Source organism: Flavobacterium ardleyense, assembly GCF_042686085.1.
Classification (GTDB): Bacteria; Bacteroidota; Bacteroidia; order Flavobacteriales; family Flavobacteriaceae; genus Flavobacterium; species Flavobacterium ardleyense.
This window is the reverse complement of the sequence record NZ_JBHUOL010000003.1, coordinates 344-58,014: the sequence shown is the minus strand read 5'-3', so window position 1 is coordinate 58,014 and position 57,671 is coordinate 344. Positions and strand designations below refer to the sequence as shown.

Annotated in this window: 47 protein-coding genes and 1 pseudogene (1 of these 48 cut by a window edge); 25 read left to right on the top strand and 23 right to left on the bottom strand. The window is 32.4% G+C overall.

The window, feature by feature from the left end; all coding sequences use genetic code 11:
- The 3 genes from ACFSX9_RS00810 to ACFSX9_RS00800 form a co-directional block, all read right to left on the bottom strand.
- Positions 1 to 100, bottom strand: partial view of an SDR family oxidoreductase gene (locus ACFSX9_RS00810; RefSeq protein ID WP_379803190.1) — the start only. It extends 1,331 nt beyond the left edge of the window; only the first 100 of its 1,431 coding nucleotides appear in the window; it begins with the start codon at positions 98 to 100; its stop codon lies beyond the left edge, outside the window.
- A 355-nt stretch (positions 101 to 455) separates the two neighbouring features.
- Positions 456 to 1,097 carry a MarC family NAAT transporter gene (locus tag ACFSX9_RS00805; RefSeq protein ID WP_379803188.1) on the bottom strand — a complete coding sequence of 214 codons (642 nt, stop codon included), beginning with the start codon at positions 1,095 to 1,097 and terminating at the stop codon, positions 456 to 458.
- 87 nt (positions 1,098 to 1,184) lie between these two features.
- Positions 1,185 to 1,619 carry a hypothetical protein gene (locus tag ACFSX9_RS00800; protein WP_379803185.1) on the bottom strand — a complete coding sequence of 145 codons (435 nt, stop codon included), beginning with the start codon at positions 1,617 to 1,619 and terminating at the stop codon, positions 1,185 to 1,187.
- 101 nt (positions 1,620 to 1,720) lie between these two features.
- Here ACFSX9_RS00800 and ACFSX9_RS00795 point away from each other — a divergent pair, with 101 nt between their 5' ends.
- Positions 1,721 to 2,077 carry a CoA-binding protein gene (locus ACFSX9_RS00795; protein ID WP_379803183.1) on the top strand — a complete coding sequence of 119 codons (357 nt, stop codon included), beginning with the start codon at positions 1,721 to 1,723 and terminating at the stop codon, positions 2,075 to 2,077.
- A gap of 211 nt (positions 2,078 to 2,288) precedes the next feature.
- Here the strand turns inward: ACFSX9_RS00795 and ACFSX9_RS00790 are convergent, their stop codons facing one another.
- The 3 genes from ACFSX9_RS00790 to ACFSX9_RS00780 all read right to left on the bottom strand — a co-directional run bounded on the left by ACFSX9_RS00790 (position 2,289) and on the right by ACFSX9_RS00780 (position 4,500).
- The gene (locus ACFSX9_RS00790) at positions 2,289 to 2,645 is read right to left on the bottom strand and encodes a helix-turn-helix domain-containing protein (RefSeq protein ID WP_379803180.1); all 357 of its coding nucleotides are present in this window, start codon (positions 2,643 to 2,645) and stop codon (positions 2,289 to 2,291) included.
- A 3-nt stretch (positions 2,646 to 2,648) separates the two neighbouring features.
- Positions 2,649 to 2,942: a type II toxin-antitoxin system HigB family toxin gene (locus ACFSX9_RS00785; protein ID WP_379803178.1), complete on the bottom strand. Its 294-nt coding sequence runs from the start codon at positions 2,940 to 2,942 to the stop codon at positions 2,649 to 2,651.
- Positions 2,943 to 3,057: 115 nt separating this feature from the next.
- The gene (locus ACFSX9_RS00780; RefSeq protein ID WP_379803176.1) at positions 3,058 to 4,500 is read right to left on the bottom strand and encodes a sodium:solute symporter; all 1,443 of its coding nucleotides are present in this window, start codon (positions 4,498 to 4,500) and stop codon (positions 3,058 to 3,060) included.
- Between the two features lie 76 nt (positions 4,501 to 4,576).
- Here ACFSX9_RS00780 and recR point away from each other — a divergent pair, with 76 nt between their 5' ends.
- The 5 genes from recR to ACFSX9_RS00755 all read left to right on the top strand — a co-directional run bounded on the left by recR (position 4,577) and on the right by ACFSX9_RS00755 (position 11,294).
- Positions 4,577 to 5,194 (top strand): recombination mediator RecR, encoded by a 618-nt coding sequence (gene recR / locus ACFSX9_RS00775; RefSeq protein WP_379803174.1) that lies wholly within the window; start codon positions 4,577 to 4,579, stop codon positions 5,192 to 5,194.
- A 149-nt stretch (positions 5,195 to 5,343) separates the two neighbouring features.
- Positions 5,344 to 6,129 carry a polysaccharide biosynthesis/export family protein gene (locus ACFSX9_RS00770; protein WP_379803172.1) on the top strand — a complete coding sequence of 262 codons (786 nt, stop codon included), beginning with the start codon at positions 5,344 to 5,346 and terminating at the stop codon, positions 6,127 to 6,129.
- A gap of 6 nt (positions 6,130 to 6,135) precedes the next feature.
- Positions 6,136 to 8,586 carry an exopolysaccharide transport family protein gene (locus ACFSX9_RS00765; RefSeq protein WP_379803170.1) on the top strand — a complete coding sequence of 817 codons (2,451 nt, stop codon included), beginning with the start codon at positions 6,136 to 6,138 and terminating at the stop codon, positions 8,584 to 8,586.
- Positions 8,587 to 8,605: 19 nt separating this feature from the next.
- The gene (locus ACFSX9_RS00760) at positions 8,606 to 9,586 is read left to right on the top strand and encodes an SDR family oxidoreductase (RefSeq protein ID WP_379803168.1); all 981 of its coding nucleotides are present in this window, start codon (positions 8,606 to 8,608) and stop codon (positions 9,584 to 9,586) included.
- Positions 9,587 to 9,902: 316 nt separating this feature from the next.
- Positions 9,903 to 11,294 (top strand): UDP-glucose 6-dehydrogenase, encoded by a 1,392-nt coding sequence (locus ACFSX9_RS00755; protein WP_379803166.1) that lies wholly within the window; start codon positions 9,903 to 9,905, stop codon positions 11,292 to 11,294.
- Between the two features lie 328 nt (positions 11,295 to 11,622).
- On the opposite strand, the gene ACFSX9_RS00750 is transcribed toward ACFSX9_RS00755, so the two are convergent.
- Positions 11,623 to 12,939 (bottom strand): OmpA family protein, encoded by a 1,317-nt coding sequence (locus ACFSX9_RS00750; protein ID WP_379803164.1) that lies wholly within the window; start codon positions 12,937 to 12,939, stop codon positions 11,623 to 11,625.
- A 661-nt stretch (positions 12,940 to 13,600) separates the two neighbouring features.
- Between ACFSX9_RS00750 and ACFSX9_RS00745 the strand changes: the two genes are divergently transcribed.
- From ACFSX9_RS00745 to ACFSX9_RS00665, 17 genes and pseudogenes are all read left to right on the top strand, one after another.
- On the top strand, positions 13,601 to 14,062 hold the full coding sequence (locus ACFSX9_RS00745; RefSeq protein ID WP_379803161.1) for a UpxY family transcription antiterminator: 462 nt from the start codon (positions 13,601 to 13,603) through the stop codon (positions 14,060 to 14,062).
- A gap of 280 nt (positions 14,063 to 14,342) precedes the next feature.
- Positions 14,343 to 14,849, top strand: a complete 507-nt coding sequence (locus ACFSX9_RS00740; RefSeq protein WP_379803159.1) for an ArsR family transcriptional regulator — start codon at positions 14,343 to 14,345, stop codon at positions 14,847 to 14,849.
- Positions 14,850 to 15,189: 340 nt separating this feature from the next.
- The gene (locus ACFSX9_RS00735; RefSeq protein ID WP_379803157.1) at positions 15,190 to 16,509 is read left to right on the top strand and encodes a nucleotide sugar dehydrogenase; all 1,320 of its coding nucleotides are present in this window, start codon (positions 15,190 to 15,192) and stop codon (positions 16,507 to 16,509) included.
- Positions 16,510 to 16,645: 136 nt separating this feature from the next.
- The gene (locus ACFSX9_RS00730) at positions 16,646 to 17,788 is read left to right on the top strand and encodes an EpsG family protein (RefSeq protein ID WP_379803155.1); all 1,143 of its coding nucleotides are present in this window, start codon (positions 16,646 to 16,648) and stop codon (positions 17,786 to 17,788) included.
- On the top strand, positions 17,788 to 18,726 hold the full coding sequence (locus tag ACFSX9_RS00725) for a hypothetical protein (RefSeq protein ID WP_379803153.1): 939 nt from the start codon (positions 17,788 to 17,790) through the stop codon (positions 18,724 to 18,726). The genes ACFSX9_RS00730 and ACFSX9_RS00725 overlap by 1 nt, the downstream gene beginning before the upstream one ends.
- Entirely contained in the window at positions 18,695 to 20,110 is a 1,416-nt protein-coding gene (locus ACFSX9_RS00720) for an MATE family efflux transporter (RefSeq protein WP_379803150.1), read from the top strand. Before ACFSX9_RS00725 ends, ACFSX9_RS00720 begins: the two co-directional genes overlap by 32 nt.
- A gap of 216 nt (positions 20,111 to 20,326) precedes the next feature.
- Positions 20,327 to 21,448 carry a glycosyltransferase family 4 protein gene (locus ACFSX9_RS00715; protein WP_379803147.1) on the top strand — a complete coding sequence of 374 codons (1,122 nt, stop codon included), beginning with the start codon at positions 20,327 to 20,329 and terminating at the stop codon, positions 21,446 to 21,448.
- 1 nt (position 21,449) lies between these two features.
- Positions 21,450 to 22,490, top strand: coding sequence for a polysaccharide biosynthesis protein (locus ACFSX9_RS00710; protein WP_379803145.1), 1,041 nt, complete (start codon positions 21,450 to 21,452; stop codon positions 22,488 to 22,490).
- 239 nt (positions 22,491 to 22,729) lie between these two features.
- Positions 22,730 to 23,137: a cupin domain-containing protein gene (locus ACFSX9_RS00705; protein WP_379803142.1), complete on the top strand. Its 408-nt coding sequence runs from the start codon at positions 22,730 to 22,732 to the stop codon at positions 23,135 to 23,137.
- A 204-nt stretch (positions 23,138 to 23,341) separates the two neighbouring features.
- Positions 23,342 to 24,460 carry a polysaccharide biosynthesis C-terminal domain-containing protein gene (locus ACFSX9_RS00700; protein WP_379803140.1) on the top strand — a complete coding sequence of 373 codons (1,119 nt, stop codon included), beginning with the start codon at positions 23,342 to 23,344 and terminating at the stop codon, positions 24,458 to 24,460.
- A 112-nt stretch (positions 24,461 to 24,572) separates the two neighbouring features.
- Positions 24,573 to 24,959, top strand: a pseudogene (locus ACFSX9_RS00695) (GxxExxY protein).
- Positions 24,960 to 25,420: 461 nt separating this feature from the next.
- On the top strand, positions 25,421 to 26,560 hold the full coding sequence (gene wecB, locus ACFSX9_RS00690; RefSeq protein WP_379803137.1) for a non-hydrolyzing UDP-N-acetylglucosamine 2-epimerase: 1,140 nt from the start codon (positions 25,421 to 25,423) through the stop codon (positions 26,558 to 26,560).
- A gap of 1 nt (position 26,561) precedes the next feature.
- Positions 26,562 to 27,782 (top strand): glycosyltransferase family 4 protein, encoded by a 1,221-nt coding sequence (locus ACFSX9_RS00685; RefSeq protein WP_379803134.1) that lies wholly within the window; start codon positions 26,562 to 26,564, stop codon positions 27,780 to 27,782.
- A gap of 3 nt (positions 27,783 to 27,785) precedes the next feature.
- On the top strand, positions 27,786 to 28,691 hold the full coding sequence (locus ACFSX9_RS00680; protein ID WP_379803131.1) for an NAD-dependent epimerase/dehydratase family protein: 906 nt from the start codon (positions 27,786 to 27,788) through the stop codon (positions 28,689 to 28,691).
- A 3-nt stretch (positions 28,692 to 28,694) separates the two neighbouring features.
- Positions 28,695 to 29,246, top strand: a complete 552-nt coding sequence (locus ACFSX9_RS00675; protein ID WP_379803129.1) for a sugar transferase — start codon at positions 28,695 to 28,697, stop codon at positions 29,244 to 29,246.
- A gap of 38 nt (positions 29,247 to 29,284) precedes the next feature.
- Complete coding sequence (locus ACFSX9_RS00670; protein ID WP_379803126.1) at positions 29,285 to 29,872, top strand: sugar transferase; 588 nt, start codon at positions 29,285 to 29,287, stop codon at positions 29,870 to 29,872.
- Between the two features lie 1,303 nt (positions 29,873 to 31,175).
- Positions 31,176 to 31,910, top strand: coding sequence for a tyrosine-protein phosphatase (locus ACFSX9_RS00665; RefSeq protein WP_379803123.1), 735 nt, complete (start codon positions 31,176 to 31,178; stop codon positions 31,908 to 31,910).
- A 49-nt stretch (positions 31,911 to 31,959) separates the two neighbouring features.
- Here ACFSX9_RS00665 and ACFSX9_RS00660 read toward each other — a convergent pair whose 3' ends face one another.
- From ACFSX9_RS00660 to ACFSX9_RS00645, 4 genes are read right to left on the bottom strand one after another with little or no spacing between them, the layout of a single operon-like run.
- Positions 31,960 to 34,341 carry a GumC family protein gene (locus ACFSX9_RS00660; protein ID WP_379803121.1) on the bottom strand — a complete coding sequence of 794 codons (2,382 nt, stop codon included), beginning with the start codon at positions 34,339 to 34,341 and terminating at the stop codon, positions 31,960 to 31,962.
- Positions 34,342 to 34,345: 4 nt separating this feature from the next.
- Positions 34,346 to 35,110 (bottom strand): polysaccharide biosynthesis/export family protein, encoded by a 765-nt coding sequence (locus tag ACFSX9_RS00655; RefSeq protein ID WP_379803119.1) that lies wholly within the window; start codon positions 35,108 to 35,110, stop codon positions 34,346 to 34,348.
- 46 nt (positions 35,111 to 35,156) lie between these two features.
- Positions 35,157 to 37,106 (bottom strand): polysaccharide biosynthesis protein, encoded by a 1,950-nt coding sequence (locus tag ACFSX9_RS00650; protein ID WP_379803116.1) that lies wholly within the window; start codon positions 37,104 to 37,106, stop codon positions 35,157 to 35,159.
- A 39-nt stretch (positions 37,107 to 37,145) separates the two neighbouring features.
- Positions 37,146 to 38,276, bottom strand: coding sequence for a DegT/DnrJ/EryC1/StrS family aminotransferase (locus ACFSX9_RS00645; protein WP_379803113.1), 1,131 nt, complete (start codon positions 38,274 to 38,276; stop codon positions 37,146 to 37,148).
- Between the two features lie 597 nt (positions 38,277 to 38,873).
- On the opposite strand from ACFSX9_RS00645, the gene ACFSX9_RS00640 reads away from it, so the two are divergent.
- A complete protein-coding gene (locus ACFSX9_RS00640; RefSeq protein ID WP_379803110.1) occupies positions 38,874 to 39,419 on the top strand; it encodes a DUF3575 domain-containing protein in 546 nt (181 codons plus the stop codon).
- 1,157 nt (positions 39,420 to 40,576) lie between these two features.
- Here ACFSX9_RS00640 and ACFSX9_RS00635 read toward each other — a convergent pair.
- The 12 genes from ACFSX9_RS00635 to ACFSX9_RS00580 form a co-directional block, all read right to left on the bottom strand.
- Positions 40,577 to 40,882 carry a helix-turn-helix domain-containing protein gene (locus tag ACFSX9_RS00635; protein ID WP_379803107.1) on the bottom strand — a complete coding sequence of 102 codons (306 nt, stop codon included), beginning with the start codon at positions 40,880 to 40,882 and terminating at the stop codon, positions 40,577 to 40,579.
- Positions 40,866 to 41,213: a type II toxin-antitoxin system RelE/ParE family toxin gene (locus ACFSX9_RS00630; protein WP_379803105.1), complete on the bottom strand. Its 348-nt coding sequence runs from the start codon at positions 41,211 to 41,213 to the stop codon at positions 40,866 to 40,868. Before ACFSX9_RS00630 ends, ACFSX9_RS00635 begins: the two co-directional genes overlap by 17 nt.
- Before the next feature lie 2,992 nt (positions 41,214 to 44,205).
- The gene (locus tag ACFSX9_RS00625; RefSeq protein WP_379803102.1) at positions 44,206 to 44,511 is read right to left on the bottom strand and encodes a helix-turn-helix domain-containing protein; all 306 of its coding nucleotides are present in this window, start codon (positions 44,509 to 44,511) and stop codon (positions 44,206 to 44,208) included.
- Positions 44,495 to 44,842 (bottom strand): type II toxin-antitoxin system RelE/ParE family toxin, encoded by a 348-nt coding sequence (locus tag ACFSX9_RS00620; protein WP_379803099.1) that lies wholly within the window; start codon positions 44,840 to 44,842, stop codon positions 44,495 to 44,497. The genes ACFSX9_RS00625 and ACFSX9_RS00620 overlap by 17 nt, the downstream gene beginning before the upstream one ends.
- A 1,895-nt stretch (positions 44,843 to 46,737) precedes the next feature.
- Positions 46,738 to 50,112: a T9SS type B sorting domain-containing protein gene (locus ACFSX9_RS00615; protein ID WP_379803097.1), complete on the bottom strand. Its 3,375-nt coding sequence runs from the start codon at positions 50,110 to 50,112 to the stop codon at positions 46,738 to 46,740.
- A gap of 221 nt (positions 50,113 to 50,333) precedes the next feature.
- Positions 50,334 to 50,816 carry a tetratricopeptide repeat protein gene (locus ACFSX9_RS00610; RefSeq protein ID WP_379803095.1) on the bottom strand — a complete coding sequence of 161 codons (483 nt, stop codon included), beginning with the start codon at positions 50,814 to 50,816 and terminating at the stop codon, positions 50,334 to 50,336.
- A gap of 251 nt (positions 50,817 to 51,067) precedes the next feature.
- On the bottom strand, positions 51,068 to 51,874 hold the full coding sequence (locus ACFSX9_RS00605) for a hypothetical protein (RefSeq protein WP_379803093.1): 807 nt from the start codon (positions 51,872 to 51,874) through the stop codon (positions 51,068 to 51,070).
- Positions 51,875 to 52,039: 165 nt separating this feature from the next.
- The gene (locus tag ACFSX9_RS00600; protein ID WP_379803090.1) at positions 52,040 to 53,530 is read right to left on the bottom strand and encodes a hypothetical protein; all 1,491 of its coding nucleotides are present in this window, start codon (positions 53,528 to 53,530) and stop codon (positions 52,040 to 52,042) included.
- Positions 53,531 to 53,689: 159 nt separating this feature from the next.
- Positions 53,690 to 53,914, bottom strand: coding sequence for a hypothetical protein (locus tag ACFSX9_RS00595; RefSeq protein ID WP_379803087.1), 225 nt, complete (start codon positions 53,912 to 53,914; stop codon positions 53,690 to 53,692).
- The gene (locus ACFSX9_RS00590) at positions 53,911 to 54,177 is read right to left on the bottom strand and encodes a hypothetical protein (RefSeq protein ID WP_379803084.1); all 267 of its coding nucleotides are present in this window, start codon (positions 54,175 to 54,177) and stop codon (positions 53,911 to 53,913) included. The genes ACFSX9_RS00595 and ACFSX9_RS00590 overlap by 4 nt, the downstream gene beginning before the upstream one ends.
- Before the next feature lie 483 nt (positions 54,178 to 54,660).
- Positions 54,661 to 56,031, bottom strand: a complete 1,371-nt coding sequence (locus ACFSX9_RS00585) for a tetratricopeptide repeat protein (RefSeq protein ID WP_379803082.1) — start codon at positions 56,029 to 56,031, stop codon at positions 54,661 to 54,663.
- Positions 56,032 to 56,280: 249 nt separating this feature from the next.
- The gene (locus ACFSX9_RS00580) at positions 56,281 to 56,805 is read right to left on the bottom strand and encodes a hypothetical protein (RefSeq protein WP_379803080.1); all 525 of its coding nucleotides are present in this window, start codon (positions 56,803 to 56,805) and stop codon (positions 56,281 to 56,283) included.
- 257 nt (positions 56,806 to 57,062) lie between these two features.
- Here ACFSX9_RS00580 and ACFSX9_RS00575 point away from each other — a divergent pair.
- A partial coding sequence (locus tag ACFSX9_RS00575; protein ID WP_379803078.1) for a transposase occupies positions 57,063 to 57,671 on the top strand: 609 nt, incomplete at its 3' end.

Below are 57,671 nucleotides of genomic sequence, written 5' to 3'. Positions count from 1 at the left end.
TATCACGAACACAACAAATTACTTCGTGTCCTTCAGATAGTAATTCGGGAAGTAATCGTCGGCCAACATAACCATTTGCTCCTGTAAGTAGAATACGCATTGTTTTCAATTTTTCTTAAAGTTAAGTAAAAAAGAAATAGAGTGAAGAAATTTAATAAAAATTGGGAATTGTTTAGAGGAATCAAGATCAATAATAATTACAATTGCAATTTCAAAAAGAAAAAATTAAAAAGAAAAATTAGAACAGCGTTCCGGTGAAAATTTTGTGATAAATCGCGAAATTTCGTAAATAACACTAAGTAAAGCACATCCTGAATCTTATTCAACGCTGTCAAAGTTCTAAACTTTGACAGCGTTTTCGGAAATTGATTTTTAATACATAAGTTGTAAAAATGCAGATGAAATAACATTAGCACTCGTTTCTTCGTACTTCGTATTTCAAACCTCGTACGTCCTTAAATTCCTCTAATAATACTCAAAATAGCACTAATAATATACTGAATACCAATCGCAATAGTTAAAAATCCAACAATTCTAGATATCGCAATAATTCCCGAATTCCCTAACATCTTCGATAAGAAATAAGCACTTCTAAGAATAACAAAGATGATTATTGCCACTACTACAATAGCGACACATGAAGAAATAATTTCTGAGGTAGAAATAAAGCCATCCGAACTTTTCAATTCTTGGTAATACGCAATTAACAATGACATTGAACCTGGTCCGGCTAACATCGGCATGGCTAAAGGAGTCAGCGCAATATCACTTCTAACTTGCGCTTCTTCTTCCACTTTTTTATTGATTCCTTTGTTTTTGCTAAATTGACCATTCAATAAGCTAAAGCCCGAATTAGTAATAATAATTCCCCCCGCAATTCGAAGTGCAGTGATCGTAATTCCAAAAAAGCTCAATACATATTGGCCAATAAAAAACGAAATCAGTAAGATGATACATACGTTAATTGCCGTCCATAAAGAAGTTTTTGATAACTCGGCTTTCGTGTAGCCTTCGGTTAATCCTACGAAAATAGGAACCGTCCCAATTGGGTTTAAAACCGAAAATAATGCGGCAAATAAATAAATGAAAACGTCCATACCTTACACTTTTATAAAACTGGGTGCAAGTTAGGTATTTTCTTTTCTTTTTAGATAAATAGAAGTTTCTTTTACATTATTAAATTATCAAAAATAAGCATCCAAAGGCGAATATGGCGTTTGTTTTAACTTCGCATCTTCAATTTTATCGATGAATTTTTTACTGTTCGAATTGTATTTGGAACAATCTACCGAAATATAATGCGCGTCAATATGAAAAGTTATAGTGTTTCCAGGTTTAAAAAGGACCAATTTATAGTACGGAATTACCAAAGCGTACACTTCTAAACGAGACTGAAAACCAATAATGATTCCATTCGGACGCATTTCAATGTTGCAAAACTTTAAGGATTCATTTACGTGTAATAATTCATAGATTTCCTGACTGCATCGGGTGATGAACAATTTCGGAGAACCTATGCCTCCTTTTGCAAATCGTTCCATTATAGCATAGGGCTGACCAACTAATTCGTTGATTTTTCTTTCTATTTTAGGGTCTTTGTAAGAGATGTTAAAAAGCATTTTTGTTTAAAATTACTCTAAATTTTCTTTGCTTCTTAGAATTTAGCAAATCTTTATTATTTGTTTATTTATTCGTACTTTTAACCTGTAAATATACAATCATGAAAACATTAGTCCTCGGCGCCTCCACAAATAAAGAACGTTATTCCTACAAAGCCATTCACAGTTTGGTCGATAAAAGTCATCAAGTAGTGGCAATTGGTGCTAAAAAAGGCATCGCATTTGACATTCCTATCGAAAAAGAAAAAGTGGATTTTCACGGAATTGATACCGTAACACTTTACCTAAATCCAAAAATTCAAGAAGAATATTACGATTATATCGTATCATTGAAACCAAGACGTGTTATTTTTAATCCCGGAACCGAAAACCCTGAATTTTATAAAATTCTAGAAAAAAATAAGATCGAATATGAAGTCGCATGTACCTTAGTTTTGCTGGCAACCAATCAGTATTAGTTTAAGAAAAGTTACGCTTTCGCGAATTTTCGCGGTGTTATCCGATTGTTGATGATGATTTTACGTTTTGAGAAACGTGTTGATGCTACACGGAATTTAGAAGCTTCGAAATTAAAATTGTCCCTTTCTAAATTTAAGTTTTTGGTCAGGGCTGATTCCACTATTTTGTTGGGTTAGTGGTGAACACTTTAAGTGGACTACTATTTTATTTCTAATATACTTGTATTAAGACGTCTGTAGGGATTTTTAGAGTTGTATGTAATTGTCTAATCATTTCTAAAGAAAGTTTTCTCTTTCTATTAAGAATTTCACTTGCACGACTTTTAAAGCCAATAATTTTAGCTAAATCATTCTGAGTATAACCCATTTGGTCCATTCTGAACTTTATCGCTTCAATTGGATCGGGTAAACCTATTGGGAAATTTTCATTTTCATATTGGTCAATTAATAAACCTAAAAGTTCTAATTCATCATCTTCTTCAGTTCCTTTTTTTGCATCAAAGATTACTTCAAGTCTTATTAAAGCCTGGTTGTAATCATTTTCTGTTTTTATAAGCTTTATATTCATAATCTAAATTGTGTTTGCGTTAATTTTATCATATGTTGCGTGAGTTCCAATAAATCTAATCCAAACCATTTCGAACTCAAAGTTAATTTTGACTATTAATCGATAATTATTCCCTTTAATATTGAAAACGATTCTATTATCTTTTAATATACTTGCACTCGGATATTCTAATTTTATATCGTTTAGATTTTTCCATTCAGCTTTGGAAGTTTCACTAAACCAAGATTTCAGTTGTTGTTCACAATCTGAATGAATTTCCCAAAATTCTCTCAAAACTTTTTTAGCTATTACTCTCAACTTTTTTACAAATATATGAATTTTTTCCCATTTCGGGAACCATTTATACTTAATTTTAAAAACGATTTTTCTCCCTTTTTTCGCTACATTCTATAACTAATAATTAACTCAGCCCTTATTTCTTACGAATCAATACCAATCCGATAAAAGTCAATAAACCGTTTACAATTAAAATTTCAAATCCAAAGGCGAATCCAAACCAGTCTTCACTTTTTAGGTTCAGAAGAATAGAAGTGAAGACGGATAAAATAGCCACGATTGGTGTTAACTTGTCTTTAATCTGCCATTTCGTAAACAATCCAAAACTGTATAATCCCAACAACGGACCATACGTAAATCCTGCAAACTTCAATACTTTATCAATAATACTGGCATCGTTAAATGCATATTTGAAAAGTAGAATTACAAAAATCGAAACAAAAACAAAACTCAAGTGAATTCTTTTTCGAATTGTAACTTGCTTCGCTACGTCGTATTTCTTTTCAATTTCTAAAATATCAATACTAAAAGATGTTGTTAAGGAAGTTAAAGCGCTATCGGCACTCGAATAAGCGGCTGCAATTAAACCTAAGATAAAACTAAACGCCACCACAAGTCCTAAATGTTCGTTCGCAAGGATTGGAAACAGTAAATCTTTATGGGCGTCAATATTATATTTTAAAGCATATTCAGTGAATAATAATCCCAATACTAAGAATAGGAAATTCACCACGGTTAATACAATCGTGAACCAAAACATATTCTTTTGAGCATCTTTTAAACTTCTACAGGTCAAGTTTTTTTGCATCATATCTTGATCCAATCCCGTCATTACAATCGCAATAAAAGCTCCCGAAAGGAATTGCTTCCAGAAATATTTGGGCGAACTCACATCATCAAAAAAGAAGGTTCTCGAAAAATCACTTTCAGCAATAAAACCCGAAATTGTATTGATATTCAAACCTAAATCTTGGGAAACGATCACGATACAAATTCCAACGGAAAGCAACATGAAAAACGTTTGCAAGGTATCGGTCCAAATAATAGTTTTAATACCCGATTTATAAGTGTAAACCCAGATCAATAAAATCGTACTCGTAACGGTTAACCAATACGGAATCCCAAGCGATTCAAAAACTAAGGTTTGTAATACGTCAGCTACTAAAAGTAAACGTAAGTTCGAACCCACTGTTCTAGAAATAATGAAAAACCAAGCACCTGTTTTATAAGAATAGCGTCCAAAACGATCCCCTAAATAACTATAAATCGAAGTCAGGTTAAGCTTATAATACAAAGGCAACAAAACGGTTCCGATTACTAAATATCCAATAATGTATCCTAAAACCAATTGAAAATAGACAAATTGCGAACCTTCAACTTTTCCTGGAACAGATATAAAAGTTACGCCCGAAAGAGAAGCACCTATCATTCCAAAAGCCACTAAATACCACGGCGCTTGTTTATTAGCTTTAAAAAAAGATTCGTTTGTATTGTCGTTTTTCCTTCCCGTGAAGTAAGAAAATAATATTAAAATGGAGAAATAACCCAGGATTAGTAAAAGTATCGACGAAGGTTGCATATTTTTTAGTTTGTCACAAAGATAAAAGAAAATATAAATGAATGGAGATTTGCACTTTGTTTTGTAATTTTGCCAAATGGAATTGCCTTCAAAATTAGTAGAAAATGCCGTTAATGAAATGGCTCAATTGCCCGGAATTGGAAAACGAACTGCTTTACGTTTGGTGTTGCACTTGTTGAAACAACCTTTGGAACAAACTGAAGGCTTGACAAATGCTTTAGCCACAATGCGAAAAGATATTCAGTTTTGCCAAACGTGTCACACCATTTCGGATGCTGAAATTTGTGGTATCTGTGCCAATCCTTCTCGCGATAAAGCAATTATTTGTGTAGTAGAAGACGTTCGTGATGTAATGGCTCTGGAAAACACCGGAATGTTTAAAGGGGTTTACCATGTTTTAGGTGGGAAAATTTCACCTATTGAAGGAATTGGGCCGAGTCAATTGAAAATAACTTCTTTAGTTGAAAAAGCTAAATTAGGTGTGATTACCGAAATTATTTTCGCGCTAAGCTCCACTATGGAAGGCGACACCACCAATTTTTATATCTACAAACAAATTAAAGATTTGGCCATAAAAACATCGACAATTGCTAGAGGAATTGCAGTGGGCGACGAATTAGAATATGCCGATGAAGTAACTTTAGGACGTAGTTTGTTGAATAGAATTCCATTTGAAACTTCAATCCGACAATAATCGGTCAATAATCGCGGAAATTTCCATCAAATTACAGGATTAACTTCATTAATTTAATTGTAAAAACTATATTTGTTACTTAAAGTGGAATCGGATTTAAAATTTTAGCAGTGTTAAAAATAATCCCTAACTTTTATGAAATGAATCTGATGAAAAAAATAGTTGTTATTGCCTTACTTACTTCTTTGTTTACTTCTTGTATTCCAAACAAGGATTTAATATATCTTCAAAATAAAGATTCTAAATCGAATACCATAGAAATTGCGCAAGATGCTTCAAAACCATATCGCGTTCAAACAAATGACATCATTTCGGTAAATATAAAAGCCTTAGATCAAAAATTAGTTGCCATGTTTAGTCCGTCACAAGGAGGCGAACAAGGAACATCGCAACAAGAACTTTATTTTACGGGTTTTACAGTAGACGATCACGGAAATATTAGAGTGCCTGTTTTAGGCGAAATCAATGTTTTAGGCTACACGCTGGATGAAATTAGAAGTAGAATCGAAAAACAATTGCTTGACGAATATTTTAAAGCCGAAGCCAATCTTTTTGTAACCGTTAAATTAGCCGGATTACGCTATACAATTAATGGTGAAATAGGTTCGCCTGGTTCAAAAGTGCTGTTTCAAGATAAAGTGACCATAATGGAAGCGGTAGCAAATTCAGGCGATATCACGCTTACAGGAAACCGAAAAGACGTTCAGATTATTAGAAAATTTCCACACGGATTCGAAACTTATTCTTTAGATCTTACAGATGCTAAAGCTATGAATTCACCATATTTTTATATTCAACCAAACGATTATATCTTAGTAAAACCCCTGAAACAGAAATCTTGGGGAACAGGAACAACCGGAGTGCAAACTGTGGCGACAATAGTTTCTGCTTTATCGTTAGTAACAACAGCTATATTATTAAGCAAAAATCTTTAAAAAACTATGTTAGATACTAAAGATTTTAATTTTTTTGAAACGCAAAACAGCTTTGATTTTAAAGGATTTCTTTTAAAAATAATCAGTTATTGGAAATGGTTTGTGTTGTCTTTAGTAATAACTTTTGTAATTGCTTACAATGTAAACATTAGAAAAGAAAAAATCTACGGAATGGAATCTTTGATTGTTGTCGAAGATCAGAACAATCCATTATTTACGTCTAATACGAGTTTGATTTTTAATTGGGGAGGAACTTCAGACAAAGTTCAGACGATTATTACCACATTAAAATCGCGCTCCCACAATGAATTCGTGGTTGATAAATTACAGTATTATATCAAATACCTCAAGCAAGGCGAATATTTTTTCGAAGATGCTTATGGACAAACGCCATTTGTTGTTGATATTGATAAAACAAAAGGGCAATTGTTTGGAAGACTAGTTAAGATTAAATTTATTAATCCTACACAATTCGAATTAAGTGTTGATTTTGAAGAAGCTAAAAACGCATCATTAATACATTATGCAGATTTGTCAGTTTCGGATTTTAGTGTAAGAGAGAAGGAGTTTAAAAAAGTATATAAGATTAATGAAAGTGTAGAACTACCTTTCTTAAACATGAAGGTCGTTTTACATCCGGATGCTATCAACTATGAGAATTCGGAATACTTCATCCGTTTTGACGATTTCAATCAAACTGTAGCGGCGTATAAAGGAATTGATGTTGCGGCGGATGTTAAAGCAATGTCGGTAGTTCGTTTGCAATTACAAGGTTCTAACAAAAATCGATTAGTGGAGTATTTGAACGTTACAGTAGATATGTTGCGTAAAAATGAATTGAATCGTAAAAATCTTTTCGCCATCAATACCATTAGTTTTATCGACAGCACTTTAGTGCAAATGGAAGGCCAAATAAAAGATGCGGAAGGGGAACTAAAAGAATTTAGAAGAGGGAAAAATATCTACGAATTAGAAGAAGGTGGTGGCGGAATTCTTACCGAAAAGCTTTCAGGTTATGATGTTGAAAAAGACGAAATAAGTCGGAAAGTGGCTTATTTAAACTTACTAAAATCGTATTTAGATAAAAGTACCGATTACTCGAAATTACCGGCGCCAACGGTTGCGGGAATTGAAGATCCCAATATCGTTGCTAACGTTTCAAAATTAATTGGATTGTCTGCCGAACGTTCTAAAATGGCGTATTCAGTGAAGAGTCAAGGTATGTTTTCAGATTTTGACAGGGAAATGGCGGCGATTAAAAGCGTTTTGTTAGAAAACATATCTAGTTCCAAGGCTGCTTTAAATATCGACCTTTCGATCGTAAATAAAAACATCAGACTAGCGGAAGGTCAAGCAAGTTTATTGCCGGAGCAGAAACAAGAACATTTGAAAATTACTAGAAAATATAATCTGAAAGATAAAATCTACAGTACGTTTTTAGAAAAGCGTAGTGAGGCTGAAATTGTAAAAGCATCAAACATTTCTGATATTAATTTCTTGGATCGTGCGAAGGATGTTGGTGGCGGTTTAAGAGGTCCAAAGACTAGTGTGAATTATATTTTAGCGATTCTAATGGGATTTCTAGTTCCGTTTGTAATTGTTCTTATTATTACGCTTTTAGATAATAACATCAACAGCGTAGAAGACATTCAAAAGCAAACCAAAATTCCCGTTATTGGAGTCGTGGGAAAAAAGCATTCAGATACCAATTTATCGGTCTTTGAAAAACAAAAATCGCCTTTATCGGAATCGTTTAGATCAATTCGATCATCACTACAGTTTTTATATAAAAAACAGCAAAAAGAAGGCGCTAAAATTCTTATGATCACTTCTTCAGTTAGTGGTGAAGGAAAAACATTTTGCTCGATTAACTTGGCGACAGTTTTCGCGTTAAGCCATAAGAAAACGGTTATTGTAGGATTGGATTTAAGAAAACCTAGAATCTTTGGCGACTTCAATATTAATAATATTACCGGCGTAGTGAATTATTTAATTGGTCAAAAAACGATTGATGAGGTAATTCAAACAACGCACGTTCCTTATTTAGATGTAATTTCATCTGGACCGATTCCGCCAAATCCAGCCGAACTTCTTATGGCGGATGCAATGGAGGAAATGATTGAAGAGCTAAAGTTAAAATATGATTATATCATTTTAGATACGCCACCCGTAGGATTAGTGTCTGATGCCTTAGAATTATCTCGCTTTTGCGATGCCACTTTGTATGTTGCCAGACAAGGATTTACGAAAAGAGGAATGTTAGGAGTTGTAAATGAAAAGCATAAAAGAGGCGAATTAAATAATATCAGTATTATTTTTAATGGCTACGAAAATACAGCGAAATATGGTTACGGTTATGGGTACGGATATGGTTATGGTGCTTATGGCGAAGGCTATCACGATGAAAGGACCGAACTGAGAGGTTGGCGAAAATTCGCGGCAAAATTTAGAAAATAAAAACTCAAAAATATAAGAAATGGTTAGATTAGAGCATAAAAATATATTAATTACGGGCGGTGCCGGATTCATCGGGTCAAATTTATGCGCTTATTTTTTAGAAAATAATAAAGTAGTGTGTTTGGATAATTTTGCAACGGGTCACCGTCACAATATTGAAAGATTTCTTTCTAATCCTAATTTCACGCTAATTGAGGGAGATATCAGGGATTTTGAAACCTGCGAAAAAGTTGCAACAGGAGTTGATTATGTGGTGCATCAAGCCGCTTTAGGAAGTGTGCCTCGTTCTATTAATGATCCTATTACGTCAAACGATGTTAATGTGGGTGGTTTTTTGAACATGCTGACTGCAGCAAGAAACGCAAATGTGAAACGTTTTATTTACGCTGCGAGTTCTTCTACTTATGGTGATTCAGAAAGTTTACCTAAGGTCGAAGATATCATTGGAAAACCGCTTTCACCTTATGCAGTTACAAAATATGTGAACGAATTATATGCCGATGTTTTTAGTAGAACTTACGGAATTGAAACTATTGGTTTGCGTTATTTCAATGTTTTCGGAAGAAATCAAGATCCAAATGGCGCTTATGCAGCAGTGATTCCGAAATTTGTTGCCCAATTTATGAACCACGAAAGTCCGGTGATTAATGGCGATGGTAATTTTTCACGAGATTTCACGTATATTGATAATGTGATTCAAATGAATGAATTAGCATTGTTAACCGACAATCCCGAAGCAGTAAATACGGTTTACAATACAGCATTTGGCGAACGCACGACTTTAAACGAATTGATCAACGGGCTAAAAGAATATTTGTCGGAATTTGATGCGGCAATTGCCAATGTGCCAATTATTTATGGTGAAAATAGAATTGGAGATATTCCACACTCGTTAGCAAGCATCGATAAAGCAAAACAATTACTAGGCTACCAACCTGAATTTTCAATGAAACAAGGATTGAAAGAAGCAGTGAAGTGGTATTGGGAAAAGAAAGAGTAGTGTTCAGTTTTGAGTGATCAGTTTTCAGTTGAAGTGAATTGCGTAAAAGTTGTCAGTTGTCAGTTATCGGTTTAAGTATTTTGCGGAAAATTGTTCAGTTGAATTTGATTTCGCAATTTTTTTTAAACTTAAATGACTTATATGTTTATAATTACAAAGTTTATAGTGTAGTTTATTAAATTGTTTTAACTTATTTAAATTTTTAAAATTTCTTAACCTGAGCCTGAAAGTGCGAACTGACGAAGTAATCTGTGTTGAAAATGTTTTAGTTGCTATTGTAGCTAATTATTACCATTAAAGTCGATATAAAAAAGTTATGAAGATAAAAAGTATATGTTGTATTGGAGCGGGTTATGTAGGTGGACCAACGATGTCTATTATTGCACAAAAGTGCCCAGGTATAAAAGTTACGGTTGTTGATGTAAATGAAAAAAGAATTGCGGCTTGGAATCATCCGGATGTGAATAATATTCCGATTTATGAACCGGGATTGAGCGAAATAGTCGCAGAAGCGCGTGGAAGAAATTTATTTTTCTCTACGGAAGTAGACAAAGCTATTGATGAAGCGGAGATGATTTTCATTTCGGTCAATACACCTACCAAAACCTACGGAGTTGGGAAAGGAATGGCAGCCGATTTAAAATACATCGAATTGTGTGCACGTCAAATTGCTAGAGTGGCAAAAACAGATAAAATTGTGGTAGAGAAATCTACTTTACCAGTTCGAACAGCTAGCGCGATAAGAGACATTTTAGACAATACGGGAAATGGTGTAAATTTCCAAATCCTTTCGAATCCTGAATTTTTAGCGGAAGGAACAGCAGTGGAAGATTTATTGGCTCCGGACAGAGTTTTGATCGGTGGAGATTCTACGGCTGAAGGACAAGAAGCTATTGCTGAATTAGTGGCTATTTATGCCAATTGGGTTCCGAGAGATAAAATCTTAACTACTAACGTTTGGTCTTCAGAGTTATCAAAATTAACAGCAAATGCTTTTTTGGCCCAACGTGTTTCGTCCATAAACGCAATGAGTGAATTGTGCGAAAAAACAGGCGCCGATGTAAATGAAGTCGCAAAAGCTATTGGATTAGACAGCCGTATAGGGTCGAAGTTTTTAAAAGCTTCAGTTGGATTTGGGGGTTCTTGCTTTCAAAAAGATATTTTGAATTTAGTTTACATTGCAAAAACATACGGATTGAATGAAGTAGCTGATTATTGGGAACAAGTCATCATTATGAACGATCACCAAAAACGCCGCTTTGCTAAAAACATCATTAAGACTTTGTATAATACGGTTTCAGGAAAGAAAATCACTTTCTTGGGTTGGGCTTTCAAAAAAGACACCAACGACACCCGTGAGTCGGCAGCGATTTACGTGGCCGATGATTTATTAGCGGAACAAGCTGAAATCTGTGTTTATGATCCAAAAGTAGAGTTTGAGCAAATCCAAACAGACCTGAACTATTTAGAAACACGCTCCGAAACTTTGAACGGAAGTGGAGTGCAAGTAAAAACTGATGTGTATGAAGCTTGCCATAACGCACATGCTATAGCAGTTTTAACGGAATGGGATGAATTCAAAACCTACGATTGGCAAAAAATATACGACAATATGCTGAAACCTGCTTTCGTCTTTGACGGAAGAAACCTGCTAGACAAAACTACTTTAGAGAAAATCGGTTTTATTTATCAAGCCATCGGGAGTTAAAACGTTGCGACAGCAATGTTAAGAGGGGAAAGCATGAAAATATATTCAAACTACAAAAAAATCAACCATTTAAGGAGTTTATAGGTTTTAATTTAACTTGTTTTTTGCTGAATTATTCTATATAAAAAAAGATACCTGACAGGTTTTAAAACCTGTCAGGTATCTTTTTTTATACTATTTCACTTCCACAATCTACTTCACATCTTGTTCGGATTCTTGCTGCCCTCCTTCGGATGGGCTGGGGGAGGATTTCGCAATTCCCGTTCAACCAAAAAAAAACCGGTACACTACTTAAAGTGTACCGGTTTCTGTATTTTAGATACTATTTCTATTTTTTAATAAGCTCGAAAGAAACTCTTCTTGCTAATTGTAAACCTGTTTTAGAACTTTCATCCATTGTTTTGTCTTCACCTTGACCTACTATCTCTAAGCGACTAGCGTCAACTCCTGATTGTGTTATGAAGTTAGTTACGTTCTGAGCTCTTCTTTTTGCTAAATCAGCATTATGTGACTCAGATCCTGTAGAATCAGCGTATCCTTTTACACGAACACTAGCTCCTTTGTTATTTTTAAGGAAATTAATTATGTAATATATACTGTTTGCCGAAGCTTCATTTGGTGTGTCTTTATCAGTGTCAAAGAAAACATTGATAATCCCTTCTTCAATTAAAGCTTTATTTAATGCATCTTTATCATAAGTTGCAGGGTCTTTTTTTCCATCTCTCGGCTCTAATTCGTCTGGGACACCATTTTTATTTACATCGATAGCTCTTCCTTTTGTATCGACAGCAACACCACCAACAGTATTAGGTTCTACATCTAAGTAATCTGGAACACCATCGCGATCAGTATCTTGCATCATAAGTTCAATTTCTTCAACCTTATCTGATAAATAAGCTAATTCAAGCTCTTTTTGACTTTTGATTTCTTTCCAATCTCCATGCATCTTATCAGATCCAAATGAGTAAGAAAGACCAAGAGATAAATTAGTGTTCTTTCCCTTTAAATTACCATTGGTTACAGTAGTCCCATCCCAATTCATATGTTGTCTGTAGTTATAATACATACTTACGTCTGCGAAAAGGGCTAATTTAGATGTAATTCTTAATTGAGGAGTAATTCCTGCTACAAATCCACCATGATACTCTGTGTTGTTATAATTTGGATTAGCAACTTGTCCTAGAACTGGATCAAACATCATATTTGTTTTCGATTTTAAACTTCCAACATGGATTCCTCCATGTAAAAGCAAGCCTATTCTTGATGCTGGGCTAAAATCTAAAACTCTAGCAGCGTTAACAACTCCTTGAAAAGCTAAATTATAATGTTCAGTTTCATAGGAAAGACTTGTTTTGTCGCTATCTGTATATGTTCCGTAAGCTAAGCTCGCTTTGAAACCAAACTTAGGTGTAACCATGTATCTTAAACCTAAATCAAAATTGTTAATTTTAAAATGACTTAGAACGTGCTTACTATCACCTGGATTAAATCCAGTACCATAAGAATAATTTCCGTCACTAAATCCGGTCATTGCTTCAACTGTCCAACGATTGTAATTGTTTAAAGTGTCGTTACTACTTCCTTTTTCTTGTGCACTAATCTGCAATGTAATAAATAGACTAGATAACAATAATAAATACTTCATGCTTTTCTTTTTTTTAATTTAGCCGCAAAAATACGTATTTTCTGACTATTTTCGGGTATTTATTTTATGTTTTTTCAAAACCTTAGCTTTATAAACTACAGACTTAAGTGATTAATTAGCAAAACACAACTTTAGGATTTATAAAAGAAAAGTTTTGACATAATTAGAATAAAATATAAAACTTTGGATACTTTTGTTTGAATAGTTATTAGATTAGTTAGTTAAATTGCTGATTTTTAAAGGATTATTTTGGTCTTGGTGTTTTGTAAAACTAATCTTTCTTAGAGGGAGAGGGTTGATTATTGATGTTGAAAGGAATAATATATGTTAAGTAAGTGTTGACTATTCAAACAAATTATAAGTTCCGATTAAATGTTTATTTAGTTTCGATTCACGTCACTATATTAAGAATTTCGTCTTTTAAACAGGAAATATTATGCTTTTTCTAAAGAAATTAGAAGGAATTATTTTATCGTTATTTATCTTATTGTTCTAAATTTAATTATTTTCGAACTAGTTTTGTAAGCCGATATGATGCTATTAAAGATAAGTTCCTTTCTTAATTTCCTCGTTTTTTATATACATTTGCAGAATAATGAAGAATGCATTTATGATTTTTTAGCTGTAATGAAAAATCTCTGACGTAATAAATAAGGAAAGGATGAAGAAATGGTATGTGCTTTATACAAAAGCCCGAAACGAGAAAATCGTGTCGGATCGTTTATCAAAACTTGGTATAGAGAATTACTGTCCATTAATTACAGAGTTAAAGCAATGGAGCGATCGAAAGAAAAAAGTAGAGAGGCCTTTGTTTTCTTCTTACGTTTTTGTTTTTATTGAAGATAGTAAGCGAGACTTGGTGTTTACAGTGTCAGGGGTTGTGCGTTATTTGTTTTGGTTAGGGAAGCCTGCCGTTGTTAATTCGAATGAAATGAAAGAACTTAAAGAGCACTTGTCTTCTAATTATAATTCTATCGTATTAGAATCAATAGAACTCGGATCAAAATTAAAGATTGATAAAGGTTTCTTCAAAGGTTTTGATGCAACGGTGGAAGAAGTTCGAAATAATACTGTTAAGTTGTATTTGGAGGCTCTTGGAGTAATTGTCATTATTGATAAATGATGATGTTGTAAGAGGTGTTTTGTATGTTGTCGATTTTAAGACTGGGAAATTTTAGTCAATATGTGATTTTATAATTTTTAAGTCTGTCAAAGTGAATAAAAGGAGGAACGTAATTCCTCATTAAGCTAAAATTTAATTAAGTTGTAGAATTTGATTATTAAATTCGTGTTATTGTATAATTAAGATCTTATCGGATTTAAATGACTATTTGTCGATAAAAAGCTATAATTCTTTTGCATATAAATAATATTGAGTACTTTTGTTACTCAGTAATAATTCCATGTTAAACGACCTCATAACTTCTAAAACCCGCTTGCAACTGCTTATAAAGTTTTTTATAAGTGCTGCTAATTCTGGCTATTTGAGAGGTTTGGCTCAAGAAATGGATGAGAATACTAATGCCATTCGAAAAGAATTAAACCATCTTAGTGATGCAGGTTATATTCTTCGCGATACTACCACAAGTAAGATCATGTACCGCGCCAATACGGCTCATCCTTTATTTTCGACCTTGCAACAGTTGGTTCGCAAGCATTTGGGTATTGACGAAATTATCACTCAAGTAATGGAACGAATGGGTGAAGTTTCTAAAATTTATCTTACGGGCGATTATGCACAAGGAATCGATTCGGGAACTATCGCAGTAGTAGTTGAAGGTATTAATGTAAATGAAGAATATTTAGTGCAATTGGCGCCAAAAATAGAAAAAGAAATAAAGAAAGTAGTACAATTTACCGTTACACCTGAATTTACAGGAAGCGGATTGTTGATATTCGAAAACAAATAGGTAGAGACGCGATTTATCGCGTCTTTTCTAGAATAAAAAAATACAAAGAGATCCGATTTATCGCTTCTCTTATAAATAATAATATGATTTTGTGAGCACCATTTGTGTGACTCACCAGGCGAAGCCGTGAGAAAATGTATAGTGTAAGAATGTATATTGTATACTAAAAAATTGTATGTTGACTTTGGCAATTAACGCCTACTGATATAGTCTTAAAAAGTTAAAACATTCCCATACACGGACAATCAGACTACATTTTACATTATAAAATTCGGATTTTACAGCTCACAAGACACAATATACAACAAGCAACACACGTTATAAAACCTAATAAAAATTTATGAAAAAAATAGCCATTATAGGCTTAGGCTACGTTGGCCTACCTTTAGCACGATTATTCGCAACGAAATATCCAGTAGTTGGATTTGATATCAATGCACCTCGTATTAAAAAATTAAACCAAGGAATAGACGACACCTTAGAAATTTCAGAAGCGCTATTGAAAGCGGTGTTAAAACAAGAAAATGATGACGCCAATGGTTTGTATAACAGTTGCGATATGGCGGACCTGCAAACGGCTTCCGTTTTTATAGTGACCGTTCCCACGCCTGTGGACAAAAATAACCGTCCCGATTTAACGCCTTTGTACAAAGCGAGTGAGACTGTGGGCAAAGTCTTGAAAAAAGGCGACATCGTAATTTATGAATCTACGGTATATCCAGGCGCTACCGAAGAAGAATGTATTCCGGTATTGGAACGCGTTTCGGGCTTGACCTTTAATGTAGATTTCTTTGCAGGTTATTCACCAGAGCGTATTAATCCAGGTGATAAAGAACATACGGTAGATAAAATATTAAAAGTGACTTCGGGTTCTACTCCGGAGATTGGCTTGCAAGTTGATGCCCTTTATAAAAGCATTATTACGGCAGGCACCCATTTAGCACCAACCATTAAAGTGGCGGAAGCAGCTAAAGTAATTGAGAATGCGCAACGCGACATCAACATTGCGTTTGTCAACGAATTAGCAAAAATTTTCAACTTGTTGGAAATCGATACGCACGCTGTTTTAGAAGCTGCCGGAACTAAATGGAATTTCTTAAACTTCAAACCGGGATTAGTGGGCGGGCATTGCATTGGAGTAGATCCGTATTATTTAGCCCAAAAAGCACAAGAAGCAGGCTATCATCCCGAAATTATTTTAGCAGGAAGACGCTTGAATGATTCTATGGGCGATTATGTAGCGTCTCAAGTTGTGAAATGCATGATACGCGAAAATATACATGTTAACGCCGCCGAAATCTTATTGTTAGGGATAACGTTCAAAGAAAATTGCCCAGACGTGCGCAATACTAAAATTGTTGATGTGATAAAGGCTTTAAAGGCCTACAATGTCAACGTCACAATTTACGATCCGTGGGCAAACCCCGCAGAAGTAATGCATGAATATGGTTTAGTATGTTATTCGGAACTTCCCGAAAATTTTCATGCTGAAAATCAATCTTGTCATGCTGAACTCGTTTCAGGAGCTAAGTACGACGCCATTGTCCTAGGTGTAGCCCACAACGAATTCTTAACATTAGATGTATCAGCCCTCAAGAAGGAGAAAGCTATAGTTTATGATGTTAAAGGCGTTCTAGAAAATGTCGATGGTAAATTATGATATTTCTTAAGAAAATTTATGTGCTCCAATAGTTCCAATGAAAGTATAAGGATTAAGCAAGTTAATTTGTTTAGTTCTTAAAACATTTTTTAAAGGTGTATTAATCATCTGTTTAACTTTAAAACTCAAGTTTTATATGATATACATAATTATTTTTCTTTTAATTTTTTTCTTTCTATTCGTTAATAAAATTAAAAAAAATACGGAAGTAGAATATTTACTATTGCTTATTGTATTTGTTTCTGTCGCAGGATTTAGATACCGAGTAGGTGGAGATAGTTTAGCTTATGAGAATTATTTTATTGATTTACCTAAGTTTAATGAACTATCTGATTTCGATTTTACAAATGCACCGTATGAGTTTTCTTGGTACTTATTCAACGCAATATCGAAAATAATAGATGACAGTTTTGTTACATTTCAAATTTTACACGCTTTAATAATTAACACTGTTTTATTTTGGTTTATTAGAAAATATTCTCAGAATAAGTGGCTTTCATTGCTTTTATATTTTTTCATCAATTATCTCTATTTTAATATGGAGATTCTTCGAGAAAGTCTTGCTATTGCTACCTTTTTATTAGCAGTGCCTTCTTTATTACAAAAAAAATGGATTATATATATACTTCTTTGCTTAATTGCATGTACTTTTCATTCATCTGCATACATCACTATTGTTTTTCCTTTCTTGCTCCGACAATGGAAGGGATGGCAAACACTACTTATATATTTAACAATTACACTAGTTTTTGCGTTCTTCTCACCTGGAGAAATATTTTCAAGTTTGAATTTAGGAGTTAATTTGGAAAAGAAAGCAAATCTTTATATTAGTATTCAAGTTACTTTACTTGGTTTTTTATCAAGTCTTCTTAAATTATTGCCTTTCTTCTGGATTTATTATCTGCGGAAAAAAAATAATATTTCGCATTATTTTGACAAACTTATTTACATATATCTAATGTTAGGTTTTATGGCTTGTTTCATAGGTGGGTTTTATAGGTTTCAAAACTATTTATCTATTGTAGCATTAATCTATGTAGCAGACTCAATAATTTTATTTCAAAGAAATAGATCTCGAAATCAATACAAAATAATTGGTTTTCAGATGATGATATATTTAATGTTCGCGAATCAGATTCTTTACTTTGGAAGAAGTACTTCAGAATATGAGCCAGGTACTCATTTTTATAATCGTTACTACCCGTATCACACTATTGCAGATCCGAAGATCGATAATAAAAGAGAAAGGTTGTTTTTTAATTCAATGGAAAAGCAATAATGAAAAAAATTTTATTCTTAACTAATAAGGGGTATTTTACAAAAAAAATTGAGGAGCAAAAAATTGACGTAATATGGGCTTTTAGAAATATTTGGAGCGTATTCAAAATTTTTAGAATTGCACATTTTAATTCAAAATTAAACTTTAAGCACATATGGTTTATAAAATTTGCCGATCTCAATAGTTATGATATTATCATAGTATCTGCAAATGAATTCTCTGTTTATTTAATACCATACATTACAAAAAAACTTAATAACAATTCAACTCGCTTAATATTTTGGTATTGGAATCCCGTAAAGCCAGCATACAATCCAAATTTAGTTTCAAAAGAGTGGGAAAAATGGACCTTTGATAAGGATGATAGTGTGAAATACAATTTGCATTATAATGGCACATACTACTTTCCTCCTGAAATAATTAAGTCATCTACATTAACAAATGATATTTTTTTTATTGGACTTGATAAAAATCGTTATAAAGAATTAGCCGAGTTAAAAAACATTTTTGATACATTTGGTTTAAAGAGTGATTTTCATATTGTAGGTAATAAGAAAATTTTTGGCCAAAGCAAAAAAAAATACAAAGCAGCTATTCCTTACGAAGAAGTGATTGAAAAAATAAGTTGTTCCAAAGCAATACTTGAAGTGATGCAAAGTGGGCAAACTGGTTTAACATTAAGGACTATGGAAAGCCTGAGTTATGGTAAAAAGTTAATCACAACTAACCAATCAATTAAAGATTACAACTTTTATAAAAAAGAAAATATTTTTATTTTAGGAATTGATAATATGCAGGGCTTATATTCATTCATAAATACGCCATACTTAAAACTGCCCTCGGAGATTGTTGAACAATATAATTTTGAAAATTGGAAGAGCAGATTGCTAAACAACCTCACACTAGATGATGACTTTAAAGAAAACATTTGTAAGTAACCTTGTCTTCTCATTCGGCACTCAAGTTGTATCCATTGTAGTAAGTTTGATTATGACACTTGGTATACCAAAAATTTTAAATATACAAGATTTTGGTTTCTGGCAATTGTTCATTTTTTATTCAGGTTTTATTGGTTTTTTCCAATTAGGGTTAAGTGATGGGATGTACCTAAAATATGGTGGCAAACAATTTGAACTTATCAATAAGGTTATTATCAAATCCGAAATTTTATATTTTTTATTCTTCCAAATAGGAATGAGTCTGATTATTGTTATTTATTTGCTTTTTGCTGAATTGACCTACCCTCGAATGTACGTGTTGTTAGCCTTTTCTATATATTCGATAATTGGAAACTTAATAACTTGGCTTGGCTTTTTACTTTTAGCCACAAATAATATAAAGAGGTACTCAAAGTCAGTCTTAATTGAAAAGCTAATTTTTGTAATATTATTATTATTAATATTTTTAAATAATAATTTCTCCTTATATAGCATAATAGTGATCTTTATAATAAGTAAGGTTTTTAATTTGGTTTATTTAATGTACTTGTATGAAAGTTATAGTAAAATTAAAGTTTTAAGTTTTAAAAAAACTTTAAGGTTCATTAAGTCCGATATATCAGCTGGCTCGGTACTCATGATGTCTAACATCGCAAGTACTTTAATACTCGGAATTGGTAGATTCACAATTGACAATAAATGGGGTATTGAGGTTTTTGGTAAAGTGTCTTTAGCATTATCAGCAACGTATTTTTTCTTATTGCTGTTAAACCAAATTAGCTTTTCTTTATTTCCGATGTTAAGAATGATAAAATTAAGTAGTCAACAAATAATTTTAAAATCAGGGAGCTACTTAATGAGCAATCTTCTTATGGCTATCTTTGTTTTTTATTATCCTACAGTTTTTTTTTTAAAATTATGGATTCCACAGTACCAAGAGAGTTTAGATTACCTAATGGTTTTAATGCCTATTTGTCTATTCGAAGGTAAAATGCAGATGATTAATACTACTTATTTTAAAACTTTAAAAAAACAGAACGCCCTGTTTTTTATTAATATATCTGTATTGGCATTAAGTATTATTTTGACTTTAATTAGTGCTTACTTTTTCGAGAGTATACATGCTATTCTATTTTCAATGTTAATTTGTTTGACAGTACGTTATATTATTAGCTATCTTTTTTTAATTAAAATTTTTAATTTAAAGAGAGATTTACAAATCGTAGTAGAATTACTCATGTCAACTGTTTTTATTTTATCGATTTGGTATTTTGAGCCACTCATATCTTTAATTATTTATTCAAGTTTCTTCTTGTTATATATAGTTATAACGAAGAAAATTTTAATCAAAGAATTTAGAAACCTAACAAAATTAAAAATCTAACTATTTAAGAAGATAGATTTTATTGCTTATTAAAGGTCTGATATGATAGGAATGTAAAGAAAAATGGAGAAGGATCTGATTTTTTTTCATCAATAAGTGAAGCTAAAATCTCTTAGTATAATACTATAGTTATAATTGTAAGTTAACTTGATTATAAATATTGTAAAGGATAGTTTTAAATAATTTTAAAGTAAATGATTAAATTAAAGTGTTTTTATGAATGAATTTATAGCAAATAAAAAGAAGGTACTCTTTGTCGGCTCATTTAAAGAGACTTCTAAAAGCGGGGGGGTTGGAGGGCAAATGTTTGCGTGCAAAACAATTATAAATAGTGAATTAAGTTCTTTTATTAATTGGACTTTAATTGACACAACTGCAGATAGCAATATTCTAGCTAGCAAAATAAAACGTTTACGAAAAGCTATGCTTAGATTGTTTAAATTCATCTATTATATGATTTTTTTTAAACATGACTATATTTTGATTTTTGTTGCAGATGGTTTAAGTTTTTGGGAAAAAGGATTGATGGGATTAATTGGCAAAGTCTTTACAAGAAGCAAAATAATTATAGCACCACGATCTGGTTTAATTACTAATGATATTAACAATAAAGGAAGTTTAAAAACTTTTATAGAATATGTCTTTAAAAAAGTTGACATTGTTATTTGTCAAAGCAAAAGCTGGCAAGTGATATTTGAAAAATTAGCAGGTGAAAATAAATCTAAATTTATCATAATAGAAAATTTAATTGATTATGATAAATATAAAAGCATACAAGTGAGGGATTTGAGAAAAAATGAAAAGGTAGTTGTTTTATTTATGGCTTGGGTTACCAGAAATAAGGGTATTTTTGAACTCGTCGAAGCAGTAAAAATGTTAAAGAATGACAATTGTAATTTTAAATTAATTATCGCTGGTTTGGGAGAGGATTATGAAGTGATTGTTGATGAAGTGGAAAAACAAGGATTAAGTGATTTTGTTGATTTTCGAGGATGGGTATTGGGTGATAAAAAACTAAAAATTTTAGAAGAAAGCGATATATTTGTTTTGCCTACTTATTTCGACGGATATCCCAACTCACTTATGGAAGCGATGGCTTCGGGTAAAGCATGTATTGGGACAAAAGTAGGATCTATTCCAGATATAATAAATGATTGTAAAAATGGTATTCTGATAGAAAAGCAAAATGTAAAGGAACTATATCATAGTCTAAAATATTTAATTCACAATGATGAAATTCGTTTAAAGATGGGTAGTATAGCTAGAGATAATATTAGGGAAATTAATTCTATACCTGTCGGTATCTTAAAATATAAAAAAATATTCAGTATTCAGTGATATGAAAATACAAAACAAAACCTTACTAATAACCGGTGGAACAGGTTCTTTTGGGAACGCGGTCTTAAATCGTTTTTTACACACGAATCATTTCAGTGAAATTCGCATTTTTTCTCGTGATGAGAAAAAACAAGATGACATGCGGAACCAACTTAAAAATGATAAATTGAAATTTTACATTGGTGATGTTAGAGATTATGCAAGTGTAGAAAGAGCTATGCGTGGCGTGGATTATGTATTTCATGCTGCAGCTTTAAAGCAAGTGCCTTCTTGTGAATTTTTCCCTTTAGAAGCTACTAAGACCAATGTGTTTGGAACCCAAAATGTAATTGATGCCGCCGTTGCTAATGGTGTTGCAAAAGTTATTTGCTTAAGCACCGACAAAGCAGCTTATCCAATTAACGCCATGGGAATATCCAAAGCTTTAATGGAAAAAGTAGCGGTTGCTGCATCCAGAAATATTCGTGATAATAAAACTACGGTTTGTCTAACACGTTATGGGAATGTAATGGCTTCAAGAGGTTCGGTAATTCCTTTATTTTTAAGTCAGATTAAAGCAGGAAACACGCTAACAATTACGGATCCTAAAATGACACGTTTTTTAATGTCATTAGATGAAGCAGTTGAATTAGTATTATTCGCTTTTGAACATGGAAATCAAGGTGATTTATTCGTCAACAAAGCCCCCGCAGGAACTATTGGCGATTTATCTCAAGCATTGAAAGAACTTTGCAACGCTACAAATGAAGTAAAAGTAATTGGAACGCGTCACGGTGAAAAATTATATGAAACTCTTTGTACCCGCGAAGAAATGGTGAAAGCCGAAGATATGGGTGAATTCTACAGAATCCCAGCCGATAACCGTGATTTAAATTATGCCCAATATTTTTCAGAAGGCGAACAAGATGTTTCTATAATTGAAGATTATCATTCGCACAATACAGAACAACTGGGTGTAGAAGGAATGAAGAAATTATTAGCACAACTACCATTAATACGAAAAGAAGTTTTTGGAGAAGATGTGGAGCAAATGCCGGGGTAGGAAGTGATCAGTTGTCAGTATTCAGTTAAAAGTTTGTTTAAAAACAAATGTTCAGCAAAACAATAGTAACGATTCCTTTAAATCTTTTTAAATCTGCGTGAAAAAACTAACTTTTGCATATTTTAAAAAAGGACATTTAAATAAGGTAAACATAAAAATCCTTTAAATGGTTTTAAATCTGCCTGAAACAATTTTTCAGCTTATTCAAATTGGGTGTTAAAGTAAAATTATTTTAAGTTATGCAAAAGGGTCAAAAAATAATTCAAGGCAATACACATATAGATTCACGTGGCACAGTCCGATTTATAAATGATTTCGACATGAATAAAGTTGTTCGTATGTATGCCATAACACCTGAATTAGGAATAATCCGAGCTTGGCAAGGCCATCAAGTAGAAACCAAGTGGTTTTTTGTAGCAAAAGGTAGTTTTACTGTAAAGACAGTTGCCCTGGGGAATTTTGATGAAGTTAACACTTACACCATGAATGAAAACGAAAGTGAAGTTTTACAAATTCCAGGTGGCCATTACAACGGTTTCGAAGCCACCGAAAAAGGAAGTGTCCTAATGATCTTCTCAGACGCCAACCTAGAAGCCTCAAAAGCCGACGATATCAGACAAACCCTAGAATTTTTACCCTGGAATTAAAAAATCCTTTCTATCATTTCAATCCCTTTAAATCTGCGTGAAACAAACAGAGAAATAAAAAAGAATAAAATCCGCAACTATCCGCCTAATCAGCGTTATCCGCGTGCCATTAAAACATAAAAATCCGCAGCTATACGCCCAATCAGTGTAATCTGCGTGCCAATAATACCGCGTGCCAATAAACCCGCGTTCAAAATAGACAACATGTTAAAAATAGGAATAACCGGCCAAAACGGTTTCGTAGGAACTCATTTATTCAACACCCTAGGACTTCAGCCAGAAGTTTTTGAAAGAGTCCCTTTTGAGAAATCTTTTTTTGAAGACGGGAACGACATAGATGCTTTCGTATCGCAATGCGATGTAATTGTGCATTTAGCTGCACAAAACCGCCATAATGACCCAGAAGTTATTTATGAAATCAATTTAGGTTTAGTGAAAAGCTTAATAGCTTCATTAGAACGAACAAATAGTAAGGCTCACGTTATTATCTCTTCTTCATCACAAGAAGAACGAGATAATTTATACGGCAAATCAAAAAAAGAAGGAAGAGAATTATTGGCCAATTGGGCAGAAAAAGCAAATGCAACTTTTACAGGAATGATTATTCCGAATGTATTTGGACCATTTGGTCAGCCTTATTATAATTCGGTAGTCGCTACATTTTCACATCAAGTGGCTAATGGGGAAACGCCTAATATAGAAGTGGATGGCGATTTGAAATTGATTTATGTAGGCGAGTTGATTGCTGAAATTATTAAAGCTGTACAACAAAAAACTAATCAAGCACATTACATAGTTAATTATACAAGCGAAGCAAAAGTCTCAACGCTATTAGCTTTACTACAAAAATATAAAACCACTTACCAAGACAAAGGAGAAATCCCAGCCCTAAATAACACGTTTGAATTAAACTTATTCAATACGTTCAGATGTTACATGAACATCAAGGAACATTTTCCAGTAAAATTTACACAACATACGGATACAAGAGGTTCTTTTGTAGAAGTGATTCGTCTTGGCGTAGGTGGACAAGTTTCTTTTTCGACAACAGTTCCCGGAATTACAAGAGGAAATCATTACCACACCAGAAAAATAGAACGTTTTGCCGTAATCAAAGGAAAAGCATTAATTCAATTGAGAAAAATTGGAACGGATGAGGTTTTAGATTTCTATTTAGATGGGGAAGAACCAGCGTATGTGGATATGCCTATTTGGTACACCCACAATATTAAGAATATTGGTAATGAGGTGTTGTATACGAATTTTTGGATCAATGAGTTTTATGATGCGAATGATCCCGATACTTATTTTGAGAATGTGTAAATGATTTTTTTTGCACTCAGATTTAAAAGGATATAAAACGATAAAATGGTTTTTCCTTAAAAGATTAAATGTAAGTGAAGTTTAATGATTGAAATAATTACTAAAAAAAATTATGGAAATAGATGAAATAACTTATAAAATTAGAGGTTGTATCTTTAATGTTTACAATAATTTAGGTCCTGGATTATTTGAATCGGTTTATGAAGCTGCATTACTTTAGGAATTAGAAAAAGCAGGCTTAAAAGCTCAGAATCAAGTAGAATTAGCTGTCCATTATGATGGAATTATTCTAGATGTAGCTTTTAGAATTGACATTTTAGTAGAAGACAAAGTTTTAATAGAACTTAAATCAGTGGAAGAGCTCGTAAGACTTCACTATAAACAAGTTACTACCTATTTAAAATTATCGGATTTGCGAGTCGGTATTTTAGTAAACTTCAATACTGCTGAAATAAAAGATAATATTAAAAGGATTGTAAATAATTACGAGGAAAAGTAAATTTTAAAATCCTTTCAATCCTTTTAGACCTGCCAGAAAGAAATAGTAGATAAAGAATATTAAACAAAATATAAATAGTTAAGAGTAAAAATAAAGTTTAAAAAAATCCTTTGAATACTTTTAAATCTGCGTGAAACAAATAGCAGTTTAGAAATAGTAAATAAAATATAAATATTTAAGAGTAAAAGTAAAGTTTAAAAAACCATCGAATACTTTTAAATCTGAGTGAAACAAATAGTAGCTAAAGAATGTTAGACAAAATATAAATATTTAAGAGTGAAAATAAATTTTAAAAATCCTTTCAATCCTTTTAAATCTGCGTGAAATAAACGCAAGTTTAACAGTTATAAGTAAAAATCTGCAGTTATCCGCCCAATCAGCGTCATCTGCGTTCCATTAAAGTATAAAAATCCGCACCTATCCGCTCAATCAGCGTCATCAGCGTGCCAACATAATATAAAATGAAAAAATTAAAAGTTATCACCGTAGTAGGTACCCGACCAGAAATCATTCGTTTGTCAAGAGTAATTTGTGCTTTAGATGCTTCCGAAGCTATTGAGCACATTTTAGTACATACCGGCCAAAATTACGACTATGAATTAAACGAAGTATTCTTCGAAGACCTTGGAATTAGAAAACCAGATCATTTCTTAAATGCTGCGGGCTCTAATGCAACAACTACTGCAGGACAGATTTTGATAAATATCGATGCCGTTCTGGAAGAAATTAAACCCGATGCGTTTTTGGTTTTAGGAGATACCAACTCTTGTTTGTGTACTATTGCGGCGAAGAAAAGACACATTCCAATTTTCCACATGGAAGCAGGGAATCGTTGTTTTGACCAACGCGTGCCAGAGGAAACCAACCGTAAAATTGTCGACCATATTTCGGACATCAACATGACCTATTCTGACATTGCTCGAGAATATTTATTGAGAGAAGGATTGTCAGCCGATAGAATTATCAAAACAGGATCGCCTATGTTTGAAGTATTACATCATTATCTCCCACAAATAAAAAAATCAACAGTATTACAAAAATTGAATCTTGAAAAAGGGAAGTATTTTGTAGTGTCAGCACATCGAGAAGAAAACATCAGTTCCGAGAAAAATTTCAGTGGCTTGATGGAAAGTTTAAATCTAATTGCTGAAAAATATGGCTATCCTGTAATTGTTTCCACACATCCTCGTACCAGAAATATGATCGATAAGAAACAGATAAAAACACATGCCGGAATCCAATTCTTAAAACCACTTGGTTTTCACGATTACAATGCATTACAAGTGAATTCGTATGCGGTTTTGTCTGATTCAGGAACCATTAACGAAGAATCTTCAATTCTTAACTTTAGAGCGTTAAACATTCGTGACGCTCATGAAAGACCAGAAGCTATGGAAGAAACTTCTGTTATGATGGTGGGAATGAACACAGATCGTATCTTACAAGGCTTAATACAATTGCAAAGACAAACGATTGATGAAGAACGCAACTTTAGAAAAGTAGCGGATTACAGCATGCCAAATGTTTCGGAAAAAGTAGTTCGAATTATCATCAGTTATACAGATTATATCAAACGTGTTGTTTGGAGCGAAGCATACTAAAATGAAAATTCTAATTGTAACACAATATTTTTTTCCAGAAAACTTTAAAAGTAATGATTTGGCTTTTGAACTTCAAAAAAGAGGGCATGAAGTTACTGTTCTGACGGGAATACCAAATTATCCTGAAGGGAAAATTTTTGAAGGTTATGGTATTTTTAAAAGTCGTTCACAAGTAATGAAAGGAGTAAAAGTAAAGAGGGCATTTTTAATTCCAAGAGGAAATGGCGGGGGAGTTCGGTTACTAATAAATTATTATAGTTTTGCATTATTTGCTTCAATAAAAGCTTTTTTTATGGGATTAAATAAAAAGTACGATGCAATAATTGTTCACGAGCCTTCTCCAATTATGCAATATTATCCAGCTTATCTACTGAATAAAATTTGGAAAACTCCTGTTTATTTTTGGGTTATGGATTTGTGGCCAGAAAGTTTAGCTGTTGCAGGTGGGATTAGTAACAAATTTGTTTTAAGTTATTTTACAAGAGTAGTTGTAAAGTTTTATACTAATGCGGAGAAAATTTTAATCACATCAAAGGGTTTTCGGGAATCAATAAACAATAAAGGAAATTTTAATGAAAAAATAGTCTATTTCCCTAATTGGGCAGAAGATTCGATATCTGAAGGGAATAAGGACTTTCCTTTGCCTGAATTGCCAATTGGCTTTAAAGTTATGTTTGCAGGAAACATAGGCGAAGCACAAGATCTTGACAGTATAATGCAAGCAGCACTGCAACTTAGAAGCGATAAAAATATTAAATTTGTTATAGTAGGGGATGGCAGAAAAATGTCTTTTGTGAAAAGTTTTATAGCTGAAAACGATTTATCAGAAACCGTTTTTCTTTTAGGACGTTACCCTGTTGAGGCAATGTCGAGTTTTTTTGAAAAAGCAGATGTTATGCTGGTAACCTTGAAAAATGACCCCATATTTAATTTAACCGTTCCAGCTAAATTGCAAGCCTATATGAGTGCTTCTAAGCCAATTATTGGGATGTTAAATGGAGAAGGAGCAGCTAATATTTTAGAAGCAAATTGTGGATTTACAGTGTCAGCGGGTGACTACGATTCATTAGCAAAAACAATAATTAAAATATCAAAACTTTCAGAGGATGTATTAGAAGAATTAGGAAATAGTAGTAGACTTTATTATGAACGTAACTTTAGATTAAGTAATTGTATATCTAATTTAGAACTCATTCTTCAACAAAATCAACAAAATCTTTAAAAGATGGAAATAACAATAACTGGAGCTTCAGGATTTGTTGGGAGTAATATTTCAAAATATTTAGAAAAGCAAAATTTCACTATTCAACCCTTGTCGCTTCGCGAGGCAAATTGGAGAGATAAATTTAATGTAAATTCAGAGGCTATTATTCATTTGGCAGGAAAAGCGCACGACACTTCAAAAACGCAAGATATTGAGGAGTATTTTAGAATCAATACGGAGCTTACGATAGAAATTTTTAATCTATTTTTAAAATCCAATAATAAAGATTTTTTCTATTTTAGTTCTGTAAAAGCTGTCGCCGATACAATAGAGGATGTTCTAAAGGAAGAACAGGATGCTAATCCTTTAACTCCTTACGGTAAGTCTAAATTGAAAGCAGAACAATATATAACCTCCCAAAAACTGCCAGCAGGTAAAAGAGTTTTTATCATTCGACCTTGTATGATTCATGGACCTGGAAATAAAGGGAATTTGAATTTATTATATAAAATAGTAGAAAAAGGAATTCCATGGCCACTTACTAATTTTGAAAATCAACGCTCTTTTTTAAGTATTGAAAATTTATCATTTTTAGTAGTAAATATGCTGAAAAATTCAAATGTTAAATCGGGTGTTTATAATTTCGCAGATGATGGATCTTTATCGACAAATCAATTAATTACCTTGATTAATGAAGGCTTAAATAAAAAACCCCGATTTTTAAAGTGGAGCAAAAAATATATATTAAAATTAGCAAAAATTGGAGACACAATTCATCTTCCACTTAATTCAGAAAACTTAAAAAAGTTAACTGAGAATTATGTGGTTTCTAATAAAAAGATTAAACAGGAACTTTCAATTGAAAAATTACCAATTACCGTTTCAGAAGGGATTTTACAAACAATTAATAGTTTTAAAAATAAATAAATAATGATACGAATTCTTGACTTTATATTTTCATTTATAGGTGTAGTTCTTTTGTTGCCTGTGGGAATTGTGTTATATATTATAGGATTGTTCGATACAGGTTCTCCAATATTCGTACAAGAACGAGTGGGAAGACATAAAAAGCCTTTTAATTTATATAAATTTAGAACAATGCATGTTGACACCAAGTCTGTAGCTTCACATTTGTCAACTCAAGCATCAGTCACCAAATTTGGTGGATTCTTACGCAAGTCAAAATTAGATGAGCTACCTCAACTAGTTAACGTGTTAATTGGCGATATGAGTCTAGTAGGTCCTCGTCCCAATTTGTTCAATCAGATCGAATTAATTGAAGAACGAGACAAGCGAAATGTTTATGAAAGTTTACCCGGAATTACGGGTCTTGCTCAAAATAATAATATAGATATGTCTACACCAGAAAAGTTAGCAATAACAGATAAAAAAATGATTGAAGAGTTAACTATTTTCAATTACTTTAAATATATCATTGGAACTGTTACAGGAAAAGGACAAGGAGACCGCGTGGGAAAGTAATATTTATTTAAACCCATTAAATTTCATTCCTAATATAAATGCCCAAACGCCTCTTCGACCTCATTTTCGCATTAATAAGCGTAATTATCTTGGCAGGCTTGCTTTTATTGTCTTTGCTTTTGGCGAGTATCGACACTTATTCTTTCGGTTTGTTTTGGCAAGACCGCATTGGCCAACATGGGAAACGCTTTAAAATCTTCAAAATAAAAAGTCTGCACGACAGCACCAAAAAAGTTACAGCGTTTGGTCGGTGCTTACGAGCTTTCAAACTGGATGAATTGCCGCAACTACTTAATATTATACTCGGTCAAATGAGTTTTGTTGGCCCACGTCCAGACTTACCCGGTTTTGCCGATTTACTTCAAGGCAACGACCGCCAATTCCTCACCCTAAAACCCGGCCTCACCGGATTAGCTTCTCTAAAATACCGCAACGAAGAAACCCTTTTAGCCAAACAAGCCAGTCCCCAAAATTACAACGACACCGTCATCTGGCCAGACAAAGTACGTATCAATAATTGGTACAGCACACACCGCTCTTTTATAATGGATATCCAAATTCTTTTTTATACGGTTTTCCCTTTTTTAAGCTTTGACGTGGAGGAGTTTATGAATGAAAGAAGGTAAGTTTTGCCACAAAGAAACTAAGGCCCAAAGTTTCTTCATTAAAAAAAAAACACAAACCATTCCCATCTAGTTTGCTATCCTGAAAGGATCCCACCCAAACCAGTTCCAGAATCTACTTCAACCAACAACCGAGAACGTACAACATTACCCATAAGAGACCCTTAACAGGGTGACAAGATTGTGCGTAAGTTTAATACAAATAAAATCCACACCCTTTCACATAAACCATTCAAACCCAGTTTGTCATCCTGAAAGGATCCCACGCAAACCACTTCCAGAATCTACTTCAACCAACAACTTACAATTTACAACCGACAACATTACCCATAAGAGACCCTTGACAGGGTGACAAGATTGTGGGTAAGTTTAGTACAAATAAAATCCTCACCCTTTCACACAAGCCATTCACACCCAGTTTGTCATCCTGAAAGGATCCCACACAAACCACTTCCGTCTAGTTTGTCATTCTGTAAGGATCCCACGCAAACCACTTCCGGAATCTACTTCAACCGACAACTTACAACCGACAATATCACCCATAAGAGACCCTTAACAGGGTGACAAGATTGTGGGTAATTTTAGTACAAATAAAATCCACACCCTTTCACACAAACCACTTCCACCAAGTTTGTCATCCTGGAAGGATCCCCACACAAACAACTCCCAGATTCCAGGTAATATCTTTGTAGGTTCTTGCTCCCCTCCTTCGGAGGGGTTGGAGGAGGCTTTCCCAATCTACTTCCACAAAATTGTGATCCCGTTCGAAACTTCTTAGTTCGCAGTTACTCATATAAACTTAACAGCTAATACAAGACTGGTTTCACTACTAAATCTTTAAATAAATTTGGCATCAAGCTCCAACAATTTTTAAATTTGAAGGTGTTCTGATATAAGTTCACACTGATTTTAATTACCAATAGTGGCATTCCTAAGTAGATTTGATTGTAAATGTTTTAGTGTAATTAACATGAGTAGAAAGCTATTAAATTATGTAATGTTCATTTTCAGGAATTGCATTTTACCTGCAAGTAAACGGTTTATAAGTATCTTTTTTTTACTGTTGTACTTCAGATTACAGATAATAACCAAAATTCAATTAAACTTGTCATTTTAATTCTCTTAATTAGAGCTTTAATCGGTTGAAATTGCTAATGTAATAGACTTACTTCTAGGTAGATTTTTCTAAAACTTCTTCAGTTTTTGGTTGTGGTGCGAAATTATGGAGATGTTAAAGTTCATTGTATACCATGAAGTCCTTAAGTTGTTTCAGAAAGAATTCGTAATTTTGCCGAAATTCTAATATATGTTATCTTTATTTAAAACTAAACCAAAATTAGCTGAATTAATTCCTAACGGTTATGTTGACATACATTCGCATGCATTGCCAGGTATAGATGATGGTGCTAAAAACATGCAAGATTCAGATTTTTTACTGACTAGTATGTCGAGTTTAGGTTTTTCAAAAGTAATTACCACCCCTCATACTATGGGTAATGTTTGGAGTAATACTTCTGAGACCATAAATAATGCGCTTAATGACGTAAAAGTGAATTTATCTAGCATTTCAGAAAAAGTAAAATTGGAAGCTGCTTCCGAATATTTTTTAGATGAAAAGCTTATGGAGCTAGTACAGCAAAGTAAATTATTACCTTTAAAGGAGAACTATATTTTAGTAGAAATGTCATACTTAAATGCACCTATGCAGTTGTATGATTTTTTATTTGAACTGCAATTGAAGGGTTATCAGTTGATTTTAGCTCATCCTGAACGTTATAGCTTTTTTCATAATCGTAAAAAAGAATACGATAAATTAAAAAAAGCAGGCTGTATGTTTCAATTAAATCTATTGGCAACGGTTGGTTATTATGGAAAAGATGTCGCGCTTGTTTCAGATTATTTAATGAAAGAAGGTATGTACGATTTTGTAGGTTCAGATATTCACCATCAAAAACATCTTCAATCTTTTGGAGGTAAAATTATCGTTTCGCAACAAAAGGTTTTGCAACAACTCCTAGAAAACAATAAATTTTTTAAATAAGTACTGCTTAGAAATACTAAGCAGCACTTACTAATAATTATGTATAAATTTATATACTATTTGGTTTAAACCATTTTTTCATGCGGTTTAATATAGAGTCTTTTTCAACTTCAACACCATAGCCATAGCCATAACCGTATCCGTATCCTTTTTTGATGTCCGTGTCGTTAACTAATATGGACATATTTGGCAATTTCTTGTCTATATGAAGTTGTTGAGGTAGGGCTAAAACTCTTTTTTCCAAATAGTATGCTCTAGTAACATAAACAAATGCATCGGCGTATTTGGCAATTAATAAAGTGTCTGTTACTAAACTAACTGGCGCGGTATCAACAATTACGTAATCAAAATCTTTTTTAACAGCTTCAAAAAGTTCGCTTACCCTTTTGCCCATCAATAACTCCGCAGGATTTGGAGGGATAATACCGCCTGGTAATACATAAAAATTCTCATAACCCTCCATTTTTTTTACGTAATCTGTATAGGGTTTGTTGGATTTATCCGCTAAGAAATTTGTTACTCCTTTTTCTGGAACATCTAGATATTCATCGATTTTCGGGTTACGAATATCCATACCAATCAGTAAAATCTTCTTCTCAGATAAAGCAATAGTCGCTGCCAAATTGACTGAAATAAAAGTTTTTCCTTCTTTTGGAAATGTGGAAGTTAAGAAAATCATTCTGGCGCGATCTTCGGGAACTTCGTTTAAGATAAAGTTTAAGTTAGTGCTAACTATACGTAATGCTTCAGCGGTATTTGTTCTGCTGTTGGAGGCTACAAGTCTTTCTTCTCCATCTAAGGCATGAGGTACATCACCTATAATTGGAATAGTAGTAGCTCTTTCAATATCAAGTCTGGATTTTACTTTGGTGTCTAAAATTGTTATCAAGTAAATTATTCCTGCTGGAATCAATAATCCTAGTAAAAGAGCTGCAATGTAGATAATACTTTTTTTAGGAGAAACAGGAATGTTGTTTGCCAAGGCTGCATCAATTACTTTAGCGTTAGGTTCTGTAACTGCCAAACTAATTTCAGTTTCTTCTCTTTTTTGTAATAGATAAGAATAGATCGCGTCTTTAATAGCTTGTTTTCTAAATATTTCCTTGAATAATTTTTCTTGTGTAGGTACTTTTGCCAGTTTACCTCCTAATAAATCTTGTTGGCGGTTTAAATCTCTTTTTACTATATTTAGATTAGCTAGTGACTGCGTTAAATTAGCATCTATGTTTCGTTTTAATGCCTTAATTTTTTGATCTAGTTGAATTACAATTGTGTTTTTTGGGCCTGCACTTGATGCTTGCTTTTCTTTTTGTAGGACTAATAGATTATACTGTTCAATTATCGGAGAAGCGCTATTTTCAGAAGCTAAAAGAGTTGCAGGTAAGAGATCGTCTGTACTTGCGGTTTTATTATAAGCCTTTAGTGTCTCTACGATATTAATTTCAGTTTCAGTTTCAATTGCCTTTTTTTCAAAAGCAGTGGCATTTTCTCTAAAAATTTTACCTTCTGTCTCTACGTCAACTAGTTTGTTTTCTTTTTTAAAAGTTTCTACTTCTTCTTCCACATCGTCTAACTCTTTAGCTATTAAGTTAAGTCGACCTTCAATAAAACGAGAAGTATTTTTGGCAACGAATTCCTTGTCCTTAATTGCTTCCAAGTTGTAGCTTTCGATCAAAGTATTTAGAATGTCTTCAGCTTTTTCAGGAAGGGCATCAGTTAAAGAAAGCTCAATTATACTAGTGTTTTTGCCAATATTAGAAATATTTAATCTTGTTTTATAATCGTTTGTTATTATTTGCAAAGGGCGCAATTCAAAATTTAATTCATAATTTGATGTAAAATTAGAAGCAGTACCTTTCGATACAACTAATGAGCCGTTCTCCTTTAAGTTAATTTTCTCGCCATAAGAGTATGTTCCTAGCTTATTTGATTCATTATCAAATATTGAGAATTTTTCGAAGTTTATTCCTTCTATTGAGTACGAAATTTCTTTTTCTTTACGCGTAGGCAGTTTTAACCATTCAATAATTATTGGTGTGTTTTTATAAATTTCGAAAGACTTAACTTTACCTGCGGTAAAATATACCACTTCTAAATGTAGTTTTTTTAATGTTTTTTCCATTAAAGTTCTAGAGCGAAGTACCTCTACTTCGTTCTCAACATTGTCTTTTACGCCGGACATCTGCGTTATTTCAGAAAAAGCAGCCAGTTCTGATGACATGCCTCCACGGCGATCATCTTTTACTTGAATACTCATCGCAGCATTATAGGTAGGTGATGCATATCTTAGGTAAAGAAAAGCTAAGGTCAAGGTCAAAATAATAGACAATACAAAAGCTTTCCAATTTAGCAGGTAGGGTAATAGTAGCTCTCTAAGGTTGAAGTTTTCTGTATTATCTTGTGCGAAAGAAGTGGGGTTTTGAGTGTTCATTTTTTTATCTAGTCGTTAGGGCTATAATAGTTATCAATAAAGAAATAGCTGAAATACCTATTGAAATATTTGGTCCAACAGCAGAACTGTTAATTTTAGTCTTATTTGGTTCAACGTATAGAACATCGTTTTGTGCTAAGTAATAGTAAGGAGATGAAATTAAATTGATATCAGTCAAATCTAACCTTTGAGTAATTGTTTGACCGTCGCGTTCTCTTATTAATAAAATATTGTCTCTTTTTCCAAAAATAGAAAGATCCCCAGCGCTACCAATTGCTTCTAACACAGATATACGCTCGCTTTTTACTTGTATAGTTCCTGGTTTGTTAACCTCTCCAAGTACTGTAATTTTAAAATTCATTACTTTTAAAATTACATTAGCATCAGCAATGTGATCTATTAACAAATCGCGTATTTTTTGCTGCGCTTCTATACGTGTCAATCCTTTTAAGTCAATAGTTCCAAGAACAGGAAATTCGATTGTTCCTTCTTTGGTAATTAAGTAGTTTAATCTAGTTTGCTGACCTATCCCTAAATCTGAATCATTCTGAATATTAAGCACTTGTAGGTTGTAGGGTAGTGCAACTTCTGGGTTTACAGAAGTTACAGAGATCATTAGCACATCATCAGCTTGTAATTTTATTTCGTAGTCAGAAGTCTTAATAGGTAACGAATTACCGTTTAAGTAAACATAGTCTAATTTTGAAGCGCAACTGTTTAAGAAAAGCACTGCTAACATCATAAATGTAAAAAGGGATATTTTTTTCAAAGTTATTTTTTTTGCAAATATACTATTCTCTGTAAGAGTTGACAAGTTATTTATCTAAATGCTCAAAAATGGAGTTTAAACTTATATATTCAGGGACAATTTCTTTCATACGCTGTACCAGTTTTAAATCACCTTCTTGTAGCTGTGCTAAATCATTAATCGCGTTTAATACCTGATCATAATCTTCTTCTTTCTCCTGTGCTATCATGATTTTTTCGTGATGTGTGGGCAGCGTTTTTGAACTATCGGTCAGCAGTTCTTCGTAGAGCTTCTCTCCAGGTCTCAAACCAATTATTTTTATTTCAATTGAAGGACCAGAATCATTTTTAGCCAGTAGAATCATTTTCTTAGCCAAATCAATAATTTTAACTGGTTTTCCCATGTCGAAAATGTAAATTTCTCCTCCGTTACCCATGCCGCCTGCTTCAAGGACCAATTGGCAGGCCTCTGGAATTGTCATAAAATAGCGAATGATGTCTGGATGAGTGATTGTCAGTGGGCCGCCCGCTTCAATTTGTTTCTTAAAAAGAGGAACTACAGAGCCATTGGATCCTAAAACATTTCCAAATCGAGTTGTTATGAATTTAGTAAAGCCTTGGTTTTCTTTGCTATGTTTGTAATGTAAAGATTGTACGTATTTCTCTGCAATACGTTTGCTTGCGCCCATTACATTGCTAGGATTAACGGCTTTATCTGTGGAGACCATCACGAATTTTTTTGCTTTATATTGCAAGGCTAAATCAGCTATATTTTTGGTTCCTAGTACGTTGGTTTGAATTGCTTGTGAAGGGTTGTCCTCCATTAGTGGGACATGTTTATAAGCTGCTGCATGAAACACTATGTCGGGGAAATGCGTTTTAAAAACGTTTTCCACAACTAATTTGTTTCTAATGTCTGCAATAATAGTAAATACTTTTGTTGATTTTTTACTGTTTTTGATTTCTAAAGAAATATCGCATAAAGGTGTTTCTGCTTGGTCAAGTAAAATAAGTTTTTTTGGATTAAAGCCCATAACTTGTCTAACGATTTCACTACCAATTGAACCAGCTGCACCAGTAATAAGTACTGTTTTAGCAGAAAGTTCAGAGGACACTAGTTTGTTATCTAATACAATGGGTTTTCGCTCTAATAAATCATTGATTTCAAAACTCTTAATTTGTTTGGATAATTCCTTTTGATTTTCCCAATTGGTTACAACGGGTAGTGTAAACACCTTTATGTTGTTTTGCAAACATTCTTCTACTAAAGCTATTTTTTCTTCTTTAAGAAGTGTTTTTTCTGCAATAATAACTGCTTTAATTTTATATCCTCTTAATACAACTGCTGTTCTTTTCGATGCACCTATAATAGGCAGGCCTAAAATTCTTTTTGCGGTATTAGATTGCGATTTGTCCATAAAAGCAACAATTCTAAAGCGCGATGGATTTTCTGATTTTATGGCATTAGCTACAGCTATCGCATTGGCGTCTGAGCCATATATGATTGTCGGGATAGTGTCCTTTGTTACTATTGAAGTTTGAAAACTTTCGTATGCAAATTTTATTATTACTCTAAAAAAAAATAAAAACGCAAAGGAGAATAAGTAACTGATTATTAAACTAGGGAATAAATATATTTTCTTATCAAAAATAAAATAGCTTGAATAATTGATTGCAATTAAGACTAAGAGTGATGAGGTTGTTGAGAATAGTAATTTTATTGCATCGATAGAACTACTGTGTCTTATAATCCCTGAGTAGGTTTTGAAGTAAATGAAAAAACAGGTATTAACAAGAATGATTAAACTGTAGCGCTCAACTAGACCCAAAAAATTGTAAAATGTAGTTTCTAAATAAGTTAATAAAATATAGGTAATTGCATTAGCTAAAATTACAATAAAAATATCAATAAAGAAAATTATCCATCTTGGTAAATAATTTAAATTAAGAACTAAGTCCTTTAAAAAGGAGTAAGATTTAGAGTAATTATGACTAGCTTTACTTGTTTTTGAGCTCATGAAATTGATTTTTAAATTGTTTTTTAAGCTTTTATAGTTTTAATTAAAAAAAGAATCTAAAACTAACTTGATTCTTTGTAAATCAGGTTTTGATAAATTTGATCCTGAGGGTAAACATAAACCTTTCTCAAATAATCCCTCTGAAATATTATTGCCATAATAAGGATACTGCGCAAAAACAGGTTGCAAGTGAACTGGTTTCCACAGTGGTCTTGATTCGATATTTTCCTTTTCTAAGGTTAAGCGTAACGCTTCACGTTGTTCAAAAGAATTTAAAATTATTGCGCTCAGCCAGTGATTAGAAAAGTAGTCAGTACTGGGTTCTTGGAAAACTATAATTTCTTTATGATCTTTAAAATACTCTACATAAAAAGTGTTTACAGCTCTTCTTTGTGAAACTCGTAAATTAATTACTTCCATTTGGCCACGACCTATTCCTGCACATATGTTACTCATTCTATAGTTATATCCAATTTCAGAATGTTGATAGTGGGGAGCATCATCTCTTGATTGGGTCGCCCAGTAAATAGCCTTTTCTTTATGCTTTAGCGTCTTACATACCAAAGCTCCGCCACCAGAAGTAGTAATGATTTTGTTGCCATTAAAAGATAAGGCACCTACTTGACCAAACGTCCCGCAGTTTTGTCCTTTGTAGGTGCTGCCTAATGCTTCAGCACTATCTTCTAAAACAGGAATTTTGTATTTTTCTGAAATAGCCATTATTTCTGCTACTTTGAATGGCATACCATATAAATGTACTGCGATGATTGCTTTTGGTCTTTTTCCTTTTGCTATGCGGTCAATGATAGCTTGTTCTAAAGTAACAGGGCATAAATTCCAGGTGTCTTTTTCACTATCTATTAAAATAGGAAATGCTCCTATATATAGGATGGGATTTGCTGAACCCGAAAATGTCATACTCTGACAAATAACTTCGTCACCTGCCTTAACGCCTAATAGAAGTAACCCTAAATGAAGTGCGGCCGTTCCAGAACTCAAAATAGCCACGTGATTACCTTGTTTTAAAAACTTTTCTATGTCCTTTTCTAAGCCGTCCACATTTGGACCTAGTGGGGCAATCCAATTAGCATCAAATGCATCTTGTACATATTTAGTCTCATTTCCGCTCATGTGAGGAGAAGAAAGCCATATTTTCGGAAGTAGTTGCATTTATTTAACGTAGAATTGATTTGACAAAAATACTTAATAAAATCTTAACTTAATAAAATCGATGTGCCAAATGCTGACAAATTTGATAAAAATTAGCACTATATGTAGCTTATAGCAGATTGTGAAGAAGTTGCGTCTTTTTTCATACGTTGTTAAGTTAAAATTGAATGTGTGATGTTTAAGGAAAAGCAATTCTTTAAAATTTCTTCTGTTGCATCTATTAAATATTTTTGATATTTAAATCGGTTTTGTATTTGATTTTTGAAAAGTAAATAGTTTTGCTAAAAGATTTCGTACATCATAATATTTTTGTTAAACATCACATATCGTTTTTATCTATTTTCTTAATCTTATCTTGTTTAAGTGTGATTTTCATTTATTGATTTTATGTTGTTGTTCTTTTATATTGATATAAAAATAAGCCCGCTGCTAATAACTTCTCCAAGAGAAATTTAATGTGTTTGTTACAATTTAAAATAAATATTTATAATTATTTTTTCTTTACATTTTGATTTTAAGGTCTCAATTATTAAATTTTTATCGCATTAGTACCGGTTGTCTAATGTAATTTGTTATTTTTGTGAAAATTAAAAATCGATGAAAAGTATTCTAGTAGCGGTGGTGGTTTTGTTAAGTTCTTTTATATATAGTCAAGATCGTATTAATGTTAATGCGACTACTTTAGTTGGATTTCCTTCTATCGGTTATGAAAAAATGGTGGCGCCTAATTTTAGTTTTCACATTGATGCTACAGGTTCTATTTTTAATTCCTTCAATGACATGCCTCTGAAATTTTTGATGATAACTCCAGAAATGCGTTGGTATTCTAAAAAAGAGAATACTGGGTTATATGTGGGAGGGCATATAGGAGGTGTTGTTTTTAATCTTCAAAAATACGGATACGAAAACAGTGATAAATATCAAAAAGGTCTCGGCTATCAGTTAGGTGTGAGTGTGGGGTATATTTATCCAGTATCTGATAGAATTGCTATCGAGGCTTTTGTAGGGGGTGGTTCCGTTCAAACTTTTTATAAAGGTTACGTAAAAACAACAGGTATTCGTTATGATGGAGCAAAGGAATATAATAAAAGTGGAGAATGGTTGCCGTATAGAGGTGGTGTAACGATCATTTTTATCTTGTAAAACTTTGGTGATTGACGGTGATGCAGGTTTTTTTGTTTTTTCGGGTGAAGTTATTTGTTTGTATGCTACTGAATTAATTTTTTTAAACATATAAGTCAGATAATTTTTAGATAAGTTGAGTTCAGAAACCTATAATCTTTAAATAAGTTTGGGTGATTAATTGTATAATAATTCTCCTGAGAAGATCAACCTCTTTGTGTCTTACAGGCTTTGTGGCGAATTTTCACGATGCTGAATTCTTTTTTTGTTAAACATATAAGTCAGATAAGTTTTAGATCAGTGGAATTCAGAAACCTATATTCTTTAAATAAGTTTGGGTAATTAATTTGCATAAAATTTCTCGTGAGAAGTTTAATCTCCTTGTGTCTTACAGGCTTTTTGGCGAATTTTCACGATGTTAGATTCATTGTTTTGTTAAACACATAAGTCAGATAAGTTTTAGAAATCCAGTTTGTTATTTTTTACCACAACGTTTACCCTCAATCTTGTCATCCCGACTCAAGGAGGGAACCCGCCCGTACGTCCACAATACACTTCCACAACCCACTTCCACACAGTTTGTCTTCCTGAAAGGATCCCACACAAACCACTTCCAGTATCCACGTAATGTCTTTGTAGGTTTTTGCTCTCCTTCTTCGGAGGGGTTGGGTGAGGCTCTTTCCATAAACTTGTCATCCCTACGCAAGGAGCGAACCCACTCGTAGCTACACAATCCACTTCCACAGTCCACTTCAACTTACAACTTAAAACGGACAACCAACAACCACCTTCCACACAGTTTGTCATCCTGAAAGGATCTCACACAATCTACTTCCGCAATCCACTTCAACCTACAACAGACAACCTACAACAGACAACCAAAAACGCCTACAAATAAATTTTGAACGCCACACTGACTTAAAACTTAAAAACCCTCACTACATGTGCAGCAAATGCAACTAGAACTGCAGAAAGCACACAACTTACTCAAAATGCACTTTTATGACCTACAAACAGTATTTTTAAGCAGTTCATATTTTCTAAAAACAACGCAAAACGTAAAAACCAACCTCGCTTAAATGTCTTTAAAAGAGGTTGATTTTATTGATTTTATCAGGAAATTTGATTTAAAATGATGTTGTGCAACGGTCACCGCTGTTATAGGCGGTTTTAATTATTTATAACTTAATTGATAACTCTAAATGTCCGCCTAAACCAAGTTCAACAATTTTTTGTAATGTTGAGAATCTTGCTTCTTTTACATTATTCTCAATTTTCGAAATATATGATTTTGTTGTTCCAGTTTTTTCTGCAAGTTGTTCTTGCGTCAAACCCTTTTCAATTCTCGCATTATGAATCATTGCACCGATTTTGAAGTTTTCATATCCAGCATCTAAATCTTCACGTTTTTGAGTTCCGATTTTTCCGTAATGTTTTTCCTTGAATTGGTCAAGTGTTTTTGCATTATTATCTTTCGCTTTCATATTCATTTTTTATTTTAATTGCTTTTTCTATTTCTTTTTTCGGAGTCTTCTGTGTTTTCTTTTGAAAACCGTTAGTCAAGATTATTAATTGGCCTTGATCAAAAAAACAAAAGATTCTAAAAATGTCACTTCCTTGTTGAGTTCTAATTTCATAAAGTCCGTCAGTATTTTCAATATGTTTAAGATACGTTTCCGGAACTCTTTCTAATTCTTCGATTAATTGTAAGGTCCAGATAATTTTATCTTTTACTTTATCACGTTGTTTTACAAAGAATTCTTCAAAGTAATCTTTGTAAAAAATAATTGTTCGAATTTTTTGTTTGTTACTCATTGTACAAATATACAAAAGTTGCTCTAAAGTGAAACTATTTTTAATGAAATTTCTTATGTAGTATTTCGTTCCTCAAAAATCGCCTATAACTCATATATACACAAATCTCTAAATTGTAAAAATTCGTAAATACTTGTTTTTTAATTATTTATAATAAATATATTTAAAAAAGTGATACTCGTGCTATTTTTTTAAATATAAATTCTTATCGACTATAATTGAAATTTTTATAGTTATCGAAATTATCTGGTGCTACTTTTTCTTCTTCCAATCATCATTCCAATACTATCCATTTTGGTGCTCTTAGATTTGGCTATAAAGCATAAAAAAAGATGTATTGCTACAGCTATAAATTTTAGGAATTTATTAGTTTACAAAACATGAGAGTAACATACTTTGCGATCGCAGATTTTTAAATGTTTTGTGTATTATACTCTGCTGTTTCTATTAGTAGAATTGATGAATTAAATGTTTCCTATACATTATGAGTCGAAGTCGGGAGACTTCGAAGAGCGGGGTTGGGGGAGGCTTTCCCAATCCACTTCCGCAATCCACTTCCAGAATCTACTTCATATCTTGTTTAGGTTCTTGCTCCCCTCCTTCGGAGGGGTTGGGGGAGGCTTCCACAAACTATCCCGTCTAGTTCACCCTGAAAGGATCTCACGCAAACCACTTCCACAAACTATTCCGGTCTAGTTTGTCATCCTGAAAGGATCTCACACAATCCACTTCCGCAATCCACTTCAACTTACAACCGACAACCTAAAACATTACCAATAAGACACCCTTGACAGGGTGACAAGATTGTGGGTAAGTTTAATGCAAGTGAAATCCACATCCTTTCACACAAACCTTCCGCACACACACACACACACAGTTTTTCATCATGAAAGGATCCCACGCAAACCACTTCCACAATCCACTTCAACCGACAACTTACAACCGACAACTTACAACCGACAACTTACAACCAACAACATTACCAATAAGAGACCCTTGACAGGGTGACAAGATTGTGGGTAAGTGTAATGCAAGTGAAATCCACACCCTTTCACACAAAGCTTCGACACACAGTTTGTCATCCTGAAAATATCCCACGCAAACCACTTCCAGAATCCACGTAATGTCTTTGTAGGTTCTTGCTCCCCTCCTTAGGAGGGGCTGGGGGAGGCTTTCCCAAACCACTTCCGCAATCCACTTCAACTTGCAACTTGCAACCTACAACCAACAACTTACAACATTACCAATAAGAGACACTTGACAGGGTGACAAGATTGTGGGTAAGTTTAGCACAAGTGAAATCCACACCCTTTCACACAAACCTTCGACACACAGTTTGTCATCCTGAAAGGATCCCACACAAACCACTTCCACAAACCACTTCCACAATCCACTTCAACTTTCAACCTACAACTGACAACTGACAAACAACAACTTAAAACATTACCAATAATACACCCTTGACAGGGTGACAAGATTGTGGGTAAGTTTAAAACAAGTGAAATCCACACCCTTTCACACGAACCTTCGACACACAGTTTGTCATCCTGAAAGGATCCCACACAAACCACTTCCACAATCCACTTCAACTTACAACCGACAACTTACAACCAACAACATTACCAATAAGAGACCCTTGACAGGGTGACAAGATTGTGGGTAAGTGTAATGCAAGTGAAATCCACACCCTTTCACACAAACCTTCGACACACAGTTTGTCATCCTGAAAGGATCTCACACAAACCACTTCCACAAACTATTCCCGTGTAGTTTGTCATCCTGCAAGGATCCCACGCAATCCACTTCCAGAACCTACTTCAACCTACAACCTACAACCTACAACATTACCCATAAGAGACCCTTGACAGGGTGACATGATTGTGGGTAAGTTTAGTACAAGTGAAATCCACACCCTTTCACACAAACCTTCGACGCACAGTTTGTCATCCTGAAAGGATCTCACACAATCCACTTCCACACAGTTTGTCATCCTGAAAGGATCCCACGCAAACCATTCCGCAATCCACTTCAACTTACAACCTACAACCTATAACTTACAACATTACCCATAAGAGACCCTTGACAGGGTGACAAGATTGTGGGTATGTTTAGTACAAGTGAAATCCATACCCTTTTACACAAACCTTACACACAGTTTTTCATCCTGAAAGGATCCCACGCAAACCACTTCCACAAACTATTCCCGTCTAGTTTGTCATCCTGAAAGGATCTCACACAGTCCACTTCCGCAATCCACGTAATGTCTTTGTAGGTTCTTGCTCCCCTCCTTCGGAGGGGTTGGGGGAGGCTTTTTCCATAAACTTGTCATCCCGGCATCGGAGGGAACCCACTCGTACGTCCACAATCCACTTCCACACAGTTTGTCATCCTGAAAGGATCCCACGCAAACCACTTCCGCAATCCACTTCAACTTACAACCTATAACTTACAACATTACCCATAAGAGACCCTTGACAGGGTGACAAGATTGTGGGTATGTTTAGTACAAGTGAAATCCATACCCTTTTACACAAACCTTCCACACAGTTTGTCATCCTGAAAGGACCCCACACAAACCACTTCCACAAACTATTCCCGTCTAGTTTGTCATCCTGAAAGGATACCACGCAAACCACTTCCATAATCCACTTCAACTTACAACCTACAACCAAAAATGTCAACAAATAAGTTTTGATGGCGTCCTTGACTTATAACTTAAAGAAATATTTACGATTTGTCGTTAAAAAACCCACACTACATGTGCAACAAATGCAACTAGAACTGCAGAAAGCACGCAACTTACTTAAAATGCATTTTTATGATTTAAAAACAGCCTTTTTAAGCAGTTCATATTTTATAAAAACGACACAAAACGTAAAAACCAACCTCGCTTAAATGTCTTTAAATGTGGTCGGTTTTATTGATTTTATCAGGAAATTTGATTTAATGATGTTGTGCAACGGTCACCACTGTTATAGGCGGTTTTAATTATTTATAACTTAATTGATAACTCTAAATGTCCACCTAAACCAAGTTCAACAATTTTTTGTAATGTCGAGAATCGTGCTTCTTTTACATTATTCTCAATTTTCGAAATATATGATTTTGTTGTTCCAGTTTTTTCTGCAAGTTGTTCTTGCGTCAAACCTTTTTCAATTCTCGCATTATGAATCATTGCACCGATTTTGAAGTTTTCATATCCAGCATCTAAATCGTCACGTTTTTGAGTTCCAATTTTTCCGTAATGATTGTCCTTGAATTGGTCAAGTGTTTTTGCATTATTATTTTTCGCTTTCATATTCATTTTTTATTTTAATTGCCTTTTCTATTTCTTTTTTCGGAGTCTTCTGTGTTTTCTTTTGAAAACCGTTAGTCAAGATTATTAATTGGCCTTGATCAAAAAAACAAAAGATTCTAAAAATGTCACTTCCTTGTTGAGTTCTAATTTCATAAAGTCCGTCAGTATTTTCAATATGTTTAAGATATGTTTCAGGAACTCTTTCTAATTCTTCTATTAATTGCAACGTCCAGATAATTTTATCTTTTACTTTTTCACGTTGTTTTACAAAGAATTCTTCAAAGTAATCTTTGTAAAAAATAATTGTACGAATTTTTTGTTTGTTACTCATTGTACAAATATACAAAAGTTGCTCTAAAGTGAAACTATTTTTAATGAAATTTCTTATGTAGTATTTCGTTCCTCAAAAAACTCCTATAACGTTTTGCGGCTAGCTGAAGCCACAAAGATTCAAGACTAACCATTTCAAATATAACCATTTTTTCGAATTATTAAGAAACTTTCCAAAAATAGACCAAGCGTTTGCGGCTTTAGCTAACCGCTGTTGTAGGTTGTAGCAATTTTAAATCAAGTTGCGTGAATTCGGTACGAATTTATGTAAGTTGAATTAAAATAATTAACACAAAGAACTTCCACAAAACTATTCACGCAAACTTTTTTGACGCAAACTTTTTTAACACAAACTTTTTTAACACAAACTTTTTCAACATAAACTTTTTTCAACACAAACTTTTTTAGTCAAACTATATTTCTTGTTTTAAAAATGATTTGATGAATTAATGTTTTTAGTTTTTTTACTTTAAAAACTTAATTTTTTAATGATTTAATTTTTTGATTAATTTTTTGAATTTTCGCAAAACAATTCACGCAAACTTTTCGACAAAGATTAGTTTTAATTTTTCACATTAAACACAAAATATTCGAAAAATAATTTGTGGCAAAGTTCAAAAATAGAAAAGGTTTTTAAGTGAAATTTCGGTTTATAAATAGGGAAGAAGTTGTTTTCGAAGCGAATTTTCAAGCTATAACCTACAACTCATATATACGCGAACCATTAAATTTTAAAAATCCGTAAACACTTGCTTTTTAATTGTTTATAATAAATATATTTAAAAAAGCGATATTCGTTCTATTTTTTGAAATATAAAATCTTTACGACTATAATTGAAATTTTTATAGTTATCGAAATCTTTTTTTACTACTTGTTCTTCTTCCAATCATCCTTCCACAACCAACTTTCACACAGTTTGTCATCCTCTAAGGATCCCACGCAAACCACTTCCCGAATCCACGTAATGTCTTTGTAGGTTCTTGCTCCCCTCCTCCGGAGGGACTGGGGGAGGTTTCCACAACCACCTTCCACACAGTTTGTCATCCTGAAAGGACCCCACGCAAACCACTTCCACAAACTATTCCCGTCTAGTTTGTCATCCTGAAAGGATCTCACGCAAACCACTTTCACAAACTATTCCCGTCTAGTTTGTCATCCTCTAAGGATCCCACGCAAACCACTTCCAGAATCCACGTAATGTCTTTGTAGGTTCTTGCTCCCCTCCTCCGGAGGGACTGGGGGAGGTTTCCACAACCACCTTCCACACAGTTTGTCATCCTGAAAGGACACCACGCAAACCACTTCCACAAACTATTCCCGTCTAGTTTGTCATCCTGAAAGGATCTCACGTAAACCACTTTCACAAACTATTCCCGTCTAGTTTGTCATCCTCTAAGGATCCCACGCAAACCACTTCCAGAATCCACGTAATGTCTTTGTAGGTTCTTGCTCCCCTCCTTCGGAGGGGTTGGGGGAGGCTTCCGCAATCCACTTCCACACAGTTTGTCATCCTGAAAGGATCCCACGCAATCCACTTCCAAAATCCACTTCAACTTACAACTTACAACCGACAACTTACAACGCCAACAAACACGTCTTGATGGCGTCCTTGACGTATAACTTAAAGAAATATTTATGATTTGTCGTTAAAAAACCCACACTACATGTGCAACAAATGCAACTAGAACTGCAGAAAGCACGCAACTTACTTAAAATGCATTTTTATGACCTAAAAATAGACTTTTTAAGCAGTTCATATTTTATAAAAACGACACAAAACGTAAAAACCAACCGCGCTTAAATGTCTTTAAATGTGGTTGGTTTTATTGATTTTATCAAGAAATTTGATTTTGAATGATGTTGTGCAACGGTCACCGCTGTTGGCAGAAGCCTTCTTATCTTTTCAAGCTAAAATGACCTCTATATTCTTTTCCATTTTCTCTTGTAACCACAAACCAATAGTCACTTGATAGGAGCTCATTACCATTGTATTTACCGTCCCAAGAATTTGTATTATTTAATGTTTTTAAAAGCTTACCATAACGATCAAAAATATTTACTTTTAAGTTTGGTTCATAATAAGAAAATTTAATTGCCCAAGTATCATTATAACCATCACCATTTGGAGTAAAAAATTTAGGATACATTAGCAAGAATATATTATCTTTAGTAATGCCACATCCATTTTTATCACGAACATAAACTGTATGTTCTCCGCTATTTAATCCAGAAAAAATATTACTATCTTGATAATTAATGCCATCTATTGAAAATTCATAATTTCCAAAACCATTTGTGTTTACAACTATTATGTTTTCCGTTTCAGTCCAGTCTTGCGATTCAATACTAGTAATTGTAGCTGCATTCGAAAGAACAACAGTGAAGTTTTTAGTTGTTGAACATATTTTATTTCCATAATTAAAAGATGCTGTAACAGAATAATTCCCAGGTTGTGAAATTGTAATGGATTGGGACGTTGCGCCATTAGACCATAAGTAACTATAGGAATTATTGTTTGCATTTATGATGATACTACTATTTTGACATAGTATCACTTCATTAGGTATTGTTGTGAAAATTGGAGTTTCTAGAAGTGTAAAATTAATTTTGGCAGTGCTGAAACAATTATCAGAAGATACAATAGTTACAAAAACAGGAGTCTGATTATTTATTATTTCAAAATTAGCAACATTTTGAATTTGATTGCTAAGATTTAAATTTTGAGCATCTATAAGAGACGTAAAATAATAGAAATTATAATTAGTGTAGTTGTTTATCAAAAAAGCATTATAGTCTATTAAATTTATTATTTCAACTTCGTTGTTATCAAGATCGCAAATAAATGCATGATAATCTGAAACTGATGGATTTGGTAGGTAATTTGAATTGAAATTAACATTACTGTTCTGCGAAATACAATTATTATTTTTTACTACTACTATATAATTGAGATTACCTGTTAAATTTGAAATAGTATTGCTTGTAGTCCAAGTAAATCCGTTGTCAAAACTATATAAATCTGCTATTGTCGTGATGCTTACACTACCATACGTATTGCAACCAGCATTTGTTATTTGATAACTTGGAGAAATATCAGTGAAATCTTGAAGATTAACATATACTGTATTTGACTCGCAATTTATACCATTTCTTACTTTTAAATAATAATAATTAGAGGAAAGGTTATTAAATAAAGGGTTTAATGACCAAGTAACTCCATTGTCAATACTATATTCTTGCGCTAATGTTAGAATATTTATACTACCATTATTTGTACAACTTGAATTAATTACGGAATAATTAATAACAGTATCTAAAATATAAGTTTGTAAATAAATAACTTCCGCTAATGATACACAATTTTGAGCGTCTTTTACTTTTATGTAGTAATATCCAGGCGATAAATTAGTTCGAATATTGTTGGTTGACCAAGTATTACCGTCATCAAAACTATATTGACTTGCTTGTGTTATTACTGTAATATTACCTAATATTCCGCAGCTAGGTTGTGTAAAAGTGACTTGTGGTTTTTGTAAATTATCAATTCCTAAATAAACAGTTTTAATTTCCGAAATACAATTAAATTCATTTTTTATCATTACATTATAACTTCCAGGACTTAAATTCGAAAAAAAAGGAATTGTAGACCAACTAACTCCACCATTTATACTATATTCTACTGCTTGCGTAGTAACAGTAATTGTTCCACCTACACCACACCCTGAATTTGTAGTAGTAGCAGTTGGTTCTGGAAGTCTGAACGGCAACATAACAACATACTTAGCAACAGTAATACATCCTAACAATGTTTTAATTCTAACTTTATAAGCATAATATGGATTTGACGGTAAATTATTTAAGGTTGGATTTGTAGACCAAGTTGCACCATCATCAAAACTATATTCTAATGCAGGTGTTGTTACAGTAATTGAACCATTTGTCTGACATCCTGGTTGTACTACAATTACTTCCGGTTGCGTAGTAATAGTTTCTAATGGTGGATAAGTCAATATAACATACCTTGCGCTAGATATACATCCATTTTTTTTAATTAAAATCTGTATAGGATTATAGTATGCAGTTAAGTTTCCTTTTGATGGGTTAGTAGACCAAGTTGCCCCATTATCAAAACTATATTCATCAGAAGGAGAAGTGATTGTTACGGTTGTAGTTCCAGGAAAGCATGGTGACTGGTTAATAGTATAATCAGGAAGATCAATAACTGTGTTTACATTATAAAAAGGACTTATTTTACATAAACTTGAATTATAAATTTTAACTTGATAATTTCCAATATTATTCGTATTATTATTTATATTTAATGTACTATTTGTAGCTCCTATAATTGCAACCCCATTTTTATACCATTGAAAAGAATAGCCAGTGCCAATACTTGAATCAATTTCAGCATTTAAAACTAGTGTATTTTCGCATAAAATTCCAGTTGAATTAATTTTAAGTCCTAAATTAGAGGAATTGTTCAAGATTATATTATCAAAATAAAAATACGGAAAACAAGACCTATAATTATATTCATCTACATAAGTAATAGGTAGATTATAGGGAGCACCTAACATTATTGAATTCACATTTATTGAAGGTGTAAAAATAATTGATAATTGATTCCAGTTTTTTGAAGGTAAATATGTTGCATTTCCTAATGGTTGCCATCCTGTTGGAAAATTATTTGTGTTTGGTGGTGCAGAAGTATTGCAGTTTGATTTGCCATATAATGTAATATCAATTCTTCCTGCATTCAAAATACCATCATTGCAAGCTTGTCCAATATTTGGATCGGTAGATAGAATTCTACCAGATGTAGAAGAGGCAATGTCAAAATTTAACTGATATTTAGTGCCAGCTAATAGCGTCGTGTTTGTACAAATCCCTATAAATTCTTTGTAATCTTGTGAAACTAATATTCCAGCAACACCATCTCCATTAGAAGCAGGTAAAGGATAAATTCCTGCATCTGTTGCAGAAGCTGGAATAAAACCACAAGAATTGATATAATCTGTAGTTGCTGAACTTGGTAAAAACCAATTTGTTGCTGCATTAAATTGTGCAAAATCATTTGGACAAAAATTCATTTGTTCAAAATTATGATTGTTAACTAAGCTTGAGGTAGTTGTGTTTTGGCAGACACAATCTGTATCATTCAAATCAATTTTTCCATCACCATCATCATCAATACCATTGTTACAATTTTCTTGTCCAAAAGATAAAATAGTAAATGACACAAAAAAAAGTAAAAGAGCTAATCTCTTCATAAACTAATATTTTTTTTAAGACTTTTATTATAAATTTTAAGTTCAAATAATTTGTCTCGTTTTTTAAGGTTTTTGCCAACGGTTCTCGGCTAGCGAAAGTGGTTTGAATCAATCACTGAACAAAACAAATATAGAACAAAATTGCGAATCATAGAGGTTTTTCCGAAGGAAAAACCAAGCCTTAAACCATTTTTGCTAACCGCTGTTGTGCGTTCGCTTTTTTATTTATTTTCTATTGACGTTAACATTTTAAGACCAGCTTGAGCCAAATTATTTCGAGGAAATTCACTTAAAGTCTTTTTATAATACTCAATTGCTTTTTGTCCATTTCCAATTTGGCTATAACAAAACGCAATATTACATAATGCCATTTCTCTATAATTCATTTTGGAAGAACTTAAAAGTGTTACAAATCTATATTTATCAATCCAATTATATTCTGTAAAAAAATTATAACTATTTTTAAATTTCTCTATTGCATTTTCAAATTTATGTTCATTAGTTAATTTCAATCCTTCACGATGGCTTTTTGGTACAAAATTTCTCAAAGAAATTGATATTAATAAATATGTAATTGCTCCATATAATGGTGGTTCATTTGCATTTAACTTATGAAAAATAAAAGTTAAAAATAACATAACTACTATTTGAGGAATAATTGAAATCCACGATATTTGTCTAATTGTTGGAACTTTTGAAGCCATTTATTTTCTATAAATTTTATAATTTTTCTACTACAAATTTAAATTTTATTAATTTCCTAATTCATTTAAATTGTTCTTAAATTTCACTGTAGCTCGAAAGTGACGCACAACGTTTGGTGTAACAATACTTGCGTGGGTTAAACACCTAAAATACTAAAATTGATCGAGCCTGTGGAAATTCCGCAGGAATTTCCAAGTAGGCGAGAACTAGCAATTATTTTTACGCGGTGTTGGCAACTGGCTTTTTTTATTTAATTACTTTTCAAAAACCTAATATCATTCATATTATAATTTTTTCCTGAAGTTCCAATTTGTTTAAAATAATTATATTTCAATTCATCTGAACAATATTTGTATGTGCTACCAGAAACAGAATATTTAAGCATACTCAATGGTTTTATTGAATCATTATTATAGATAAAGCCTTTTCCATTAAATTCAATTCCTCCAGTTGGGTAATTTACATATTCGTTGTAAACTTTATTTATTAATAATCCTGCAACAATATCTTTTCCGTTTTCTGAATAAAACAAGGTGTCAATAATAGATTGCTTGTATTCAAGTTTTGTTTGTAAATCTATTGCCCAAGTTCGGTCAATCGTGTCATTATAAGTTTTGCCATTAAAATGTCTTAAGGCTAATTCTGATGGTCTTTGGATTATTTTGATTTCTATTAGACTGTCAATAAGTTTTTGAAGTTTTATTTTATCTCGATTATAGGTTTTTTGGTCAACTTTTACAATATAAACAAATTCCTTTGGCGTTGTCGTTTCAGTCATTTTTAGAGAAAACTCTTTTGTCAAATGATTTATTGAAATAACTGCAAGTGGAAAACTTAAAATTAATAGAAACCAAACACTTCTTTTTTTAATATTTTTCTTGAACGAAAATAAAATAAATGCAATTGTTGAAAGAAATAATATTAGTGAAGTAATTGTAAAAGTGTCAATTACGTTTCCTAATCCAGAACCACCTTTGTCATTAATAATGTGAAAGATCGAAATTAAAATTCCAATTGCTAAAATTCCATATAAAATTTTTATTCCGTGTTCTTTCATTTTTTTTGCGTGCTATTTTCAGCTTGTTGCCAACGGTTTCGGCTATGAGTAGTTGCGTGGATTAGTACTTAACTAGGCAAGTACGCACCAAACTTAAAATCCTCGCGAATTATTAGAAGTAGGTGAAAACAAGCAATTACTTATTGCCATTGTTGTGTGTAGTTTTTATTCTGCTTTTATTCTTTTTATCCAAACGCTTCCATTCCCAGATGAATTGTCTCCAGTTATTAAATATTCCTTATTGCTTAATTCATAAACACGATGTGAAGTAAAACGTTCATCATTGAATTCATCTCCATCTTTAAAAGTCCAAATTAAATTTCCATCATTATCAAATTTTGAAAGTGTTGTAATATCATAAACATTTGAATTTGGATAATAAATTTCATGCATTAATGAAAAAACGTAATTATTTTGGTCAACAATTATATCTTTAGCTTGATAAATAAAATTCTCTTGGATTGGAGATTTATGTTCCCAAATAATATTACCAGTATAATCAAATTTCACAACCCATTTTTGGTCTTCGCTAAACCCACTCTCATTACCAAAATACCCATTAACATAAATATGATTTTCATTTAAGAAAATTTGGTCAAATCTATCATCACCTCCATATATTCCATGAAAATCCATTATAGCACTTGTATAAGTTCCATTACTTATGGATAATTTTTCAAATAATCCTTCATAAGTAACTAATCCATCATTAGGTATTTTATCAAAATAGCCTACATTAATTAATGTGTTGTCATCAATATACCTCATGTTTTGAAACCAAGCTGATGATACATTAGATGCAATAACCCTTTGATTAATAACATTTCCTTCGTTATTTATAATCATTTCCTCTGAATCGTGATAAATTCCTCCTGCACCAAATAGAAGTTTAAGTGTATTGTTGGAATAGTCAATTCCTGTAATGTCTGGTTGAGTTATTAATAATTCAGTTTCTTCAGTTTTTATTAGTTCTCCTGATGGAGTAATTAAATTAATAATTATACCATCTCTATCTTGGTTTGATGTAATCACTAAAACATTTCCGTCTGATAAAACTTGAATTTTGTGTCCATCAGATATAAAAAACCATGAAAAGGAAATAAATGATTGAATGTTTTTTCGCCAAATAACATTACCATTTATATCAATTTTAATTAAGTCAATTCCACCTGATGCTTCAACAATTAAATAAATATTGTTTTGAGTATGGTCTATGGAGCTATCTCTCAATCTTAAATAGCCACTGCTACTAATATCGATTGATTGGTTGATTAAAGTTGTAAAAACAATTTCATTTGTACTTACCTTAATTTGGTTACTATATTTTATTTCAGAGTTACTACTATAGTAAATTTTAAAAAAATATTCTTTATTTGGTAACAATCCAAGAACCTTAATGTTACCATTGTTATTTGATAATTGAATTTCAAAATCAAAATTTTCAAAATCAAAATTTTCAGATTGACTACAAATTAAAAACTTATCTTGATTTGTACCCTCAGTTTGATAATTAATATTCACACTATTCGAGCTTATTTCTGATGCAGAAACAATTATCTTTTCATTGATTAAGTTTTCATCATCGGAGGAACATGAAAGAAAAATAAAAACTATGGATAGTATAAAGAAATGATTTTTGAAAATTGATTTGTTCATTATTTAGGTTTTTTGTCAAATTACACACAACGTTTTGTGGCTTGTGAATGTTGTTTTCTTCTGAAAACTATTATTGATTTGTTTATCGTAAAAGTAATTGATTACGGTGATTCCACCAAATAAAACAATATTTACAAACCACTGTTAACCGACGTTATTTTACCTTATTATTTTTTCATTTTTCATGATTTCTAAAGCTTTTTTCGTTTCCTCTTCTCCATCATTTAATGAACCAGGAAGTAAAATTATTCGAGTTTTTATTTTTCCTTTTTCATCTGCAAAAAGAACTTCAAACCTTGAACGTGTAGCACCATATTTTGCATCTATGAATTTTGCATTTTTAATTTTATTTCTTTCAATTATTGGAGTTGCAGAATAGTTCATGCTTTGTTTAACTTTAAACAATAATAACCGGCATAAAAACTGTAAAATAATGCGGTAACAACTTTGTTTTCTTGATATGCTGCAAGAGCAAAATAAAGTAAGAAAATGGCAAAGGCAGAATAAATAATTAGTATTCGTGAAATTCTATTTCCAACAGTAATTTTTGCAACATTTCCAATTATTCCATCTCTAGTTAAAATAATTTTTTCTGGCAAAATATGGCAAAACCCTGTTTTTGTTCTGAATTTTTTTTCGTGTTCCATTTTCTAATTTATTGAAGCATTGCTATTGTCATTGAAATTATGAAATAAAGTAAGATTGACATGCATAAAATTGTCCAGAAAATTCTTGTTGATAATTTGATGTTCGTTTGTTTTATTATTAATATTCCATTTATATGTGAAAGTGCTAATAAAATTATAAAAATTAAAAGCGTAGACGTTTTTCCATAAGTATAAATCCAACTAAATTCGCCATTAAATCTGAAACTATCTGCAAATTTTGATAGTGTAAAATTACAAACAAAAGAAATTAAAATAAGGATTGTATATTTTCTTAATTGTTTCAAAATTTTATCTTTTACGAATTTTTTCCCATAATGACGGCTAACGGTTGGTTGGTTGGCGATGTGGCGGATTAAGAAAGCCTAATCTTTCGGTTAATTACTAATTTTTCAAGTACAAAACCATCTTCAAATTAAGACAAATCCCGCCATAGTGCCAAACGACGGTTAGCGGATTTATTTTTTATTTTGTTAGTTCGATTTTTAACCTGTATTCATTTTGTAATAGTTTTATAATTTTTGTTGGTATTATTAATTTTGAATTTATTATCCCTTTATTTTTATCAAAATCAAGAATAAATTCTGTTTTATCATTTCCTGAACTTTCTGAAAAAGTAAAGTTTAGGTTATTGTTTAATGATTTTATTCCGCTAGAATTAAAGTAGTTTTTAAATTCTTCGTATTTTTCAGAAAGTAAAAAATAACTTAATTTAAGGAAATGTATATTTACAATGTCTGAACTATCTATATCTGATGTTTTTAAACTTAAATCTAAAAATTTTAAAACATTTTCAAATTGTTTATTTTTCAATAAAATATTTGATTTAATATAATATGGATTAAAATTAGACGGATTTAATGCGATTTTTTTGTCGAGGTAGAATTCTGCTTTTTTTGTGTCGTTCAAAAAAAACAACGATGTATACAGCCCATCAAGGACTATTTTTTCATTTTTTATATCACACTCAATTATTTTGTAGCTATTCTTAATAACATTCTCATATAATTTGTTTTTAAATTCATATTCAATAGCTTTTAAAGAATAATCCAAATTACAATTTACCAAACTCATAATTATCTTGTTATCTTCATAAGCTTTATCTTTTTGATCTAGTAATTCATATAGCATAGATCTGCTTGCAATATGCTCGGCTTTATATTCCAATTCTATTATTTGATTTTCTATTTCTAATGCCTTATTATAATCTTTGTTATTATGGTAACAACTTGCTAAATATGTAAATAGGCGAACATTATTTTTGTTGTTTTTTAAACCAATAGATATTTCTTTAATCGCTTCATAACTATTTTTAAAAGTATATAAAATTCTAGTCAAATCTATTATTGCATCGATATCATTTGGTTTTAATAAGACGTATTTTTTATAATACAATGATGCATTTTCATAATCCTCTTCATTCATTAATCTTTGACCTAGATTAATTATCATTTCATCATTTTGATATTTTTTGTCATCGATGTAGTATTTAAGAATTTTTGTGGCTTTTTCTTTTTCATCAAGACAGTCATATAATGCTGTAAAGAAAACCATAATTTCATCGTCAACTTTTTCATTATTAATTTCATAAACTTTATTCAAAACTTTCATTGCGTCATTACATTTTGAAGCATTGAATAAAATATTTATTTTATGAATTAAATAGGATCTATTAAGACTATCAGTTATTAACGCATTATTAATTGTTGTTAATGCTACATCATATTTTTTTTCAACAAATAATTTTTTTGACTCGTCAAAATATTTTTTTGAATTGATTTGTCCTATTGCTATTGATGTAAAAGACAGTAAAAAAACTATAATTATTTTTTTCATTATTATATTATCGTCCGTTTTTTTTAATATATCCGCTAACGGTCTTGTATATGGCTCGTAGCGTGCAAATTAGAAAATTATTTTCGGATTAAGCACAAGCCAGATTTTTAAATTATACTATTTTACTTTTTTATTGAAAATCGTCAAATTTAAAAATTTGGCGGACTGGCAAATATACCTTAACTTCGATTGAGCAACTAATTAGCTATGAGCTATATACGTTGTTGTGCAACGTTTTTAATCTCCACTCTAATCGGGATATCCTATTTGTCCCCAAAAATATCCGCTATCTTTATTAATAATATAAATAACAAATTGATGTTCTGTTTGAACAGTTTTTAAATACGTATTTCCATTTTTGGTGATAGGTTCAACTTTTCCATTTATATATGTCGACACGCTTTCAATTAGCTGGTCATCTTCAGAGCCATATAATTTATAAAGTTCATTTTCTATTTTATCCGAATATTGATGCATTTCGTTTGCCGCAATGAATTCAGATGCAGATTTCTGGTCAAATTTTAAGCGAATCCATATTAGTCCTTCGAGGTCATCTTCGCAATCTAATATTTCTACAGTATTCGGAAATTTTATTCCGCTTGAATTTTCAAAGAAATCAAATTCGCAACTCGATTTGGTTTTTACATTTATACAAGAAATTAAAGAGGTCGCAAAAATGAATACAAAAATAAAGTTCCACAACATTTTAGTGTAAGTGGAAAGTTCATTTTCATTTTGCTTATCAAGTTCTATAGTATGTTTCTTTATATTCAATTTTGATGTGATTCTCGGTTTTTTTAAATGTTGCACAACGTCAGTCTGTGAAATAACTAACGTTTTATTCTTTCAAAAATAGTCAAATTATTTTAATAAGAGGATTAAAAGTGGTATATTTAATGATGCAACACATCACAGGAATACCGCGTAATCAAATGTGTTTTTCTAGTTTAGAAGACACTATTTCATCAGAAAATCCTATTCGATTTATAGATGCTTTTGTAGGAGCTTTATCTTGAGATGTGTTGGGTTTTTTGGTTCAAACGGTAAGATCTCAAGCTCGTCCTAGTTTTGATACTAAAATCTTCCTTAAATTGTATCTTTATGGGTATCTCAATGGACTTCGCAGTTCTAGAAAACTACAAAAAGAATGCGTTAGAAATATTGAGCTTCAATGGCTTTTATGCGCCATAGTTCCTAATTACCATAGTATTTCTGATTTCAGAAAAGACAATCCATCAGGACTTAAAAAACTATTCAAACTCTTTGTTACTTTTTTAAAAGAAGCCGATTTGATTGGTGGCGACATCATTGCTATTGATGGTACTAAAAGCCGAGCACACAACAGCAAAAAAGCTAATTTCAATCAAAAGAAAATCGAGAAGCACTTGGCTTACATTGAAGAAAGAACCCAAGAATACTTAGATGAAATAGCTAAAAATGACCAAAACGAAAACGCCATTGTAGTTACTAAAATCCAAGAAAAAATAGCGCGTTTAAAAAAGAATAAAATCCGTTACGAACTTCTAGAAGAAAAGCTCCAAGCTAGTGGCGAACCACAAATAAGTACTACCGATGAAGATTCTCGAGCACTTTTAGTTCAAGGAGCAGTAGTGGAGATAAGTTATAATATTCAAGCAGCA

Bases quoted from the DNA above. Each gene is read 5' to 3' on its own strand.
- ACFSX9_RS00585 (WP_379803082.1), bottom strand. From the start codon at position 56,031: ATGAAAAAAATAATTATAGTTTTTTTACTGTCTTTTACATCAATAGCA.
- ACFSX9_RS00710 (WP_379803145.1), top strand. From the start codon at position 21,450: ATGAAAATACAAAACAAAACCTTACTAATAACCGGTGGAACAGGTTCT.
- ACFSX9_RS00805 (WP_379803188.1), bottom strand. From the start codon at position 1,097: ATGGACGTTTTCATTTATTTATTTGCCGCATTATTTTCGGTTTTAAAC.
- ACFSX9_RS00620 (WP_379803099.1), bottom strand. From the start codon at position 44,842: ATGAGTAACAAACAAAAAATTCGTACAATTATTTTTTACAAAGATTAC.
- ACFSX9_RS00670 (WP_379803126.1), top strand. From the start codon at position 29,285: ATGCCCAAACGCCTCTTCGACCTCATTTTCGCATTAATAAGCGTAATT.
- ACFSX9_RS00605 (WP_379803093.1), bottom strand. From the start codon at position 51,874: ATGAAAGAACACGGAATAAAAATTTTATATGGAATTTTAGCAATTGGA.
- ACFSX9_RS00600 (WP_379803090.1), bottom strand. From the start codon at position 53,530: ATGAACAAATCAATTTTCAAAAATCATTTCTTTATACTATCCATAGTT.
- ACFSX9_RS00635 (WP_379803107.1), bottom strand. From the start codon at position 40,882: ATGAAAGCGAAAGATAATAATGCAAAAACACTTGACCAATTCAAGGAA.
- ACFSX9_RS00725 (WP_379803153.1), top strand. From the start codon at position 17,788: ATGAAAAAAATTTTATTCTTAACTAATAAGGGGTATTTTACAAAAAAA.
- ACFSX9_RS00615 (WP_379803097.1), bottom strand. From the start codon at position 50,112: ATGAAGAGATTAGCTCTTTTACTTTTTTTTGTGTCATTTACTATTTTA.
- ACFSX9_RS00640 (WP_379803110.1), top strand. From the start codon at position 38,874: ATGAAAAGTATTCTAGTAGCGGTGGTGGTTTTGTTAAGTTCTTTTATA.
- ACFSX9_RS00770 (WP_379803172.1), top strand. From the start codon at position 5,344: ATGAAAAAAATAGTTGTTATTGCCTTACTTACTTCTTTGTTTACTTCT.
- ACFSX9_RS00590 (WP_379803084.1), bottom strand. From the start codon at position 54,177: ATGGAACACGAAAAAAAATTCAGAACAAAAACAGGGTTTTGCCATATT.
- ACFSX9_RS00780 (WP_379803176.1), bottom strand. From the start codon at position 4,500: ATGCAACCTTCGTCGATACTTTTACTAATCCTGGGTTATTTCTCCATT.
- ACFSX9_RS00700 (WP_379803140.1), top strand. From the start codon at position 23,342: ATGTTAAAAATAGGAATAACCGGCCAAAACGGTTTCGTAGGAACTCAT.
- recR (WP_379803174.1), top strand. From the start codon at position 4,577: ATGGAATTGCCTTCAAAATTAGTAGAAAATGCCGTTAATGAAATGGCT.
- ACFSX9_RS00730 (WP_379803155.1), top strand. From the start codon at position 16,646: ATGATATACATAATTATTTTTCTTTTAATTTTTTTCTTTCTATTCGTT.
- ACFSX9_RS00755 (WP_379803166.1), top strand. From the start codon at position 9,903: ATGAAGATAAAAAGTATATGTTGTATTGGAGCGGGTTATGTAGGTGGA.
- ACFSX9_RS00790 (WP_379803180.1), bottom strand. From the start codon at position 2,645: ATGAATATAAAGCTTATAAAAACAGAAAATGATTACAACCAGGCTTTA.
- ACFSX9_RS00630 (WP_379803105.1), bottom strand. From the start codon at position 41,213: ATGAGTAACAAACAAAAAATTCGAACAATTATTTTTTACAAAGATTAC.
- ACFSX9_RS00735 (WP_379803157.1), top strand. From the start codon at position 15,190: ATGAAAAAAATAGCCATTATAGGCTTAGGCTACGTTGGCCTACCTTTA.
- ACFSX9_RS00665 (WP_379803123.1), top strand. From the start codon at position 31,176: ATGTTATCTTTATTTAAAACTAAACCAAAATTAGCTGAATTAATTCCT.
- ACFSX9_RS00610 (WP_379803095.1), bottom strand. From the start codon at position 50,816: ATGGCTTCAAAAGTTCCAACAATTAGACAAATATCGTGGATTTCAATT.
- ACFSX9_RS00760 (WP_379803168.1), top strand. From the start codon at position 8,606: ATGGTTAGATTAGAGCATAAAAATATATTAATTACGGGCGGTGCCGGA.
- ACFSX9_RS00720 (WP_379803150.1), top strand. From the start codon at position 18,695: ATGATGACTTTAAAGAAAACATTTGTAAGTAACCTTGTCTTCTCATTC.
- ACFSX9_RS00660 (WP_379803121.1), bottom strand. From the start codon at position 34,341: ATGAACACTCAAAACCCCACTTCTTTCGCACAAGATAATACAGAAAAC.
- ACFSX9_RS00645 (WP_379803113.1), bottom strand. From the start codon at position 38,276: ATGCAACTACTTCCGAAAATATGGCTTTCTTCTCCTCACATGAGCGGA.
- ACFSX9_RS00680 (WP_379803131.1), top strand. From the start codon at position 27,786: ATGGAAATAACAATAACTGGAGCTTCAGGATTTGTTGGGAGTAATATT.
- wecB (WP_379803137.1), top strand. From the start codon at position 25,421: ATGAAAAAATTAAAAGTTATCACCGTAGTAGGTACCCGACCAGAAATC.
- ACFSX9_RS00740 (WP_379803159.1), top strand. From the start codon at position 14,343: ATGTTAAACGACCTCATAACTTCTAAAACCCGCTTGCAACTGCTTATA.
- ACFSX9_RS00675 (WP_379803129.1), top strand. From the start codon at position 28,695: ATGATACGAATTCTTGACTTTATATTTTCATTTATAGGTGTAGTTCTT.
- ACFSX9_RS00750 (WP_379803164.1), bottom strand. From the start codon at position 12,939: ATGAAGTATTTATTATTGTTATCTAGTCTATTTATTACATTGCAGATT.
- ACFSX9_RS00795 (WP_379803183.1), top strand. From the start codon at position 1,721: ATGAAAACATTAGTCCTCGGCGCCTCCACAAATAAAGAACGTTATTCC.
- ACFSX9_RS00650 (WP_379803116.1), bottom strand. From the start codon at position 37,106: ATGAGCTCAAAAACAAGTAAAGCTAGTCATAATTACTCTAAATCTTAC.
- ACFSX9_RS00800 (WP_379803185.1), bottom strand. From the start codon at position 1,619: ATGCTTTTTAACATCTCTTACAAAGACCCTAAAATAGAAAGAAAAATC.
- ACFSX9_RS00685 (WP_379803134.1), top strand. From the start codon at position 26,562: ATGAAAATTCTAATTGTAACACAATATTTTTTTCCAGAAAACTTTAAA.
- ACFSX9_RS00595 (WP_379803087.1), bottom strand. From the start codon at position 53,914: ATGAACTATTCTGCAACTCCAATAATTGAAAGAAATAAAATTAAAAAT.
- ACFSX9_RS00705 (WP_379803142.1), top strand. From the start codon at position 22,730: ATGCAAAAGGGTCAAAAAATAATTCAAGGCAATACACATATAGATTCA.
- ACFSX9_RS00765 (WP_379803170.1), top strand. From the start codon at position 6,136: ATGTTAGATACTAAAGATTTTAATTTTTTTGAAACGCAAAACAGCTTT.
- ACFSX9_RS00625 (WP_379803102.1), bottom strand. From the start codon at position 44,511: ATGAAAGCGAAAAATAATAATGCAAAAACACTTGACCAATTCAAGGAC.
- ACFSX9_RS00745 (WP_379803161.1), top strand. From the start codon at position 13,601: ATGAAGAAATGGTATGTGCTTTATACAAAAGCCCGAAACGAGAAAATC.
- ACFSX9_RS00715 (WP_379803147.1), top strand. From the start codon at position 20,327: ATGAATGAATTTATAGCAAATAAAAAGAAGGTACTCTTTGTCGGCTCA.